Consider the following 57,671-nt stretch of genomic DNA (forward strand, 5'->3'; position numbering starts at 1 on the left):
ACTCAGGCAACCATAAGCTACGGGGTCTTGAATAATACGACTATTTACACTGGTATGCAGGCAGCGTCTAGCTATCAGGCACTGGCTTTTGGCGTCGGGCAGAACCTGGGGGATATCGGTGCGGTTTCAGCAGACGTCACCGAAGCTTGGTCGAAAAAGAAAGATCTGGATAAAACGTCGGGTCAATCCTGGCGTATTCGCTATGGTAAAAACATTCTTGAGACCGGTACCAATATCACTGTTGCTGGTTATCGTTACTCTACCTCAGGGTTCAATACGCTTACCGATGTAATGAATACCTACAGTAACCGCTACGGCAGCTATACTTCCCGCTCTCTGCGGAACAGAACCAATATTACCGTAAGCCAAAGTCTGGGCTCAGGGCTTGGGAGCCTTTCCGTATCCGGTATTTTTGAAGACTACTGGGATAGTAATCGCCGTAACAATTCATTAAATATTGGCTATAACGGCGGTTTCCGTCGCTTCAACTATTATGCTGGTTATAGCTACAGCCGCTATTCCTGGGGTAGTGATGGAATGGGTCGCAAAGTAGAAGACGACCACGTCATTTCATTTAACATCACAGTACCATTAGGCGATTGGATACCTAATACCTATGCGACCTATAACGTCACCAACAGTAGCCCCGGTTCTACCGATCAATATGTTTCTCTTAGCGGCGTAGCGCTGGAAAACCATAATCTGGACTGGAACGTACAGCAAGGCTATAGCAATCGAGAAGATGCCAGCGGCGGCATATATAGCAACTACCGCGGTTCGATGGGTTCAGTTAACGGTGGCTACAGTTATAACAAGCATAGCCAGCTAATTAACTATGGTATGAGCGGCGGAATACTGCTTCACGCTGACGGCATTACGCTGGGGCAAGAAATGTCTGAAACCGCAGTACTGGTTAAAGCTCCGGGTCTGGATCACGTTCGGCTGGAGAATGACGCCAGTATTGAAACAGATTATCGCGGTTACGCCATTATTCCTTACGTGACGCCATATCACCGTACCAACGTGACCTTAGATAACACAACCCTGAGCGATAATATGGAGCTGCCAAACACCACTCAGAAAGTTGTACCGACTCGTGCCGCTATAGTAAGGGCAAACTTTGAGGGAAATATTGGCCGCCGCGCGTTCCTGATCCTGAAGAGAGAGTCCGGCGATAATGTTCCTTATGGCGCAACGGTAACCTTAACCGCTGATAAAAAAGCACAAGCTAGTATCGTGTCTGATGGAGGCATGGTTTATATGTCCGGCCTGAAAGATAGCGGTGAAGTCTACGCCCAGTGGGGATCAAAAACCGGCCAGCAGTGTAAAGCAACTTATAGCTTAGCTGCGACAACCGAAGGCATTGCGCAGGCCACTGCGGTTTGCCGTTGATAGGGATATTCAAACATAATGAAGAAATCAATATTTTTTATTTGCTTATTTTTCACAAGCTTACCAGTTAAGGCTACCTGTAACTATAGTGGTTCAGAAGCCACTGTTAATATGTCACTCTCTTCAAAAATTTTATCTGATAACACATTACCAGCAGGTTCGGTGTTATCAGTAAGAACAGTTGGTGGCAACGTTAGCAACATGAAAAGTTTTTCCAATTGCGGAACAGCCGATATTTATGCTGTTGTTGCCTCACCAGGTGCTATTGAAGCACCGGGTGTAAAAGGAATTCAGGGCGGAACTGTTTATGAAACAGGAATTCCAGGTATAGGTTATCAGATATCCGACGCTATATCGGGCACAAATAGCCGTCCGATTCCGGCAACAATGGGGGCAGTTTCTGCCTGGAATTTAACAGCAAATCCCGTATCACAAGTCACAATGTGGTTGATTAAAACAACTGAAAATATTGACACGAGTAAAACAAGTTCGTTCAAGATCTCAATTTCATATCTGGCAGGTTCTGTACCACAAGTTCAGGCTAACTCCGCAACGGCCCGTTTGTTGAAAATTAATGCTACGCTTGGGCCATTCACCTATAAGGATACATCATGCAACGTTACTCCGCGCACTGGGAGTACTATTACTCTCTCCAGCATTGAAGCAACACAGCTTAAAGCCGTTGCACAAGGAGGGAATACTGGTAAACAAAAAGATATTAACCTCGATATTTCCTGCCCAGATTCTTCAGTAGGAACTAAATATATATACTGGTTCAACCCAATAACTGAAAACTCACCATCAATAGATGGAGTCTTATTTAACAGTATCCCAACTGCATCAGGTGGAGCTAAAGATGTTGGGTTTGTGATTAAAAAAGGCACATCAGCGATTAAATTCTACGATTATACGAGTTATTCAATACCCAGCGTGGGTAAAACACAATCTCTCACGCTTAGTGCTGATTATTATAAATTATCCAATAACATCACTCCCGGCGGAGTTCGCGCGATGTTTGAAATTATCTTACAAGAAAATTGATGTGCATAGAGTAAAGAATCAGGCCATCGAGAATTCATCACTCGATGGCTTTTTATATTCAAACCATCAATTTACAATAAAGACATAGTACATACCCAAGTAATTAAAATGAAAACAATGCTGAATGTCAGCGTTAGTACATGAACAGTTAAAATTCAACATGAATTGTCTAAAAAAGTGTTGAATAAAGATATTTATACATTATTATGTCCACCGAAATCTTCGAGCAACTTAGATGCTTATAAGACTTCATTAATATAACTTATTTAATGGATAATTTTTAATTAAGGAATAAAAATGAAAGAATTAACAGTTCTTGAAATGAATGATGTGTCAGGTGCAGGCATCAGCCAGATTCTTGATGGCTCCCAAAGTATTCTAACTGGTCTGGTTGATGCGGCTGTAGGAGCGGCAATTGGCGCAATCGGCTATGCTTCTGGCGGTGGCCTGCAAGGCGGTTTGACTGGTCAAGGTAAAGGTGGTGGTATTTTAGGTTTTGGTGTAATTACTGTAGGTATTGGTTCTATTTGGGGAGCGATCCAAGGGGCTGTTTTCGGTGGCATTATGGGTGCTTACAATGGTGCTGATTATGTCAACGGTCAAATTACCCGTTTGATTGATGGCATCCTGGATGGCACTGCAGGTGGATTTAAGCCTAACTAATTAAACCATAAAAATTATTTTATTTAATGCATGCAAGTCTAATAACTTGCATGCATCATTTCATGAATCAAGCTAAAAATTCATGACAACTTTATAATTATTTTCGATAACCAATTCCATATGAAGTGAATACAAATGAGTAGAAATCTATATCGCAAGGAAGCGATTGAGTATAAAAAGAACCACTGGAAAGGAAAAGCTTTATTACTTGCAGGGATGCCTGCATGGCTAATTCTTACAATTTCTTCAGCATTCCTTCTACTTTTAATTTTGACTCTACGATTTTGCAGCTATACACAGCGTATTGATGTTAAAGGCGAAGTTATAACGCTGCCGCATTCAATTAATGTTTTTGCTCCCCAGCAAGGATTTGTGGTCAAAAAATTCGCAGTGACAGGGGATCTCGTTCGTAAAGGAACACCACTGTACGAGCTGGATATATCTCGCTCAACTATACATGGCAATGTAAATATCTCTATGACTGCCGCTATAACTGAAAAAATAGCCAATGCAGAAGAGATCATTGCTAAATTACAAAAAAATAAAGAAGAGACAATGGATGCATTGAATATTCAGCTACATCAATATTCAACCTCATTAAAAGAAACCAATAAAATGCTGACTAATGCGGATATTGGCTTAAAAAAGATGAAAGAGAACCTTTCAAGTTATGATCAGTACCTTAAACAAGGTTTAATTACTAAGGATCAATATAACTACCAGCATTCACTCTATTTTCAACAGCAAGGTACTTACCAATCATTGATTAGCCAGAAAATGCAGTTAGAATCGCAACTAACGCAGCTAAAAAGTGATATTGTAACCAAAGCAGCTGACTTTGATAATCAAGTTTCAAACCAAAAAAACCAAATTAATGACTATAAAAACCAGCGTCTCGAATCCAATGCAAATGGTAACCTCATTATCAAAGCAACCTCTGATGGTAAAATTGAATCAGTGGCAGTAACTGCTGGACAGATGGTCGATAAAGGTAGCAGCCTCGCACAAATAAAACCTACTGGTCACATTGAGTACTTTTTGATTTTATGGTTACCTAATAATGCTATACCTTACGTAAGTTCTGGGGATACTGTAAATATTCGTTATGATGCCTTTCCATCAGATAAATTTGGTCAATTCCCAGGAAAAATATTATCAATATCTTCAGTGCCAGCCTCTCGTCAAGAGATGTCTGAATATACTAACGTGACCACAGGCTCTAATCAGCAAGAGCTCGCTCTATATAAAAAAATAGTTAAAATAAACAATAATAAATTTATATACAATGGAAATAATCTGGAGTTATCTAATGGTTTGAAAGCGCAGGCTATCGTTTTTCTTGAAGAGCGACCACTTTATATGTGGATGTTTACACCATTATACAAGATCACTCAGAGCGTAAGCGGGCCAATCAATGACTGAGACATTATTTAAAACAATCGTGAGCAAACTTAATTTTTCACTGAGAAGAAAAACACCCATCATTTTACAATCTGAGGCTGCTGAGTGTGGAATTGCTTGCCTAGTGATGATTTCTTCTTTCTATGGACTCAATATTGATTTATTTAATTTTCGCCAACGATACGGCAGCCCAGCCCAAGGCGTAACACTGCTATCTCTTAATAAAACAGCAGAGCGAGCGGGATTAAGAAGTCGCGCATTATCATTAGATATTGATGAAATTAATCAGCTTAAGCTCCCGTGTATTATTCATTGGGGTATGAACCATTATGTCGTATTAACTAAGGTTCGCAAAACTAGCTTTGTCGTGCATGACCCTACTCTCGGAAAACGAATTATTGGCATGCAGGAAATGTCAAATTATTTTACCGGTGTAGCCCTTGAACTATGGCCAGATCAGAATTTTAAACAGGAGAAAGCAAAATCACGTTTACGCTTACTTGATTTAATGCGTAATATTATAGGATTGAAAAATACCCTTATAAAAATTTTCGCTTTCTCAGTAGTCATAGAAGCTATTGGGCTTTTACTGCCAGTCGGCACACAAATGGTGACAGACCATGTTATCATGGCTCACGATCAAAGTCTGCTTGCTGTTATATGTATTGGATTAGTTTCATTTACTCTATTCCGTACATTTATCAGTATGCTACGAGCGTGGATATCTTTAACACTGAATACACTAACAAATATACAATGGAAAACTACACTTTTCGATCACCTGACAAGTTTGCCTTTATCATTTTTTGAAAAACGTCACTTAGGGGATATCCAATCCCGTTTTTCATCACTGGATGTTATTCGTTCAACGTTCACAAATAGTATTGTTACCGGAATTATCGATACTATTATGACCATCGGTCTCCTGATTATGCTGACTCTGTATGGTGGATGGCTTGTCTGGGTCGTTGTCGGGTTCACATTATGCTATGCGATTATGCGCCTGGCTACATATCGGTTCTATCGCCGGGTTTCTGAAGAACAGGTTATTAAAGGAGCACGTTCCAGCTCGCATTTTATGGAATCACTATACGGCATAGCAACCATTAAAGCGCTTAACCTGAAGGAAAGACGCTCACAGAATTGGTTGAATCTAAATATCGATGCCTGCAACGCCGGAATTAAACAAACACGTTTTGATATGATGTTCAGTGGTATTAACACGTTAATATCATCTATCGATCAGGTTGTCATTTTATGGTTAGGTGCTCTGGCGGTCATTGATAATAGTATGACTCTTGGGATGTTTATGGCATTTAGTGCCTACCGTGGGCAATTTTCTCAGCGAGCATCAAGTTTGATCGATCTCTTTATGCAACTACGTATGCTATCTCTGCATAATGAAAGACTTTCCGAGATTGTTTTTACTGAACCTGAGAGTGAGATGCCTTCTCGTCGCGTGTTCGAGCAGGATAAGGGAGTAAAACTTGAAGTTAAGAGTTTAAGTTATCAGTATGATGCCTTCACTCAGCCTGTGTTTTCCAATCTGAATATTGTTGTTGAACCAGGGGAATCGGTGGCTCTTATCGGTCCATCGGGCGTCGGAAAGACCACCTTACTAAAAGTCATGTGCGGATTGCTTTCACCAACCAGCGGCGATGTTTTTGCTGATAAGTTGGATATCAACAAAATAGGATTGAACAACTATCGTCTAAGTACAGCATGCGTTCTGCAAGAAGACCGCCTATTTTCCGGATCGATTGCTGAAAATATTTGTGGGTTTGAGGATAATGCAGATGAAGCATTTATAATAGAATGCGCACGCAATAGTAATATCCATGACGAAATCATGAAGATGCCGATGGGTTATGAAACTCTTATTGGCGAACTTGGTACTGGTATTTCAGGTGGACAAAAACAACGGCTATTGATTGCCCGCGCACTATACCGTAGACCAGGCATTTTATTTATGGATGAAGCAACTAGTCATCTTGACCTGAATAATGAAGCAAGTATTAATCAGGCTATTTCCAATTTAAGCATTACACGAATTATCGTCGCACATAGACCATCGACAATTGCGTCAGCCGATCGTGTAATTGACCTGTCTGATTATAGTTCAATATCTCAACCTTACTAAACCAAATTCAAAGAGTAAATAATATGATTATTAAGGGAATAAATACAGCCCCCATTAAACAAGGTGATCATCTTTTTCTCATGATATTCAAAGTAAAAGATGCTAACGATAGCTCTCGTATATTTTATATGCAGATAGCTACTCTTGTTGATTTTCTAATACTTTTACGAAGCATAATGATAAAGGTCTCAGAGCGCATTATTGCTAATGGAGATATTTATAAAATAAAAGCTCAGGCTGATATTGAGTCATTGACAATTAATATCCCAGAAATTGTTTCTGCTGAAGTCATGCAGCCCAACCCTGAAAATCTCGTTACATCTCTGACGCCTAAGTTCAAAGATGAGAAATTCACACTAATTGTCATGTTACAAAATGAGAAAGTCATTACTCTGGAAATAAATGATACGCAGGTTGAATTTATTATTATGGCAATCCAAAAAGCCATTGAAGCTATAGATGATAAAGAAACTATGCAAGTAATTGGCTCTTTGCTTGATTTTTTATTGTGCTATTCAGTAGACTTGTCAAATCTCGAATATTTGAATTACAAAGAGATAAAGCATGAATTCTGGAAACTACATCTATTTTCGGATTATCTTACAGTACTTTATTGTTTCGAAACGGAAAGGGGTAAAGAGATTCTGGCGGGGACAGTCATCAAAACCAATGCGCAACCAGAAACTCAAGAGGTAGAAAGTATTGTTCAGAGAGTTGCGCATCTGACTCCTATGTTAAAAGCACTCCAGGAAAAATATCCGCTATGCCAGACCTTTTGCCAGCGTATTTCAGCACTGCCAACGCAGGTATTAACTAAAAAAGAATGTCTCGATCCGCTTTATACCTTCTGCCTTAAGACTCAAGGATCACTCAAGCCTTAACGTATTTGGGCATCTACAAGGATGTAGAAAACGGCTCTACCTTTCCAGCCGTTGCCCGGGTTCCCCTCTCCACAAGGAGAGGGACAACCCGCGACGAAATCAATTCGGGCACTTATAAACCTGGCCGTTCATTTGGCTATCTGTCGGGACAAAGCTCGACAGCAGGTTCTGCGTCGGGCTGCTGACACCGTAAATCACGTTGCCACCCATTTCTGCCGCCTGGTTACGCAGGGCGTTTGCTGCACCGCGCATAGAGCCGCCTTCGTCGCCATTCTGCCCGGATAACCAGTTACTTTGCGTACCCGTCGCAGTCCCTAACAGCTGACATTCTGAACCCGGTTTATCTTCTACAAAGCGAACGTTCTGGCCACCAGAGGTCAATTCGTTGCTGGAGCTGCAACCTGCTAACAATAATGCTGCGCCGACAATCCCTGCTAAATATTTTACCTGCATGTTATTCCCCACGATCAATGAGCTGGACGCACTGGCCCGGATGTACAACCTTATACTAAAAAGACGACAAAAAGAAAAACCCCCGAGCATTTCTGCCCGAGGGTTTCCGTGTTTCTAAGGGGTATAGCGCACGATTACATCATGCCGCCCATACCGCCCATGCCACCCATGCCGCCAGCAGCGCCTAAATCAGGAGCGTCGCCTTTCGGCAGGTCGGTGACCATGCACTCGGTGGTGATCATCAGACCAGCAACGGATGCTGCGTACTGCAGAGCAGAACGAGTCACTTTAGTTGGGTCAAGGATACCGAAGTCGATCATGTTGCCGTATTCTTCGGTCGCTGCGTTGTAACCGTAGTTACCTTCGCCAGCTTTCACATTGTTCGCAACAACAGACGGCTCTTCACCCGCGTTGGAAACGATCTGACGCAGCGGTGCTTCCATTGCGCGCAGCGCAACTTTGATACCGACGTTCTGATCTTCGTTCTGAGCAGTCAGGCCAGCCAGTTTAGCGGCTACGCGAACCAGCGCCACGCCACCACCAGCAACCACGCCTTCTTCTACCGCTGCACGGGTCGCGTGCAGGGCGTCATCAACGCGTGCTTTTTTCTCTTTCATTTCAACTTCGGTAGCCGCACCGACTTTGATTACCGCAACACCGCCTGCCAGTTTAGCAACGCGCTCCTGCAGTTTTTCACGGTCGTAGTCAGAAGTTGCTTCTTCAATCTGCTTACGGATCTGAGCAACGCGGCCCTGGATCGCAGCTTCTTCACCCACGCCATCGATGATGGTGGTGGTGTCTTTGTTGATCACAACGCGTTTAGCCTGACCCAGGTCTTCCAGAGTCGCTTTTTCCAGCTCCATACCGATCTCTTCAGAGATAACGGTACCGCCGGTCAGGGTTGCGATGTCCTGCAGCATCGCTTTACGACGGTCGCCGAAGCCCGGTGCTTTAACCGCAGCCACTTTAACGATGCCGCGCATGGTGTTAACCACCAGAGTTGCCAGCGCTTCGCCTTCAACGTCTTCAGCGATGATAACCAGCGGTTTACCCGCTTTCGCTACGGCTTCCAGAACCGGCAGCATTTCGCGGATGTTGGAGATTTTCTTGTCAGCCAGCAGGATGAACGGGCTTTCCAGCTCAACAGCACCGGTTTCCGGCTTGTTGATGAAGTACGGGGACAGGTAGCCGCGGTCAAACTGCATACCTTCAACCACGTCCAGTTCGTCTTCCAGACCGGTACCGTCTTCAACGGTGATCACGCCTTCTTTACCGACTTTATCCATCGCTTCTGCGATCAGTTTACCTACGGTTTCGTCGGAGTTAGCGGAGATGGTACCAACCTGAGCAATAGCTTTAGAGTCGGAGCACGGTACGGACAGCGTTTTCAGTTCTTCAACAGCAGCAACGACAGCTTTGTCGATACCACGTTTCAGATCCATCGGGTTCATGCCCGCAGCAACGGCTTTCAGGCCTTCAGCAATGATAGCCTGCGCCAGTACGGTTGCGGTGGTGGTACCGTCGCCTGCAGCGTCGTTCGCTTTAGAGGCAACTTCTTTCACCATCTGCGCGCCCATGTTTTCGAACTTGTCTTCCAGCTCGATTTCACGTGCTACGGAAACGCCGTCTTTAGTGATGGTCGGCGCACCGAAGGATTTGTCCAGAACCACGTTACGGCCTTTCGGGCCGAGGGTAACTTTAACTGCGTCTGCCAGTACGTTTACGCCGCGCAGCATTTTCACACGAGCGTCGTTACCGAATTTTACGTCTTTAGCTGCCATTTTAATCTTTCCCTTAAATTCGTATGTTCAGTGTCGTTCGCGGATTACGCTTCAACAATTGCCAGGATGTCGCTTTCGGACATGATCAACACTTCTTCATTGTCGATCTTCTCGGATTTCACGCCGTAGCCATCGTTAAAAATCACGATGTCACCAACTTTAACGTCCAGAGGCTGCACGGTTCCGTTTTCCAGGATGCGGCCCTTACCGACAGCGATGATTTCGCCACGAGTTGATTTTGCCGCCGCAGAACCGGTCAGAACGATGCCGCCAGCAGATTTGGTTTCAACTTCTTTACGTTTGACGATCACACGATCATGTAACGGACGAATACTCATTTGATAGCTCTCCTTTGAGAAAGTCATTATCAGTTATGGATGACGCCGGTCCGCACACTGTTTTCCGGCTAGTGCCCTGAGAGATGGGGATGGGATTTTCCCGCTTCAAGGGGAAAACTAAAAAAAAATTTGTCCTCGTGCTCCGACGCACACAAATTTGCCGCCCTCACCTGACGTCATAAGCAAAAGCGATTGTGATACCATCCATGTTTTGCCGGGCGCAAGGTTGAATCATGAGTGGTTTAAAACAGGAGTTGGGGCTTGCACAGGGAGTGGGATTACTCTCCACATCATTACTGGGAACCGGCGTCTTTGCCGTCCCGGCACTGGCCGCGCTGGTTGCCGGCAATAACAGCCTGTGGGCCTGGCCCGCGCTGATTTTACTGGTTTTCCCGATCGCCATCGTCTTCGCCACGCTAGGCCGCCACTATCCCAGCGCAGGCGGCGTCGCACATTTTGTAGATATGGCTTTTGGCCCGCATCTGGCGCGCGTCACCGGCTGGCTTTTTTTATCAGTGATCCCGGTCGGATTACCCGCAGCCCTGCATATCGCTACCGGCTTCGGCCAGGCGCTTTTTGGCTGGCACGATAGCCAGCTGCTGCTGGCCGAACTGGGGACGCTGGCGATTATCTGGTGGGTCGGCTCACGCGGAGCCAGTTCTAGCGCCAACCTGCAAACCCTGGTTGCTGTGATGATTGTTGCCCTGATCGTCGCCATCTGGTGGCGCGGCGAGATAAACCCAACGCAAATCCCCTTCCCTGCCCCTGAAAATATCGACAGCTCGCAGCTTTTTTCTGCACTTTCGGTGATGTTCTGGTGTTTTGTCGGCCTTGAAGCTTTCGCTCACCTGGCGTCTGAATTTAAGCGGCCAGAACGTGACTTCCCCCGCGCGCTGATGATCGGCTTGTTATTGGCGGGTTCCGTCTACTGGGCCTGCACCGTGGTAGTATTACATTTTCACGCCTTTGGCGAAGAGATGGCCGCCGCCGCATCGCTACCCAATATCGTCGTACGCCTGTTCGGCGTCCAGGCACTGTGGATTGCCTGCGTTATCGGCTATCTCGCCTGTTTCGCCAGCCTCAATATCTATATTCAGAGCTTTGCCCGGCTGGTATGGTCGCAGGCGCAGCACAAACCAGAAAGCTATCTGGCCCGACTGTCGCCACGGCAAATTCCGCGTAATGCATTGAATGCAGTGCTGGGCTGTTGCGTCATCAGCGCGTTGTGCATTTATGTGCTCAATATCAATCTTGATGCCCTGATCGTCTACGCCAATGGCATCTTTATCATGATCTATCTGCTGTGCATGCTGGCGGGCTGCCGTTTGCTACAGGGTCGTTATCGCGTGTTAGCGGTCGTTGGCAGCGTGCTGTGCCTGCTGCTGCTGGCAATGGTTGGCTGGAAAAGCCTGTACGCATTTATCATGCTGGCGGTGCTGTGGCTGTTTTTACCAAAGCGCAGATTAGCAGAGAGGATACTGTAGGCCGGGGCTCCCCGGCCTGAGGAATCTTAGTCGCGGCGATCGTCTTTATGATCGAGACGGTCGCGCTCGTCGTCTTTACGCTGATACTCACCTTCAAAGGTATCGCCGCCGCCCGTTCCGGCGCTAAATCCACCGCCCGGCATCCGGCTAAAACGCAGATGCGGCATCAGTTTCAACGTCAGGTGTTTCTGCACCGGCGGCAACAGCAGCAGCAGACCCAGGAAGTCGGTAAAGAACCCCGGCAGCAGCAGCAGCAAACCGGCAATAATCAGCGATACGCTTTTGATCATCTCGGCCGCTGGGCTTTCCCCTGCTTCCATTTTCTGCTGCATCAGCATGAGGTTTTTAAAGCCCTGGTTTTTCACCAGCGATATCCCCACCACCGAGCTGAAGATAACCAGAATCAGCGTCAGCAGGACGCCAAGCACATGGGCGACCTGGATAAAGATCGATATCTCAATGTAAACATATAAAAAAACGGCAATTAACGGAATCCAACGCACCGGCGTCTCCTTCATTAACGGACGCCGATGTCGGCGACCGTAGTCATAATCGTTGTGCTATTCGCATTCAAAATATGTTGGGCCAAAACGTCATTTTTCAATCGTAAAAAAAGCTTATTTTTTTCAAGAATAGAAAAGCGGTGATTCATTTCACAGATTAATAATTCTTATAGGATTCACTACATAATAAGTGATCAGGATGACTGATATTCGCTATCATCAGCATATGATCGTGGGCACCGGGCCGGTTAAGGAAATAATATTCGGCCGGAAAATACGCTAAATCCCATAAATCCTGCGTATTTGGTGAATTCATAGGCAGCTTGAAAGAGAAGGTTCACATGTTAAACAACATTCGTATCGAAGAAGACCTGTTGGGTACCAGGGAAGTTCCAGCTGACGCATATTACGGCGTCCACACTCTGAGAGCGATTGAAAACTTCTACATAAGCAACAACAAAATCAGTGACATACCTGAGTTTGTCCGGGGTATGGTGATGGTGAAGAAGGCCGCTGCGCAGGCTAACAAAGAGCTGCAAACTATCCCCAAAAGCGTGGCCAATGCCATTATCGCCGCATGCGATGAGGTTCTGAATAACGGCAAATGCATGGACCAGTTCCCGGTTGATGTGTTCCAGGGCGGCGCTGGCACTTCCGTTAACATGAACACCAACGAAGTGCTGGCGAACATCGGCCTTGAGCTGATGGGCCATCAGAAAGGCGAATACCAGTACCTCAACCCTAACGACCACGTTAACAAATGCCAGTCCACCAACGATGCCTACCCGACCGGTTTTCGCATCGCGGTCTACGCCTCTATCCTCAAGCTGGTCGATGCGATTAACCAGCTTGGCGAAGGCTTCCAGCAGAAGGCCGTTGAGTTCCAGGACATTCTTAAAATGGGCCGTACCCAACTACAGGACGCGGTACCGATGACCCTCGGTCAGGAGTTCCACGCGTTTAACGTTCTGCTGAACGAAGAGACCAAATGCATACTGCGCACCGCTGAACTGCTGCTGGAAGTGAACCTCGGCGCGACCGCTATCGGTACCCGACTGAACACCCCGGATGGTTACCAACAGCTGGCGGTACAAAAGCTGGCGGAAGTCAGCAACCTGCCAGTCGTACCCGCCGAAGACCTGATCGAAGCTACCTCTGACTGCGGTGCTTACGTGATGGTCCACAGTTCTCTGAAACGCCTGGCGGTAAAACTGTCCAAAATCTGTAACGACCTGCGCCTTCTCTCTTCCGGCCCGCGCGCTGGCCTGAACGAAATCAATCTGCCCGAACTGCAGGCCGGTTCTTCTATCATGCCAGCCAAGGTGAACCCGGTAGTCCCGGAGGTCGTCAACCAGGTGTGCTTCAAAGTTATCGGCAACGACACCACCGTCACCATGGCTTCCGAAGCCGGTCAGCTACAGCTGAACGTGATGGAACCGGTGATTGGTCAGGCGATGTTTGAATCTATCCATATTCTGACCAACGCCTGCTACAACCTGCTGGAAAAATGCGTCAGCGGCATTACCGCCAACAAAGCGGTATGTGAAAGCTACGTCTATAACTCGATTGGCATCGTCACCTATCTCAACCCGTATATTGGCCACCACAATGGCGATATCGTCGGCAAGATTTGCGCCGAAACGGGCAAAAGCGTCAGGGACGTAGTGCTTGAACGCGGGCTGCTGACCGAAGCAGAGCTGGATGACATCTTCTCAGCGCAAAACCTGATGCATCCGGCCTATAAAGCGAAGCGATACACCGATGAAAGCGAACAGTAAATTTTCAGAGTAAACTAACCATAGGCATGTCAGCGATGACATGCCTTTTTTGTTCTTATTTATCTACTAAATTACAACAATCCAATATCAACTTGTTAATAAAACAAGGAAGGCATATATGTTTGGTGCAGAACTCGTTATTGTCCTGCTGGCTATTTATCTGGGAGCCAGACTCGGGGGTATCGGCATCGGTTTTGCTGGTGGCCTGGGCGTCCTCGTCCTGACCCTCGTTTTTCAAATTAAACCCGGCGCGATCCCCTTCGACGTCATCGAAATCATCATGGCGGTTATCGCCGCTATTGCCGCCATGCAGGTCGCCGGGGGGATGGACTATCTGGTCAGCCTCGCCGAGCGTATGCTGCGGCGTCATCCCAAATACATCACCTTTCTCGCCCCGCTGGTCACCTGGTTTATGACCGTACTTGCCGGAACCGGGCATACCGCATTCTCTACCCTACCGGTGATTACCGAGGTGGCAAAAGAACAAGGCATCCGCCCCTCACGCCCGCTCTCTATCGCCGTGGTCGCCTCGCAGATAGCCATTACCGCCTCGCCAATTTCGGCTGCGGTGGTCTTCTTTGCCGGGATCCTTGAGCCTCTGGGCGTCAGCTACCTGACTCTGCTGGCGATCTGTATTCCGGTCACCCTGATCGCCGTCATGCTCACCGCCATTGTTTGTAACTTCCTCGGCTGCGAACTGAAGGACGACCCTATCTATCAGGAACGGCTGGCGAAAGGTGAAGTAAAACTGCGCGGCAGCCAGGTTTTTGAACTTAAGCCACACGCCAGACGCTCCGTACTGTTGTTCCTGGTCGGTATCGTGGCGGTGATGTTCTACGCCACCGCCATTAGCGATACCGTCGGTCTGATCAAAGAGCCGGTTCTTCCACGCAACGAAGCGATCGTAGTGTTTATGCTGACTATCGCCACGCTGATTAGCATCACTTGTAAAATCGACACCGGTGAAGTCCTCAACGCCAGCACCTTTAAGTCCGGCATGAGCGCCTGCGTCTGCGTTCTCGGCGTGGCCTGGCTGGGCGATACCTTCGTCAAAGCCCATATCAGCGACATCCAGACCGTAGCTGGCGACCTGCTGCATAACTACCCGTGGCTGCTGGCTGTGGTGTTGTTCTTCGCCGCGACCCTGCTCTATTCCCAGGCCGCGACGACCAAGGCGTTGATGCCTGCCGCGCTCATGCTGGGCGTGACGCCGCTCACCGCCATCGCCTCGTTTGCCGCCGTCTCCGCGCTGTTCGTCCTGCCGACCTACCCAACCCTGCTGGCGGCGGTCGAAATGGATGACACGGGTTCAACCCGCATTGGCAAATACGTCTTCAACCATGCCTTCCTCATCCCCGGCGTGATCGCCATTACGCTATGCGTGATCCTCGGGTTCATTTTTGGCGGCATCATGCTGTAAATCTCTTCAAATTCGGGCCAGATCCTGGCCCGTTTCGTTAATCCTCCCCACCTTGCATGCTATAGTGCCTCTTTTCGCTGATACGAGGTTCACGATGACTACGCCTGATGCTGTTGTTGTACTCTGTACCGCGCCGGATGAAGCAACCGCCCAGGATCTGGCGGCCAAAGTGCTGGCGGAAAAACTCGCTGCCTGCGCCACTCTGCTGCCGGGAGCGACATCGCTCTACTACTGGGAAGGAAAACTGGAGCAGGAGTATGAAGTACAAATGCTGCTGAAAACCGACCTTGCCCATCAGCAGGCGCTGCTGGACTGCCTGAAGTCCCATCACCCGTATCAAACCCCTGAACTTCTGGTTCTGCCCGTTATTCACGGAGACAACGATTACCTCTCATGGCTCAACGCATCATTACGCTGATCCTGCTGCTCTGCAGCACATCGGCTTTTGCCGGATTATTCGACGCCCCAGGCCGTTCGAACTTCGTTCCTGCTGACCAGGCTTTTGCCTTTGATTTTCAGCAGAGTCAACACGATATAAATCTGACCTGGCAAATCAAGGATGGTTACTATCTTTACCGCAAACAGATAAAACTGACGTCTGACGACGCCACCTTTACCGAACCTGCACTGCCATCAGGCGAATGGCACGAGGACGAGTTCTACGGCAAAAGCGAAATTTATCGCCAGCGCCTGACTGTACCGGTCACCCTGACTCAGGCAGCCGCAGGCGCGACCCTAACCGTGACTTATCAGGGATGCGCGGATGCCGGTTTCTGCTATCCGCCGGAAACCAAAATCGTGCCGCTCGGCAAAGCGCTCGCGCGCTCCGGCAGCGGCGCTACGGCCGAACAACCAAAGCTCAACCCGCCCCTACCACTGGAAACGCGCCCCCCCCTGCCGGTAGAGTCGCCATCTGATCTTCCTCCTCCGACCCCGGATAACAAAGGCTCCGACCTGCCCTTTACCGCGCTATGGGCGCTATTAATTGGGATTGGTATCGCGTTTACCCCCTGCGTGCTGCCGATGTACCCGCTGATTTCCGGCATCGTGCTGGGCGGTAAGCAGCGGCTTTCCACCGCCCGCGCCCTGTTGCTGGCATTTATTTACGTTCAGGGTATGGCGTTAACCTATACCGCGCTGGGGCTGGTCGTTGCCGCTGCGGGTTTACAGTTCCAGGCGGCGCTACAACATCCTTATGTGCTAATCGGCCTGTCGGTAGTGTTTATTCTGCTGGCGCTGTCGATGTTTGGTCTGTTTACGCTGCAATTGCCTTCGTCGCTGCAAACGCGTCTGACGCTGATGAGCAACAGGCGTCAGGGCGGTTCGCCGGGTGGCGTATTTGCGATGGGGGCGATTGCCGGACTCATCTGCTCTCCCTGCACCACCGCGCCGCTGAGCGCCATCCTGCTGTATATCGCCCAGAGCGGTAATTTGTGGCTTGGCGGCGGAACGCTGTATCTCTACGCGCTCGGTATGGGGCTACCGCTGATCCTGGTGACCGTATTCGGCAACCGCCTGCTGCCCAAAAGCGGCCCGTGGATGGCTCACGTCAAGACCGCCTTTGGTTTTGTGATCCTCGCCCTGCCGGTATTTTTACTGGAGCGTATCGTGGGCGAGCTATGGGGTCTGCGGCTGTGGTCGCTGCTCGGCGTCGCCTTCTTTAGCTGGGCGTTTATTACCTCGCTGGGCGCCACGCGTCCGTGGCTGCGCATTGTGCAGATAATCATGCTCGGGGCCGCGTTGGTCAGCGCTCGTCCGTTACAGGACTGGGCTTTCGGTGCACCGGTTGCTCAACAGCAGGCGCATCTGGAATTTACCCGCATCAGCAGCGTCGATGAACTGAACCAGGCGCTGACCCAGGCCAAAGGCAAACCGGTGATGCTCGATCTGTACGCCGACTGGTGCGTGGCCTGCAAAGAGTTCGAGAAATACACGTTTAGTTCGCCTGACGTACAGCAGGCCCTAAAAGAGACCGTTCTGCTACAGGTAGACGTGACGAAAAACAGCGCTGAGGACGCGGCTCTACTGAAGCACCTGCAGGTGCTCGGCCTACCCACGATTCTGTTCTTCAACGAACAGGGCGAAGAGCAGCCCGCGCAGCGCGTTACCGGGTTTATGGATGCTGCGGCATTCAGCGCCCATTTGCGCGATCGACAACCGTGAGCGACACTTTAGGAGGAAAAATGGAGGAGAAGACCGTGCAACGTGAAGATGTCCTGGGTGAAGCCATCCAAATCCTCGAAATCGAGGGTATCGCTAACACCACGCTGGAAATGGTCGCCGAGCGCGTGGCTTACCCGCTCGATGACCTCAAACGTTTCTGGCCCGACCGCGAAGCCCTGCTGTATGACGCGCTACGCTATCTCAGCCATCAGGTCGACGTCTGGCGTCGTCAGCTATTGCTGGACGACTCGCTAAGCGCGGAGCAGAAGCTGCTGGCGCGTTACGCTGCGCTGACCACCTGCGTAAGCAACCAGCGTTATCCTGGATGCCTGTTTATTGCCGCCTGCACGTTCTATCCGGATGCTCAGCATCCGATTCACCAGCTTGCTGAGCAGCAAAAGCAGGCTTCACTGGCCTATACCCATGAGCTGCTGAGCCAGCTGGAAGTTGACGATCCGGCGATGGTCGCGAAGCAGATGGAGCTGATCATCGAGGGCTGTCTGAGCCGTCTGCTGATCAAACGCAGCCAGACCGACGTCGATACCGCTCGCCGCCTGGCGGAAGACATTTTGCGTTTTGCTCAGTGCCGAATGGGCGGAGCCTTAACCTGATTCCGATATCTTAACCGATACATCGCGCATATAATTTCCCCTTCATCGATAATGCTTACAGGGTTTTATATGCGCTCTCTTCTGTGGGTTGCCATCATGGGGCTGTGTTCAACACCGCTTCTGGCAGCCTCTCCGCACGGTTTTTCTTTCGCGCACAAAGACTGGGAGCTGGCCTGCGACAACACAGGCACCTGCCGCGCCGCTGGTTATGGCGCGACGGCGGGTGAAGTCAGCGTCCTGTTGACCCGCAACGCAGGAGCGGCGCAGCACATTATCGCCCTCGCTACCTTCGCACAAACCGAACGCGATATTCCACCCGACGCGGCGGTCAATCTTTTTATCGACGGCCAGGATAACGGCAGTCTCGACGCCACCGATGAGAGCCATTTTCGCTTTGATGATACCCAGACCGCCGCGCTAATTCAGGCCCTGGAGCACAGCGGCAAAATTGAGCTAGCGCTCAACAACGAGCGTAATCTTCTCTCCAGTGCGGGCAGCAGCGCCGTATTTCTGAAAATGGATGAGTTCCAGCAGCGCCTGGGCACCGCCGATGCGCTGCTGCGTAAAGGCGATGCGGGTGATGACAACATTCTGTCACCTGCGCCCGCTCCGGAAATTATCGCTGCACCGGTTGTCCACAATGCAGCAACCACGACGCTGACGGCAAAGCAGCGGCAAAAACTTCTCCCACAGCTGGTCCCTTTGCTCAACAGCCATTGCGATGACTGGCAGAACGCTGATATTCCAGCATCGGAGCGCCAGCTCACCGCCACCCCGCTGGATAAGAGCCACACGCTGATCCAGACACTATGTTGGCGCGCGGCCTATAACGACGGCTACGCCATGTGGGTTGTCGACAAAGCACTCCAGGCCCAGCCTCAGCTAGTGACGACTGACGCTTCAAGCTATGCCGATGGGGTTATCACTTTCTTCAATAAAGGCCGCGGTATCGCCGACTGCATCAGCGGTGAAGAACGCGTTTGGGATGGCAAAACATTTGTCCAGAGCCTGAAATACACTACTGGCGACTGCCGTGAAATCGCCCCCGGCGGCGCGTGGATGCTACCTACCTTCGTCAGCCAGGTTATCCCCAAACAGCAGAAAGATGCCGATAACAGCGCGCTGAAGGCGTTATACAACGCCGTATTAAAAGAGCAGCAGGCCAACCCGGAGTTGGATCTAAATAAAATCGCCGAACAGTTTCCCCTCAGCGGCCATGCCAGCCATTTTACGCTGGCCTACGCGGATGACTCTCTGGTCTCGACGACAAAACCTTCCGCCGATATCAGCGATGATGAGTGGCAGGCGTTCCTTCAGTCTGATATCAGCGCCGATTCTGAAAACGGCAAAGTCAGCTTTACGCTGGTGGACCTCGACGGCGACGGCAGACGCGATTTAATCATCGACAGCTACGTCGGCGGCACCGGGCTTTTCAGCTATACCGGAGTATTAAAACGCAACGACGATACTTTTGATACGGTGAATAGTGATGATAGCGGCAACGGCGATGACTTTGATGAAGGCGTCCCTGGCGCGCTCTATTCCCTTAACGGTCGCGGCGCTAACCAGTGGAGCCACTGGGTGCGAATTAACGGCCAGGTATATGCCCTCTGGTACAACGGCCAGTTTGGCGAAGATAATCTCTATCTATTACGCCCGTTCAGCCCCTCCAGCAGCACGCCAGCGGTGACGGTTCGCTATCGCTACACTCTCAGCGACATCAGCTCGCCGGAAAAAGACCAGCCTCTGACTCCTGCACTCAGCGACAGAGAAAAATCGGATCTCCTGAAGTCGCTGGAAGTCATGCAGAGCAGCCTGCTGAAGGATAAGCCACAGAGCGACAGCGACTCGCCGATTTGCCCTATTCCCCCAGGTACATCAGCCGACGATGCGGATAACTATTACAGCGGCGTGGCCTCTAATTATATTTATGAAACCGTGGCGTATATTCCGGTCTGGCTAAACGACAAATGTTTTATCGGCACCATCTTCAGCCACCACGGCGCATACCGTCACGGCGTTGATGCGGAAATCACCATCAGCTCACCGCGCGATGACGAAGACATCGTTGGCGACTACAACATATCCGGGCTGCGCCGCGCCATATCGGTAACCAGCGGCTGGAAAACCCGCGAAGGCGATAACGGCATGATGTGATTTTAAGCAAAAAAGCGCCCTCAGGCGCAGAATTGCCGTAAAGTTAAGCAACCGGTAGATAAATCGAGAAATTTGATTGACGGAGCGTACGGATTACGGTTTAATGCGCCCCGTTGCCCGGATAGCTCAGTCGGTAGAGCAGGGGATTGAAAATCCCCGTGTCCTTGGTTCGATTCCGAGTCCGGGCACCAAATTCATATCAACGGACCTCCACGGAGGTCCGTTTTTGCATTCTAAGCCCGCAAAAATCAACATTTCTACAATCGCTTAACTCCACCCAACTCAATCAACTTCAACCCGCATCAAGTACCTTGCGAGGGTACAACTGAGGGTATAGTCTGATTCGATAAAATTCTGTACCCTCATCCAACATCAGGAACATAGCTATGGCACTGACTGACGCTAAAATCCGCGCAGCCAAACCGGATGAAAAACCTTATAAGCTGGCCGACAGCGGCAACATGTTTTTGCTCGTTCACCCTAATGGCTCCCGCTACTGGCGACTGCGCTATCGTCATCTCGGTAAAGAGAAAACACTGGCGCTTGGTCAGTATCCCGAAGTATCACTGTCTGAAGCGCGTGATAAACGCGATGAGGCCAGAAAACTCATATCTGACGGTATTGACCCGTGTGAACAACGGAGAGCGAAGAAAGGTGCACCGGAGGCCGTAAACACTTTTGAGCTCGTTGCCCGTCAATGGCATAAGAGCAATAAAAAATGGTCTGAAGCTCACCGCGAGAAGGTGCTCAAAAGTCTTGAGTGTCACGTATTCCCCTATATAGGTTTACGCGATATCACAACGCTGAGAACACCAGATTTGCTGGTACCCGTCAAAGCGGCCGAAACCAAAGAGATATATGAGATTGCAGCCCGCCTTCAGCAACGTATCACTGCAATCATGCGCTATGCTGCCCAGTCAGGTATTATCAGCTATAACCCTGCCGTGGATATGGCGGGCGCTTTAACAACGGTGAAACGTCAGCATCGCCCTGCCCTCGCCTTAAGTCGCATTTCAGAGCTTCTTGGGCGACTGCATGCCTACAGAGGCCAGCCCCTCACCCGACTGGCAACAAGACTCACCCTGCTTATCTTCATCCGCTCCAGTGAACTACGTTTTGCCAGATGGTCTGAGATCGACTTCAAGAAAGCCATGTGGACCATTCCTCCAGAGCGGAAACCTATTGATGGTGTTAAGTACTCCCATCGAGGCTCCAAAATGCGTACAGAGCATCTGGTGCCGCTCTCTACTCAAGCGCTGGATATTCTGCAACAGATCCACACCATCAGTGGAGAATATGAACTGATTTTCACCGGTGACCATAATCCCTGGAAACCCATGAGCGAAAATACCGTGAATAACTCATTGCGGTTGATGGGCTACGATACAAAAGTCGATGTCTGTGGTCACGGCTTCAGAGCAATGGCCTGCAGTTCATTGATTGAATCTGGTCTATGGTCAAGGGATGCTGTTGAGCGCCAGATGAGCCATCAGGAACGTAATGGTGTACGTGCTGCTTATATCCATAAAGCGGAATTTCTGGATGAGCGCAGACTGATGCTGCAATGGTGGGCTGACTTTCTTGATGCTAACCAAGAGGAAACAATTAGTCCGTTTGATTATACAAAACTCAATAACCCGATGCTGGCAAGATAAATCGTGTAGCACACAAATTACATACAGAAGGCACCTGGACTTTAACGTCCGGGTGCCTTCTTCTTTTTAACAACCTGAAATCAGGAGATTTTATCAATGACTACAACATGTCCTATATGTGGTGCTGAGCGCGTCAGCGAACGTAACATTGGGAGGAAGGCTGGAAGCATAGCCGGAGGTGTGGCAGGAGCTCTTAGCGGAGCAAGCTCGGGGGCTGCAATTGGCTCTGTTGTGCCAGTTCTGGGGACTGCGACCGGGGCAGTTATTGGTGCTGTTCTGGGAAGGTTTGTGGCTGGTGCAACTGCGGGAGCTGTTACCGGTTCAGCCCTTGATGGACTCCTGTTTGACAGATATGAGTGCGACGATTGTGGTCATACCTTTGACTAGAAGGTTATGCTAAATGTCATATCTTTATGATTTTAATGAATAAAAAAAATCCACTACTTGCCTCATCAATTTTAATACACCACATCCCCCGCATAAACTGATCTACAAAAACGATCGATATCATTGCAATGATAGTTATAAACTATCAAGAATTAATAATTGATCGATTTTATCGATAGATATTGCAGATCAATTATTGAAATTCGATCGGTAATAACAATTTTACCTGCACTCATAACCTCCCTATCTTAGAGAGGATTTAATTAGAATCAGGCCAGGATTCTTACCGGGTGACAATAAGGAGATGCACCATGCGCCTATAGCAAGGATGTTTCAATGCGGCAGGTATAAGTCTGCCCATCTATTCAACATGCTTACCGGACAAAGTGACGGCATTAAACCACCACTTCAGTCATTTATTGCTATTTTTCAAGGAGCCAACGATGGCATTTATTCTTTTACTTTTGTGGATCGGAGCATCGATAGTTATTGGTAAATTGGCTCAGGCCAGTGGCCGTTCGTTCTTCATATGGTTTGTTATCAGTATGCTTATAGACCCCATATTTGGTGCTATTCTTTTTGCTGTAGTCGTGAGGTCAAAATGAAACCAGACAGAATTAAGGGGCTTTTTAAAGCCTATCTTGGCATTGGTGCTTTATTCATGTTGCTTGTTTGTACAGGGATTGTTGTTTTGTTAGGTCAATAAGGGAAATGATTACGTATTTTAATAATTATTTTATATTTACTGCCATCCCCCCCTCCGGTTCAATACTCTTGATGTATATCAGTATAACGTTCTCTGTAATATTTCGGCTATTATGTAAAGATAAGGAATTATCATGATAAACTATTATGAATATCTTGAGCTGGATATGAATGCCAGCGTTGATGAATTAAACCATGCGATACAAAAAGTAAGTGAACGTGATGATGCAGATTTAAAATTCATCCGTGAAATGAAATCTATTTTGTTAAACGATAAAGCCAGGGTTCTGTATAATAACAAATTGATTTCTTTTATTGTTGGCGATCGTAAAAAGTCTGATTTGGTAAGCGCTGAGAATATTCGTGAATTATTAAATATAGACAACTCGTCGTTACATGAAAAATATATCTGGATTGCAACGGGATTGTTTGTTGTCGGCGTTTTATCCGCATGTTTGTTTAGTTTAGCTGTCAACTATACGGTTAATCTGTTCGTTATGATTGCCCTGGTTATTTTGTTCTATATGGACTGGAAGCTACTGGATAAACATGGTAAGGCAAGCTTTTCAAAATGGTGGATTCTTTTTTCGCCAGTTTATATTGCTAAACGTTGTAAAGCCGTTGGTCAGGGGAAAATGCTGTTGCTGGTCTGGCTTGGGATCTGGGTTGTATATGGCATCGGGAACTTTGCGTTCAACGGTAGCAAAGCGATGCTGGAACGTACAGCATGCCAGGTGGTAACGGATATCTATCATAAACAGTTACGTCAATACTCGCAGCAATGTGAGAACGTAACGTTAACTGAAAGTGAAGGGAAACAGCACTATGGATTTGCTCAACTTAGTGATGGTACAACTAAAGATATTACCGTGACAGAACAATCAGATGGTAAGATTGTTGTATATATTGAATAGGCATTTTTGAGGCAAAGCACTTACCTTTGGGGTAAGTGCTTTTTATATATTTTTTATTTTGAGGGGAGATTTGTGTGAGGTTTTTATATGGAATTAAATATGTGACTACTCTGGTGGTAATTACTATCTCTTGTTCAGTAATGGCATCACCTTATGGAGATTCAGATGTCTTGTTCGGGTGTATAATAAAAGGAAAAACTACTATAGAGGTGGCTGTGTTAAGGAATAATAACGAGGTCACTTATTTATTTGGTAAATCGGACATTACCGGAGGTGGCGGAGTTATTCCTGAAATTACTCTGGTAAAAAATGTGAGCCAGTTAAGTCAGTCATGGAATTACAGTAGGGCTGAAGGCGTGTCGATACATACATTAAATATACCTGAGAATGATTATACTTACTCTGTTTCCTATATCGATGATGGAAAAAACACTGATGGGGAAATAACTATTTTAAAACAGGGAAAAGAAATCAGTACGATAAAATGCGATGACGTCTGGGAGCAACATTTGGGTGACAGCAATATGATGCATGGTATCCCCGATGAGTCAGATTGATGTATCTGGTTTGTACCAGTTCACATGAATGTGAACTGGTACAAAAGATAGAAAGACTGACCTTGTCGGTAAATAATCCTTTATAACTTCTCTAAATAAGCGTTCCAAATAGTAGATCACTTTGTAAGTATCCCGGTAAAACGGACGATTCACTTTTAGAGATCTTCCGACATACTGATTATGTCCCCTGAGGAGATCGCTATGCGCAAGATCCGATTCACTGAACACCAGATCATCGCCGTATTGAAGTCCGTCGAAGCCGGACGTACCGTCAAGGATGTGTGCCGTGAGGCCGCTATTTCGGAAGCCAGCTATTACAACTGGAAGGCGAAATATGGCGGGATGGAAGCGGCCGATATTAAAAAAATCAAAGACCTTGAAGATGAGAATCGACGTCTGAAACAGATGTTTGCTGATCTCAGCCTTGAGTGCCGGGCACTTAAAGACGTCATCGAAAAAAAGCTTTAAAACCAGCGATAAAGCGTGAACTCGTCAGCTATCTGACGGCGCAATTTGCCATGAGTTTACGCCAGGCCTGCAGGACGTTATCGCTGAGCAGGACGGTCTATTTTTACCAGCCCGATACCCGACGTGATGAACCGGTGATCTGTGCGCTGACTGAACTGGCAGAACGCTATCCGCGCTACGGTTTTAAGAAGTTGTTCCAGCTGCTGCGCAGGCAGGGCAATACCTGGAACCATAAACGTGTTCACCGGATTTACTGCCTGCTGAAACTGAATTTTCGTCGCAAGGGAAAACAGCGACTGCCAGTACGTAATCCAGCACCACTGGCAACACCGCAAGCGTTAAACCAGAGCTGGTCCATTGATTTTATGCACGACGCGCTGGTCTGCGGCAGACGCTTCCGGACCTTCAATGTGGTGGATGATTTTAACCGTGAAGCACTGGCGATAGAAATCGACCTGAATATCCCGGCTCAGCGTGTCGTCCGGGTACTGGACAGGATAGTGGCAAACCGCGGCTACCCACTGAAGATGCGGATGGACAACGGACCAGAACTCGTCTCACTGGCGCTGGCACAGTGGGCCGAAGAACATGGCGTGCAACTCGAATTTATCAAGCCGGGTAAGCCAACACAGAATGCGTTTATCGAACGGTTCAACCGGACATACCGGACAGAAATCCTGGATTTTTACCTGTTCAGAACACTGAATGAAGCACGGGAAATTACCGGGCGCTGGCTGGCTGAATATAACAGTGAGCGGCCCCATGAATCCCTGAATAACTTGACGCCAGAAGAATACCGGCTGATGGCTGAAAACCCGGAAATCTCAAAAAGTGCGTGGAACTAAAACGGGTGTGCTTACATAATGTCTGGCCAGCAATGGTCATAGCGCCCACAATGGCTGATTCAGCGCAGACTATAAGCCCGAGATCGGTAAACTCATTGAGATCTATCTCACCACGCTGATAAGACATAGTAAGACTTCCTACCCCCTTGGTTGCGGTAACTAATGCGCTGGCGAAGGGGGCTCCCATTGAGGCGTAATTTGTCAGGGTGTAAATAGCCCCTGCGGACACGCCCCCTATAGCTGCTCCTTTCAGCGTATCCAGCCCTACGTCCTGCCAGTCCTCTGTATCGAATTCGCCACGGAAGATATTTTTACCGTCTTGATACTTGCGGTAAATACCCGTACCGAGAGCAAAAGTGGCCCCGAAGGCTGCCCCCATAACCGTAGCTCGCATGGCTTCGTTGAGCGAAGGTTGGTGTTCTTCAACGATTTCGGCTTTTTTTACCTCATTTTTCTCAGCTAATTCCTGGTCATGTTTATCGAGTGTTTCATCGATTTTCCCCCACTGGACATCTTTATAATTAGAGTCTCCTGGACGTACAACGTCCGCAAATGATCGGCCGGTTGCGTTTTCAATTTCTGCAACCTTTTCCCTGATGGCCTGCAGACTTCTCTCATTCATTCCCTCAACAGGTTTCCCGTCGATAACATCCTGTATCGTTTGCCAGGTATCTTTCGGGATATGGTAAAACGCTTTGTTTTGGGTGAAGTCAGGGTAGTCTTCCATGTGTTTCAGGACATGTGTCAGATTACTATTGATGCCGTTTATGAATTTTGATTGCACTTCAACGCCATCAATTAAATAGTCCGCAGGGGCCGTCCGGCCAACCCCGTCGAATGTTGCGCGAAAAGCGGACTCATCCTGTAGTCTCTCTTCGAGCGCCTGACGGGCGTTACGCACACCTACTTCTACTTGCTCGGCAATTTCACCATGCTTGGTACCTGTGGAGCCTAGTATGGTGTTGGGTGAGGCGATAAAATCACGAACCTTCAGCATTTGCTCGCCCGCATTCTCAAACGCACGAGCTTGCCTCTCTAATTCGAATATTTCGTCCTGCATCCTGGTCTGATTGAGTGCATTAACAGCACTACCGATAATCTGATCACTTACAGCATCATGGCGGTCAATAATTTTCATCACTGAATTTTCTTGTTGATCAGTTTTGATAATGCATGGATATGGTTAATCAATGCCCCGAGTTGATCTTTCTGATGCGCATTAAACTGGTTGTAGTCACGCGGTGCGGTCTTCTCCAGCCCATCAATAATGCTTTCAGTGCCATGATAATGCTCAGATGTTAGTGCCTTCAATTTATTCGCACCACGTTCCATTACCAGCAATTCGCTAGTTTTAGCCCGAATATGACGCTCTTCCTGCTGAGCTTTGTCAATAATTTTGCCGTTCTTACGACGAGCCAGAAGAGTGCCCCCTGCAATACCTGCAACTCCGATCCCCCAACCGATGGGACCTGCCAGCGCTAGCAGCGCACCGCCTGCAGACATACCACCGCCGCCAGCTGCTAAAGCCCCCCCGCCAAGCCATGCCAGTGCTGCATTTGTAGCTGCAGCACCGCTCAATGTGGCAATTGCAGTTCCGGTTGATGCTGTACCAAAGGTCGTAGCGACTGCCAGCGCTGCCGTAGGTGCAAATGCTGCAACACCGGCTCCGACGGCAACTCCCGCCGTTGCAGTCCCTTTACCAACGTGCGATGTGCGATATTCCTCCTCTAGTTTTTCAACAACATTGTCGAACTCAACAATTTCTGCTTTTAGTTCACTCCAGGATTTACCGAATTCTTTTGGTTTATTTGCCAGTTGACTCACATAGTTTTCGACGTGTGTAATAAGTTGTTCACTGCATTTCTGACGCAACAGGAAGAGATTTGTAATCTCTTCCTGCGTCCTTTTTGCCTGAGTCTCATAACGGTCAGTTGCATTTTTAAGTTTGGATAAAGCGGTTTCTCTTTCGGATCCACGTAACATTTTTTTACTCCTGCTGTATGTCGTCTAAATTATTCCTATATTTGACCCTATATATCCAGATATTTTTACTCTCTTACGGTTGCGATAACTTTCTGCGTATATATTCCTGTGGTGACTGATATCCCAGTGCACTATGCGGATGACGTTTGTTGTAATGAATGAACACCACCGCCGGATTTATCACCGCAGCCAGGCTGTCCGGATTCGCCATGATGCCGATGCAGTCCCGTTTTATCATCTTCACGAAGCTTTCTGCTATTTCGTTGATTTCTGGGCTGCTCACCGCTGTTGTGCATGGCTCCAGATTCAGATCTCTGGCGAACTTCCGCGTTTCATGTGCGGTATACGCTGAACCGTTATCCGTCAGCCACTGCACCGGTATGTCCAGTAACCTGTACGCGACGATATCCGTAACTCGGCATGTCGCTGATGATATTGAGGATGTCAGACTGTATCCCAGCGTCAACTTCGTCATTACGCCGGGTACAGCATCTGTCCTGTCAGACGGCTGAACGGTTACCATGTAGGTGGACTACGTGGGAGACATTCATACTCGGCTCCATCGTCTGCTGGATAATGGCGATTTTCTTCTGAGGAGTCTTACACTTACGGGCTTATTGCCCTAACAGGATCTCGGTCATCTCAAAATTAGCGCCAGTGTTAGACAAATATTCAAGCCTATCTCTTATCTGAAGATACAGCTACTGTCTGTTTAAGGAGTCTACATCACTGTCCGCTATCGTCACTGTTGGTAGACCTGGAAAATTTATATTAAAAGATTATTCACTCCAAATGCCAAAAAATAAAGTTCGACAATGTCAACCCCCAATCAATAGGATTATCCTATTTTTTTAAATTAAACAATAGGTTATGAGGGCGTTTTTTTAAGAAAAATACGATTCCAGCATGGGATAATAAATTAAAATTTTGGCTGTTTTTGGATTAGGGAGTCAATATGTCTGAGGGAGTTTCTAAAAAGTCCAAATATGAAATTATTGCAATTCTGAGAGATGAACTCAGGATTCAATCTAAATTGTACTTCTATTGTAATGGTATAAAACACCAGTCGACACTAAAAAAAGTAGAAGGTAATTTTTTCTATATAAAACCATCCACCTCTCATCCAGGTCTTCCTAAAGAGAGCATTTTTTATTTTATCATCCACAGCCCATTAGGGAAAATAGAATTCACAACCAACAATCGAATCACTGACAAAAGAAATTCAAACAATCTTCTATGCTTCATTATTCCTGAATCATTATCAATACTACAACGAAGGACATCACCAAGAATTAACGTTAGGTACGAAAGTCAGTTTTATTGCTCTGGAAGATACAGAAGTGGCACTATTTATAAATATCACTTGAATGATATATCAGAAGGTGGTTGCTCGTTTATATCCCTGGAACCTTTGCATAGTTTTATTAGAAGTGGAAATAAACTTGAAAACTCAGAGTTAAATCTTGGGGAGTACGGACGAATCCTTGTTAATTTAAAAATAAAACATATATCCGAAACAAATAACCACAAACAATGTGATACAACAAACTTCAGGGTATCTTGCATGTTTTATTACGAAAGTGAAGAAAAAAAAGAGGAAATAGAAGAAATAATTGTCAAATTGATAATTGATAGAAAAATAAAAAACAGGCGAATCTTGGCTTAATTCACTTGGCAAAATAAAATTTCAAAAAAACACAATCACTTTAACCTAAATCAACATTAATGCAATAGTACGCAAGATGTTTTTATGATAAAGATAATCAACAGGAAATTTTAACCCATTGGAAAACATATTGCTTTATACTGACGACAATATCATCGGACAATCAATCCACGATTATATGGTTGATAACGAAAAAAACATCACCACCCTTAACTTCCAGGATATGGTTAAGGGAGTCATCACACCATCGACCACTACCGTTATTATCAACACTATCCATAAGGATATATCTGCAGCCACAACTGTCGCATTGCTTAACTCCCTGCGCAAGCGTCTTACGCACTGCGCGTTGCTGGTTTTAATTGTAAAAAGTGACCTCTCCAGACTGTTTCGGGAGTTGCTTGATATTGATAATTTATTGATTTTGACTGAAAAATCGTCTTTATCAGATTTCTCTGCCATCATCAACAGACCTTTAACCGCCGATGGCTGTCAGGGATTATGTACCCGGCGTACGCTAACCGCCAGGGAACTTCAGGTTCTGGAGTTAATCATTGCCTGCAACAACAATAAAAGAATCGCATTACTCCTCGATATTGATCACAAAACGGTACACAGCCATAAGGTACATATTATGAAGAAGCTGGGGATGAATAACTCACGGATAATGAATAAAAGGATAGTCAATATGTATCGGTGCTGAAGCCAAAAATATGTGGGTGACCAATCAAAAGCCGCTAATTCATTGGCAACCTTCCTTTAATAATCATTCCCATCGACACAAACCTCACCTATAATAATATTATCTTCTCTTTACCTTCGGCCTGATTTTTGACGAGAGATAATGAACGCGACGCTATTTTCCAATCATAACTTATCACGTAACGATATATCCGTTCGTTATGTCTTTCAAAAGATGTTTTCCCCAAAAGGTACGCTCGTCGCCGTTGAGTGCCTGAGTCGTTTCGATAGCCTGCCTATCTCTCCAGAAAACTTCTTCCGCTATGCCAATACGGGATTGCGCGAGAGCATATTCATGGAGCAGCTGGCGCTCATTGAAAAACATAAACAGTGGTTTAATAAAAACGGCATCTCTGCAACAATCAATGTTGATGACCATATACTCAACATATTGCTAAGATCGGAGATTAAAAACCTCGTTGACCACATTGGCTGCGTTCACTTTGAGGTAACAGAAAACTCGAATAAATTATTGAACAATGCTCTTGCTACCTGGAGCGATCCACAAAGCACGACGCTCTGGCTCGATGATTTTGGCTCAGGCAATGCGGGTATTAATGCGATTCGAAGTTACCATTTTGATTATGTCAAAATCGATAAAGACTTCTTCTGGCATTTAATGCAAAAAGATTCTGGCCGACCGCTGATGGATGCACTGATCACCTTTCTTTCCCGTAACCACCATAATGTGATTATTGAAGGCGTAGAAAGCGAAGCGCACAAGAAGTGGTTACAGGGCATGGAGTGGTTTGCTATTCAGGGACACTACTGGAAGGAAGTCAGCATTGAACAACTGGTCAAAGAAGATATCAAGGTTTAAAAAAATGCCGGAGCATTCCGGCATCAATATTAACATTCGCGCAATAAAGTCAATCAATCACTCAATTATAAACTAACTCCCAGGTCGCCCAGCTGGTCAACGGACCACTGGTCGCTTTTTCCGGCGCGGGCGTAACGTAGCCAATGTAATAAGTAAATATCCCGCCATCCACCGCCTTTTCCACCAGAGGCACCCGGTTTTGCTGCGGGTCAGCCGGGACAATTTTATTGCTTTTGTCCAGCGTATTATTATCGTTGGTCGCCAGCGCCAGAAAAATATGGCTGGCACCGTCCGCGCGCGTATTCGCCAGATAACCGGCGTTTTCATTACTGACGAAATTGACCATAAACCCATCAATCCAGCGCACGCTCACCATCCGAACTTCATCTTTATCCGCCGCGCCACCATCATGGCGAAGCTGGCAGTTTGAGAGTTCCAGAGTGAAAGGCTGCGGTTTCATAAATGCCCCCGCCCCGCGTTCGTGTACTTCCGCCAGGCTAACCGGTGCCAGCCAGACGCTTCCACTCCCTGCATTATTGCCGCCGTTAAGCGCCACGCTACAGGAGATGTCGGTCACCCGTCCGGCAAAATCCACCCGCCCACGATCGTAATTCGTCTCGAATCCCCACACCGAGGAGGCAATAAGCGTCCCGCTCATCAGGGCAAACTGAATGAGTCGTATGCTATTTATATACTTTGCTGAATCACTCATACCCGCCTCCCGCATTAATCGTACGTCAGGTTAAAGATCATGTGCGACTCCACTTCACCGGTACTGGTGGTCGGCGCATATTGATAGAAGCGCGCATAGAGCGGCAGGGTGATATAGCGGGTTTCCTGGCTTTGTAATGTACCAATATTATATTTTTTGTTGAATTCCAGAGGAGTGTTATCCTTTATAACCTGCACACCAACGCCCTTAGCAGCAGAACTTCCGGTCTTTTCATTTAACAGAACACCTTGATTCGCCGAAGTATTTGTAGCTAATGTTCCAGAAAATGAGGTGTTAATATTTGCATAACCACTGACACTGACTCCCCCACTACACTCCAGTTTAATATCAAATGGTGTACCGCCAGCCCAGGTTCCCACCCCTTTTAAATCGGCTCGTTTAATCGTGCCTATATCGACATTCATATTTTTGCCACCCAAAATGGTACAAGAAGGTGAAACAATTGTAATGGCATCAGCATTGAGGCTGGTTTTCAGGATTGTAAATCCTGGGCCATATTCTGTATACGGCCCACTGGCTAATGTCCCACTCCCTGTTGTGGTGCTGGTCTTAATTATATCTAATGTGAATGTTGAACCTGCGAGTCTAAAGGAGGAACCTGTCGTGGTATAACTATCAGGGTAGATCATACTGATCGCCCCTTTACGTGAGAAACGTAGACCAATTCCAGGAATTGCAGTCGAATAGACTTTATTGGCCCCCTGAACCAAACCAGCAGCAACAACTTTCGCATCTGATTTCAGAGTAGTACTTCTATCACATGTAACATAAATCGTATTATTATCCGGCATTGTCCATGTTTTAGTTGCAATAACACTACCTACTGGTAAGTCCGGGCTAACAACCACGCGCCCCATAGCCATATTAATTTCATAGGCACTATTAGATTGCCAACATGATGCCCATGCCGACGTTGTCCCCAGCGCCATTAAGCCAATAAAAAGCGTCAGTTTTTTACTTAGCGACATAGCGTTTCCTTTGTTTTTGCCTGACTTAAATCCACCGAACACTGTCCGCCGCTCCACTTAACCGTCGCCTTCGGCACGCTGGCATCGCTGATAAACATCATGCTGCCCTGGCCCACCACGCCTATCTCTTTCCCGGACGGGTCGAATATCGTGGCGGCAAACGGTAACGGCAGGCCATTAGCCTGGTGCGCCAGCACCGTGATGTTGTTCTGCACCGTGGTATCGAAGGAGACCTTGACCACGCTGCCTTCCCACGGCACCACCTGCGCCACGGTACGATCAAAGGCGACATCGTCGTTGCTGCCCTTCGGGTCAATTTCAACGGAGTTAATCCGGTAAGGCCGCAGATACGGCAGGATGGCGTAACCATTGCTGTCAATACGGGTTCCCGGCGAGCCGGGCAACATCGCGCCAGCGGCGTCTTTCGCTTCGATCAACGCCATGGTAGTGCCGGTTTCCGGCGAGAACACCACGCCGTGGCGATGGGCAATCAGCGTTCCGCTGGCACCGACGCCGCTCTGGCGATACCCTTCGCCCTGGCTATAGCTGCCGTTCAGCGTGGTCCACGGAGTACGGTAGCTGCCGTTCAGCGCCACATCATGCTGACCGCCGGTAGACGTGGTTGTCGACACGCCGTAGTTGAGGTTGTTTTCGCTATCCAGCGAACCGTTGACGCCAATTTGTGAACTGGCGAAGCGTGAATTATTAAACGAGGTATTTGACGTCAGGTTAGCGGTACGGTTTTCACCGAACCACAGCGGGTAGCTGAAGTTGAGCGAAACGCGATCGTCGCGACGGTGGCCAGAACTATCCGGGGTATAGACACGCTGCGCGCCCACCGACCACGAGAGCCGGCCGTACATGTTGTTGTAACTAAACTGGTACTGCTTCTCCGTTCCCGAACGGTTCCAGTAATCCGCCACCCGGCCGCTCAGATAAAAACCGCCCCAGCCATCCGGCAGGTTCTGGTTAACGGTAAAGGTCATACCGTTTTTTTGCCGCCACACGGTGTAGTTGCTGTTACGGTTCTTTTCCTGATCGACCGCATACAGCGCGTCGTTCAGGTTGTAATAGCCTTTGGTGGAGTAGCGATATGCCGCCAGCACGATGCTGGTCTGGGTTTCGGTAAACATGCGGTTAAAGGTGGCGCGATAGCTTTGCCCCTGCTCGTCGAGGGTGTCGCTCTTCAGCCGTGAATGCGTAACGTCGAATGACAGCGCGCCGATGCCGGTGTTCATCCCGGTTCCCAGCAGGAACGCCTGGTAGTCATCAAAACCAGTGACGCCGGTATAGCCGGTAAACAGGTTATTTAAACCGTGCTGCCAGGTTCCCTGGTAGAGCATCGGCTTATTACGCAACGAACTGTCGTCGACTTTACCGGCAGAGAGCGCATAGCGGGTCATTCCTGGACGCAGTAATTGCGCCACCGAGGCGTAAGGCACGCTAAACACTTCAACCGTACCATCGGCTTCTTTAACCGAAACTTCAAGGTCACTACCGTAGCCGGAAGGGTAAACATCCTGCAGGGTAAACGGCCCCGGCGGCACCGTGGTCTGATAGATAATATTGCTGCCCTGACGAACCGTGACCAGGGCGTTACTTTGCGCTACGCCGCGAATTTCCGGGGCGTAGGAGCGCATGCCGTCCGGGAACATATTGTCATCGGTCGCCAGGCTTACCCCGCGCATGCCGATGGTGTCGAAGAATTCGCCGTTGGTAAAAATCTGACCGCCGCTGACTATCGAGTTAATCTGCGGAATGGGCCGCTGCAGGTAGGTCTGGTTGCTGTTCCAGTGGGCTTTTCCCTGCTGCTGCTGCCAGTTCAGGTTACCGATATGCTTGAGCAGCCAGCCGTCCCACGACAGGCCCGCGTTAACACCCAGATAAGCACTGCTGTTATCAGAACCGTTGGACGACGAGCTGTGGCTGTTCCAGGCGTTTGCCATCCAGCCTAAATTCAGCGCCGCAACGCCTTTATCCCAGAACTCCGGGCTGACGAAGTTTTTAAGACGCTGATCTTCGTAGATTTGTGGTACGGATATATCCAGTCGCAGGGAGGACTGGATCAGAGTATCTTTAACATTCTCTTCGTTGCGCCACTCTTGCAGGCGTCCGCAGAAGCCCTCTTTCTCGCTGAGCTGCGGGTTGAATTTTTCAGGCGAGATCCCGTATTGCATCAGCATCGCTTTGGTATAGCAGACGCCCATTTTGCCGTCTTTACCGGCGGTGATTTTCAGGTCGTAGCGCCCTTTCCATTCGCCGTTGGTATACACATCAAGTGAATAGACGCCTTCGCTGATAGCGCTGGTAGAAAAGCGCGACAGATCGACCTTTTCGCGACTGCCAACGATAAAACCATCGTTAAACTGATAGACCGTTCCCGGGTTTTCCTCTCCGCTGGAAAATGGCGGAAAGCAGCACAGCGCAACTGCAATGGCCGTGCTTAATCTTCCCGGGCAGATTGACCTCTGCTTCATGATCGTTTCCCTTATTTGACGGCAACTTTCACTGCAACATCTGCGCCATAGTCATTAATGTTGTTAACGGTCAGGGTCTCGCCTTTACTCACTGCGGAAGAAAGGGCGATGGTCTGGCTGGACTGCGGGGCAAACATCACCGTTTTGCTGTTCAGCGCTTTGCCGCCGTCGCGGGAGATACGGCTGACGGTGACATAAAATGGCGTCGGATTACTGACGGACAAATTGTTACCGTTTGCGGAAAGGACTAATTTTTCTGCCGCCGCATCGCGGTTGCCTAATCCGTTGGGACGATAGATAAACTTAAAGCGCGAACGAATCGCCAGTTGCAGAACATTCTGCCCTTCGTTTTTCTGGCTCGCCTCGACTGGCGGTATTTCCAGAAGGTTTAGCCACCACAGCGTTTCTTTATCTTTAGCGAGTCCCGCATTACTGCTGAGCTTAATACGCAGGGTCTGGCCGCTTTTCGCGTCAACGCGGGAAATAGGTGGGGTGATAATAAATGGCGTCGTAATAGTGTCCGGCGTCGCGTCGGCATTACCGTTATCCAGCCAGGCTTGTGCCAGCGCCGGACGGTCGGCGGTGTTGGAGAGCTGCACCGTTATTTCTTTTTCATTTCCTGGATAAATAAAGCGGGTGCCGTTAACAATAATATTATTGGCATGGGCCGCAAAACTAAAAATGAAACAGAAAAAAAGGGCAATACGCTTCATGCTGACCTCAGAATAAAAAATAAGCGGCAGCAGTGGCCGCTTTATTATTGTTTTATGCCGCCCCGGCGCGAGGCGGCTTTATCTCTCAGTCGATATTACTGATAGGTAATTTGGTAAGTCGCGTAGCTGTTAACCACACCGGTGGTAACCGTTGCCGGGGTGCTGGTTACATAACCAACGTAGTAAGTGAAGCGTGCGCCATCCTTAACGGCGGAATCGTCACCAGTCGCTTTAGGCTGGTTGTCATCGCCTGGGATAATTTTGTTAGTGATCGTATCGCTGGTAGATAAAGCCAGTTGGATATTTTCCGCGCCTGCGGCTTCAGTATTTGCCAGGTAGCCCTGTTGTGTGGAGGTTCCACCAGCCAGCAGGTTACCGCCGGTCCAGTTCACGCCCAGTTTGCTCACATCGTCTTGTTTTGTACCGTCAGCAGCCTGACAGTCAGATACATCGATGGTGAAAGTTTTTGGTTTAAGTAAGGTATCTTGTGTGCCTGGCGCTTTAACTTCCGTTAAAGTCACCGGAGCCAGATAAACGTTAGCATTGCTGCCCTGGCCGTTTACGGAAACAGTACAAGAGACGTCGGTAACTTTACCGAAGAAATTAACCTGACCGCCGCCTACATTGGTATCAGCAGCATTTGCCGCAGCCATACCAAAAAACGCAGTCGCCATCGCAGCAGAGAGAAGAACCTTTTTCATTGTCATTTCCTTGTCAGAGTGAATTAAGTATCAATGAGCAAACAGTTAATTCGCACAAAAGTCAGAAGCGATATGCGATGCTCACTTGTGCAACTGTTAATAGAAACTTCGACTGACCGGAAGCCGCAATATTTAAGGCGTCAGGAACGGATTCTATAAAAGAATTCGTCGATGCTGTCGGCGTCAAAGAATGCTATTTCGAAATTAAATATACATTTTTTTACAACTTGATTGAGACTGTTTTATGGATTGACACCTATTAATAAATAAAAAAACAATCAGCATTTCCAATCAAATACGTATTGACTTTTGTCAAACGCCATGAAAAACATGGTAATCGATTGATTTTTATAGATTATAATTACATAGCTATAATTTTAATGATGTTTAAAATCACAATGGCATGGGTAAGCCAGTTTATTCAAAGCGCACTGGTCGAAAAGAATTACTCCAGACAGTGGCGAACATTCCGGCCTGCCTGATTAGTGTCGAAGCGTGCACTGGGGCATTTTACTGGCAGCATGAGTTTTAAAAATTGGGACATAAAGTAAAAGTTATCAGTCCTCAGTATGTAAAACACTTTACCCGCCCTGAACTCCGGGCACACTGTAGGTGATATCAGTCACTCTGACCTGATCTGATTAGGCTTTACCACGGTAAATTCACGCTGCACGCGATTAGGGGCAATGACCGAAGGTTTGGGCCATCCGGCGTGGAGATTTATAGCCACGTACCGCTTTGATCCGGTTCAGTTGCATAATGCGATCTACACGATTTTTAACGCAGGTTTCACCGATTTCGCTCAGATAACCATTAACCCGATGATAACCATACATGCCGCAACTCAGTGTATATGAGTCTCGGATGAGCGTCAGTAGGCGTTCATTGTCTTTATCGTGTCCGGAAACAGGGTTATGCAACGACGGCAGCGGTATCGAGAGTCACAGGAAGTAGCTGAGGACTCTCTGAAGAAGATAATAGCAGCTTTCCCTCGCGCCATTGCTGGCGCGATTTGCCTGAGCGATATGGCCCAAGGAAGACCTTTTATAACCGTTTTAACCGATGGTCTAAATCGGGAGCAATTAACATTATTTTCAACAGATTACTTTCTTCTCTTGATGCCCATGGTCTCGTTGACTGGTCCACGACTGCGCTGGATGGCAGCAAAATCCGAGTACTCAGGTGCGCCGCTGGTGCGCAAATAAACATTCCGATATCACCGGAGATAATGGACTGGGTCGCTCTCGCGGTGGTTTTGGCACCAAAATCCATTTGGCGACAGACGGAAGTGGTCTGCCGTTAAATATCGTACTGAGTCCCGGTCAGGCTCACGAAAGCCAGTTTGCACAACGTCTTCTGGATGGTATTGGTATTCAACGCCAGAACGGCTGCATGAAACGTCGTGGCCATGCAGTGCTGGCTGACAAAGCCTACTCCGAGCATATATTACATAAAGAACTGAAAAGAAACGGGATAAAAACGGTCCCCCCGAAAAACCAATGAAAAAATGGCAGCAGATAGTCGTTCACAACTTAATCGAGATGCCTACCGCAATCGCAACGTTGTTGAGCGGTGTATTGGGTGCCTGAAAGAATACTGCCGCATTGCCACACGTTACGTCAAAATGGCGAGGAATTATCTGGCGATGGTGAAACTGGGGTGTATCCGGCTGTTTTACAAAAGGTTATGTAATTAAGGGATACAGCCTCGTTTGATGTTCATTTTGCCCTCCCCGGGCGTTAAAAGAACATCTGAATTACACTCTCATAAACTGCTGGGTGTCCTGGCACAAATTACCTTGCATGAGCATACTTAATCACTCCTTGCTCGGTAGTTTTTGCATGCGCTATCGGGTGAGGCGATCAAACGACAACCTTACGAGCATTTTTACTACTGGCAAGTTCACCAGTGGCTAACTTGCTAACCTTTCTTAAAGCAGCATTAAAAGCAATCACGGTAACTGGACTGTCACGGTTTTTGACGCGGTTTGAATGGCTCTGAAACACAAAAACATCTTGAGGATACGTCTCTCTTCTACGTTCCAGTATCGCGCAAACAGGCGCGCTTAACTCAATCCGTTTTGCTTTTATTCTTCCTTTCACTCGCAGATAAGCAGAACCTCTTTCAATGTCTGTATAACGAAGATCAATCAATCTACCAACACTTTGACCAGTATAAAAAATTACCGCCCATAAATCAGACCAAGTATCCGATACATGAACCAGATTGCTATTAATAGTTAAAAATTTCTTGAAACTTATTGCTTTCTTGTCTTTCACAACCAGAACATTCCCATAACCAAAACACTTATTATCCTAAACATCGTACCTCTGCAAAACTACCTATGTTTTGGATGGCTAATGGTCGCCGTAAAGTATTTGTAAACCGTCTTTACCCCTAACTGAGAAGGATGGCCGTACCGTTGGCGAGTGCCGGTAACCTCCGCTGTCAGTTTGGTATGGTGCCACTGACGGCAGCAACACTACGGACAATTGCAGGTGACAACTCCGAACGCATGAAAAACGAAACTGCATTAGTATCGCTCTGTGACGTTGAAATTTCCGACCCGAGCCTCTTTATCCAGGCGTGAAAACTGTGGGTGGTGATACAGAGACGTATTGCAACGCCTGAAATAGAATGACCGCTATTAACAACCTGTTTGACTGCTTCAACTTTAAACCCTTCGGGATAACGCTTAATGCCCGCAGGTATTTATATTTGAGCCATCTTGAATGACATCTCAGATGTATGTTAAACCTATTGTGATTCAGTGTTGGGCTGCTTAGTGAGCATCAAAGGAATTTAGTGAGCTTCTCCTGTTATCCGATAACAAAATGGGCAGGGCTTAGCCCCACAATACTGACGTTTGCATTGGTTACAGATCCAACGGGACCGTTTATTTGCGGTAGTACCTTGAGTGGAGTGAGTCCGTCGGTTAGTGTAGTCAATACGTTTTGCATGCATGGTTAGTTTCCTCTTGATTTTTCCATACGCTGTTTTAACCACGACTTTACTTCGCTTTCAGTCCAGCGGGAACTGCGACCCAATTTAATTGGCTTCGGGAATTCACCGTCTTTGATGAGCTTATAAAACCATTTGTCTGTTAATCCGGTGTAAGCAGTAATAAAAGCCATATCTACAAGGCGATCTTTTGTGAAGTCTGTATCTGACATGTAATTATCATTTTTCTGATTAAATATTGATGCATGTTCTTTCATTGTTAATTCTCACTCGGTAAAAATACAATGTACAGATTTATTTGAAGCTTAGACTTGTTTGTCTAAGCGTTATCTTTTCAGCATATAACTGCTCGAAGAAAAATCATCTTCGGAAATTATAAATTTCATCATTCAGGATGGATTATGAATTAACAGCGATTTTTTGTATCTATCGTTAATTTACCTCTATGCTGACGTGAGTTCTTCTGGTTAGCATTACACCTACAATATCAGATTGATATCGGGCGATTATTTAGCCAGTCGTCCAGTTCTGACTCCAGCCAGCCAACGGATTTAGTGCCCAGGCGACGTTGGATGGGAAAAGTTGGATCATATCGTGGTGATTTGGTGTTTAACCAGTCATAGATGGTCGCACGAGCGATGCCTAGCTTTTCCATGACATCTTTGATCCTGAGCATTTTAGCTGGATTTACATACTTTACTGTCTGCTGTGTTGAGTTACTTTGAGACATAATCAATACCTTTTTTGCGTTTTAGACAGGGACTATGTTGCCAACAAATGCCAGGCTACAATAGGCCTTAAGTAAATGAGCAGTTAAATCACTTCAGGGGGCTTTACTTTTTATGGATAATGTGAGCTACGATTCTTTGGATGAAATCTATCAAGACGTATACAAGGCTTTTGAAGAGAAGCTTGAAGCGTTAGTCACAAAGCTGAAAGGTTCAGTCCAATACGATGAACTGATAACAATGCGTGAAAAAGCGTATGAGGTTATTGAGGAGTTTAAGACCATCGAGGAGGAACTACCCGAGAGAATTGTTGATGAATCCCATCCAGATAATTTCCGTTTACAACAGGAATTTATTGATGTTAATGGAATTGTTGTGCCAAAACCGTATGTCTATAAAAAAACTTACGCTGAGGCTCGGGCCAGTATACAGAAAGAAATGTTTGACGGTCGAATTTCTGGAATTATCAAATTAGTGGATGAAAACTTCTGGTTACATTATCTTTTTATGGGGTTTAAGGATTTTTACTGGAGTGAGTATATTTTATCAAATGGCAATAAAAAAGATAGTTGCGAGTTTTTACTTTATGCACTACTTTATATCACCTACGCCGCAGACAGAAATGATAAAGCAAAGACTGGTGATTGGCTTAGATTAAATGAAAGGTTTGATAGAATTAAAAGAAAATCAGCATCAAGCCTTGGCGGAAAGAAAAAATTAAAAGATCTCGATTATCTAAAGCCATATATATCTTCAGCGCTGTCCGATCATTCCCCTGAAGGTGGTTGGGAAAGCAAGAGGCAATTCATTGATACCATTATCCCACTCGTTGTAAAACTTGATGGAGAACACAATTCCGAAAAATGGAAGGGAGATCCAATAAAAAGGGAAAACACATTACGTAATAGAATCGATAAATGGTTATTGGACGACCTGCGGGACAATTATGATAAATTTATTCGAAATAAGAATAAGCGTTAATTAATTGAGTTAAAAATAACTTTTTGCATCTCCAATGCCCCTCCATACCTCATGTATTCACAAGTATGCTTAACACTTGACCAAGGAAGGGCATTATTTTTCTTTGCAAACTTAGAATAGTATAAAATTAATATGATAATGTCCGGAGGTGACAGTGATAACTGATGTTTTTCCCGCCTGGAACACCATCTCTGAAAATAATATTTTTATAAAAAAAGTTTTTATATATTTTCAAAAACATCATATATATCAATTTATTGCCACTCCATTTGAAATATTCAACATATCTTAATCACTGCTATCAGTTGCTACTGGTAGCAACTGATAGCAGTGCAGTTGACATCAATGACGATGGATATGTATTATTTCGCTGGTGCTGCCATTACTATTTTTAATTTTTTCAATTCTTATTTTCTCATCTTCTTCCAGATAAGCTAGCGCATCGTTAAGTTTTCTTGAGTTTCTTAGAGCATATGGGCCTTTTCTCCTTACTATCATTTTATTCAGAATGGTGGGAGTGTTTAATATTTGAGGGTAATTAACATCAGGATCCTTGTATTTTAATAACCATTTGTACAATATATCAGCGTTATGCTCTATTGAATCTGAGCATGATGAGGTAGCATCAAGAGCCTGTTGATAATAAAAATACGCTGTTTTCGCACCTGCCTGAATGGTTCTTTCAGATATTTCATTTCCGTGCTCATCACTAAAAAGATGAAAAACCCCAGCCAGTCTGACAATATTTTCAGGCATCTTAGACAACATGCCTTCTACAACAGGATGTTTCTCTCTGTCTTTAAGTATACGTGATTCAATATGTTTATATACTAAACCGAGTGCTGACTGAGCCTCTTCGGATAAGTATAGATATTTATGCTTTTCATTATTTTTGTACCTCTCTTCAGAAAGCAGCAGTAGCTCCTTTATTCTGTTATGGAATCTGATGATGTTATTTTTACTGTTATTCTTAACAGGGCTGCGGTACCCTCTTTTTGAGGTTACTCCGGTTATCATAAAACGGGACAGAAACCCTGAGCCTACTGCATAATCCCCCTGAAGTTTGATATATTTTTTAAACTCACTGGACTGAATCATTAATAACATTGTAAACATACATTCATCCATACTACATCTGCCACTTTTTCGTTCTATATCAAACGGAGCTCCATCCCATAAAAGGTTTAAAAATCCCAGGTTATTCTTTGCACGTCCTTTGAAGAAAATACCGGCCTCATCCGACATAAGACTCGATGAAGGCACATGGCTGCAGAGTCCCTGCTGTAGCGCTTCTGGTGTCGTATCACTGTAGATCAACTTATGCAATGCGGGTGGTTGCGGTTTTTTTCGGTAAAGCTCTTTCATGCTCTGAGTATCGAATTCAACATCAATTCCTTTCTCGGTTTTTTTACTAATCACTTTCAATAGTGCTTTCTCCTGACTTTTCCATGACTGAAGTTCTGCATTGTAATCCAGCATTAATAACGTATATTTTTGACGTGATTCCTTTTCAAAATCAAAAAATGGTTGTGTGACTAATTTAAATACGGCACTTTTTCTCTCTCCAGAGTCAGCAATAACGGTGTAATACATTGGGCAAGGACTGATCCTCCCGTCTGGATGTTGTATTTTTATTACCCCCTGGCATGCCAGTGATACAGCAGCCAGAACAACTGTTTCAATGAGTTCTACCGGAGCCTGTAGTTCTCTTTCTATCTCCTCCACGGCATCTCTTAAAATGGGAGGAAAAAAATTTACAGGATTGTTATTTCTATCATTAAGCGAACATCCAACACTCATATCTTATCTCTCATGTCAGGTTTATTTAAAGGATATCTCCTTCCGGTAATGAGAATATGCTACCTGGCTGCTATTTGGAATACACCAGAAAACCATCAGGCCAAATTAGCTTTATTTGGATTGATATTTTTTTAGTAAGGATTGTTTTGCTACCTGATACTGTACAGATATGAGTCATGAACAGCCCTGTACTGGTCTGTTTTACTCATGGGTAAATAGATGATTTGTGATGCCATTATTTAAAGCTACATCCAAAATTACGTTCACCATCTGTAAAGCATTTGCTTTTCTCTTTTGCGAAGTAACTTGTCCGGTAAATCAGCGAGCAATATGACTCACTTTGCTTGCCATCCTTTGCATTCAGGTAATAACAAGGATTCCTGGGTGTGTGGACTAACTCTTTATCAGGGGGATAAATGAAACTGACAGCACTCATCCATGACTCACGTATAAGGCGGAGGAGTGTACCTTTTTTACTATCGTACGCTCCCAGTGTATTGAAAGTGTCCCCGTTGAGTAACAGTAATACGTGATAATGTTTTTTATGTGAATCAGGTGCAAACTCTCTGGCCCAGACAACGCGTAATGATGTCTTACGAACTCGCTTTCCCTCTTTCTCCCGCTTGTTAAGATAATGTGAAATTTTTGCTTTCAGAGAATCCGTAAAGCGGGATATTACTGATGAATCTGTCCTTGCGAAATTAGCCTCATCAGGCATGTCATTTAATGGTTTGAGAACAGGAGTATGTAAATCTACTCTTACAGCCAATACTCTTGGGTGTTCACTCAATGCTTTATCAATAGTCTGTTCTATTTTCTTTAAATGGTATTGATTCAATTTTCCGTGAGAGGTGATATATTCGTACATACTATTTGTTTCCTTTTTTATATTTCGAAAGTGTTAGTCGTAGTAGAGCTGATTATTTAATTAAATCACTTTCTCTACGCTTGTATTGTTCATATGCATTATACATACGGTATATGTTTACTTGCCGAGTTATATGCATGAGCGTTGTTTTATTAGTGATGGAATGTTTGTTGGTTTCAATGTATTGAATTACATATGTTCTCATGTTTATTAATCTACAGGCATTGGTTTATATGTGTCGATATGTATCAGTAATCTATATACACATCTATATACATACATAGACAAACGCCACTGTTCTTTAGTCTGGGGTTGAAATTGCAATAAAAGAAGGAATTAACGATATTCATGATTTTTATACCTTTTTAGCCATCAAATTGCTCTGGAGTTATCACATATAATGTTTGGGATTTTTTTTATTAAGTTATGGGTAAATTTGAACCTATATTACTTTGGTGAAAATCCGTTATTCCTCGAAGCATATATCTATTCTTCTGAGGTTAAGCCGTTTGGTGCAAAGAGATAAATTAAGGAGCTCATCATGAAACTAGCCAGTCGTTTTGGACGGGTAAATCAGGTACGGCGCGACCGCCCGTTAACCCGTGAAGAATTAATGCAATACGTCCCCAGTGTTTTTAGTGAGAATAAGCACGAATCCCGTTCAGACCGATACACCTGGATACCGACCATCACTATTCTTGAGAATCTGCAGCGGGAAGGTTTTGAGCCTTTCTTTGCCTGCCAGACCCGCGTACGTGACCAGGGCCGACGGGAGCACACCAAACATATGTTGCGCCTGCGTCGTACCGGGCAACTTACCGGGCATCAGGTTCCCGAAATTATCCTCCTCAATTCACATGATGGCTCATCCAGTTATCAGATGCTGCCGGGATTGTTTCGTGGTGTCTGTACCAACGGGCTGGTCTGTGGGCAGTCATTCGGTGAAGTGCGGGTGCCGCATAAAGGGAATGTGGTGGAGAAAGTTATTGAAGGGGCTTATGAGGTACTGGGGATATTCGACCGGGTGGAAGAGAGACGTGATGCCATGCAGTCGGCTCTGTTACCGCCACCAGCGCAGCAGGCGATGGCGAGAGCTGCTCTGCACTATCGTTTTGGAGACGACCACCAGCCCGTCACTACTGCTCAGATACTGACGCCACGTCGTTACGAAGACCGCAGTGATGACCTCTGGACGGTGTACCAACGGGTGCAGGAGAACCTGATGAAGGGAGGGCTTGCGGGACGTACCGCACAAGGGCGAAGCAACCGTACCCGCGCTGTGAACGGTATCGACGGCGATGTGAAGCTTAACCGTGCGCTGTGGGTGATGGCAGAGAATATGCTCGAACTGCTGGGGCAGGCATGACTTCGATGCGGAGAAACATACCCGTGAACACAGAAACTCACCCACACCTTCCCTCCGGCCCGTTTACGCGTGAGCAGGCCTCAGGCATCGCAGCGCAATATGACAACGTCGCCATTGAAGACGACCAGGGAACGCATTTTCGTCTGGTTATTCGTTGCGAAGGTGTGATGGTCTGGCGGGCATGGAACTTTGAACCTGAAGCCGGAGTGATGCTGAATCGCTACATTGCACGTTATGGCATCCGAAGGTCCTGACCAACCTTACCAGACATCAGTCTCAGCCTTTCCCGCCAGCCCTGACCGGCTGGCTTTTTTATTTCCGGAGTTATTAATCATGAACAACGCATTAACGGATAACACCATTCCGACAGACACTCTTTGTGCCATACCTGTTAAAGATGAACAGCGCCTTCGTTTCTGGCCTCAGCATTTTGGCCGTATCCCGCAGTGGATAACCCTCGAACCCCGCATCTTTGCCTGGATGGACCGGTTGTGTGCGGATTACAGCGGTGGCGTCTGGGCTTTTTATACCCTCAGCAACGGTGGTGCTTTCATGGCTCCGGAAGAGAGTGAAGGTCCCTGGTCGCTGTTCAATATCCTGAATGGTAACGGCGCTGAAATGAGTGCTGAAGCTGTGGGTATTGCGGCCTGTCTGATTGCTTACAGCCACCATGCCTGCCGCACGGAGTGCGATGCCATGACGGAGCATTATTACCGTCTTCGGGACTACGCACTGAACCATCCGGAATGCAGCGCCATTATGTACATTATCGACTGAGGCCCCGTACCATGGAAAAACAGTTACCGTTGTTTGCATATGAACTGACGGCATCAGCACAACAGACCATCCGCGAGGCGCTGACCCTGCTGGAGCGCCAGTTACGCGAGCCCGGCGCATCGTTTACGTCCAGCAGCTCAGTACGTGACTGGTTGCGGCTTCAACTGACGATGGAGGAAAGAGAGGCATTTGTCCTGCTGCTGCTGGATAACCAGCACCGCCTGATTACACACGAAACGTTGTTCAAAGGCACCATCAGCCACACTGAAGTCCATCCACGGGAAGTGGTGAAGGCCTCCCTGAAATACAATGCGGCGGCGGTGATTGTTGCTCACTGTCATCCTTCAGGTCATGCCGAACCCAGCCAGGCTGACAGACGGGTGACAGAGCGTCTGAAGAATGCTCTGGACCTTGTGGGTGTGCGTCTCCTGGACCACCTCGTCATCGGCGGAATGGATATCGTCTCATTTGCTGAACGGGGCTGGTTGTAAGGGAGGAGTATTAATGAAAATTATCAGTAAGCGTCAGGCGATGGCGATATACCGCCAGCATCCACAGTCCCGGTTGTTCCGCTTCTGTACCGGCAAATACGCGTGGTCCGGCAGCATCTGCCACTATGCCGGTCGCGAGGTGGACGATATCAGCGGTGTACTGGCCGTATTCGCAGAGCGCCGCCAGGACCGCAATGGCCCGTATGTCGTATTACGCAGCGTAAGCCTGAATTAATTCACGATTAAGGAGGACTACATTTTGTCAAAGAACACCACGATAACAACGCATGATATCAGCGAACCCTGGTGGGGGCTCAGACGCAGTGTCTCCCCGTGTTTTGGTGCCCGACTGGTCCAGGAGGGAAACCGCCTGCATTACCTGGCTGACCGCGCGAATTTTAACGGACAGTTCTGCGATGCGGATTTGCGCCATCTTGACCAGGCTTTTCCGGTAGTGATGAAACAGCTGGAGTTAATGCTCACCAGCGGTGAGCTGAATCCCCGTCATCAGCACTGCGTCACACTGTATGCAAAAGGTCTGACCTGCGAGGCCGATACCCTCGGCTCACACGGTTACCTTTACCTCGCGATTTACTCAACGCCTGCAACTGCCGCATAACTCCTGCGCCGTAGAGCACCATCCATGAAGAGATCACACCATGAAAATATTATCAGACTCCCCCACACGGGCGGCGCCGTCGCGCCCGTCTCCCGTTGAAATCTGGCAGACTCTGTTGACGTACCTGCTGGATCAGCACTACGGTCTTACGCTTAACGACACACCGTTTGGCCACGATGGAGTGATCCAGGAGCATATTGGCACCGGGATCACCCTGTGTGATGCGGTGAATCTTATCGTCGAAAAGTACAAACTGGTCCGTATCGATCGTCACGGTTTCAGCGCAGACACACAGTCACCGCTTATCGGCAGTATCGATATCCTGCGGGCCCGAAAAGAAACTGGGCTGATGACCCGCCATGGCTACAGAGCGGTTACTGATATCACGACGGGTAAATACAGTGAGGCCGGGCAATGAAACTCTCTCTGGCCGTGGAAGCCGATGCCATCAACGTACTGGCCCTCAATATGGGCCGGATCGCTGTAGATATTGACGGGATTGAACTGGCCGACCTGATGAATGTGGTCAGCGATAACGGTTATTCACTTCGTGTTGCTGATACTCCCGGAAAGCTGGTTGTTGAAGATCCGCTACCACGTACCACCCGTCTGAACGGGATCCAGTGCAGCACCGCGCATATTACCGAAGACGACAACACCCTGCTGTTTACATTGTCACATCAACATGAAGACCATGGTGACAGTGAATGGATAAGTTATACCGGATCCGGCTATCTGATTTATCTGGATTCCTGGCAGTACCCGGTACTCCAGCTTAAGAAGCGGGGATTATCGAAGCCCTGCCGTCGGCTAATCGTGACGCTGATACGTCTCCACGCCATCAGAATTATCCATCTGGATGCTCTGGGCGAATTGCTGCCCGGCTTTGCCACTTTCGACTGGTAGACCCTCATTCCGACATACTCAGTCTCTGCAACACATCCGGTCAGAATAATCGCTATCCGATATTAACCTTACGCATAAACGCCAGCCTTCATCGGCTGGCGCTTCGCTTTATATAAGGAAGGAAAACCATGTCAGAACTTACTCTCACCGAATCCGAAGTGTTAACTGACCATACTGACGTAATTTGCTCCACCAGCATTGAACGCATCATCATCGGACGTAGTAATGCACCTAAACAAATTGATACACTGATACAACACGTTGCCGATATATCGACGCTGACCAGCAGTATCGGCGGTAAAACTGTTCTGGACTGGGCCATGAAGATGAGATGTTTTCTATTAAGTACTTTCAAAAGGTAACAGCGCATATCACATTTAAGCGGGCAGAGCTGGTTGATAAGCTGAATGACATCATCGCCCATCACTACCCTGGCACGCTGGCATCCATGCAGTAGTCAGGATGATTTACCTGTCTGCACATAAGTGGAATTTCATTACCAGTGGAGGGGCTAAACAAACGCCTTGCCATCTCAACTACTTATGGCCAAAATAAAGCAGGCGTACCTGGTGCTTTTCTTCTGGTGGTTTGTTACTGGATCCTTGTGACGCACCAGGTGCGTCGCCAGACATAAGACCATAATGAAGCATCTACACATCATCCTCATATGACCATCCCCTTGCCGTCCCCGATTCGGTTTTTAAATTCGTAACAGGTGGGACAGAGGGTACAAATGAGGGTACATTTTTAACCACATCAAAAATTTTACTTGTAAATCATAAGAATAAAACAAAGCATCGATTCCGAGTCCGGCACCACTTATTCCAGAAAAACCAGCCTACGGGCTGGTTTTTTGCTTTTGGAGAAACGGGCTCTTCATCGAACTACGTTCGATTATTCGCCGCACAGCGGCTCACCCCTTCGGGGCCAGCGCGACAAGCGCGCTGTTCAACGCCTCTGGCGTTAGTCCGAGTCCGGCCCGCCATTGAGGTGTAGCCGTGCGCACGACATAAAAGAAGCGCAGAAGCGCCGTTACGTCGCAAGCAAGAGAAAATCAGGAGGCTAATCCCGGCACCTGATTTTGCAGGTGCGGATAAAAGGTACCGCTATCCCCAGCGGGCAGCAAGCGGCTTTACGACGACAGGCAAAGGATTGTGTCCATCCGGAAGCCGCCTCGCAAAACGTAACCTGAGGATAATGTGGTTGCCCGGTCGGGCAAAAGCCCGCCACCCGGCGGGCGTTCTCAATTATCAGCCGCCTGCTTTCTTAATCGCCGCATCCAGCGAGGCTTTATCCGCCAGCCCAGGGAACACGGTAATCGTCGCTTCCGTCGCGCCGGTGGTCGGCATCACGATAACTCCGGGCGTGCCGCTCAGGCCGATTTCCTGCGCCAGCTGATTCGTGCTATCCAGTACCGGTCCAACATCCGTCGCTTTCTTCGCGTCGAAACTCACTTTCTTCGCCTGCTGCTGGATGTCGGCAGCCGTCAGCTTGCCTTCGTTATGCCCGGTGGAATAGATCCCGTTATGGTAGGTCAAATAGGCTTCTGCGCCCTTCTGCTGGTAAATCTGCAGGCCGGTTTTCGCCGCTTCCAGAGAAGTTTCCCAACGGCTGCCGAAAATAGGCCACTCTTTGAAAGCGAAGCGGGTTTGCGGGTTCTCTTTGATCACCTGCTCCATGACCGGCGCCAGGCGGCTGCAGTAAACGCATTGATAATCAAAGAACTCAATGACCGTCACTTTGCCCTCTTTAGGGCCATAAGTTGGCGTATTTTTATCCTGAGTCAGCGCGGCGGCGTTCTTCAGTACCGCCTGAGTTGCGGCGCTGGCCTGCTGCTGCTCCTGAATCTGTTGCAGCTTCTGGCTGGCCTGCAATAGCACTTCCGGATGCGCGACTAAATAATCCGCGGCAATTTTGCCGATACGGGCTTCCTGTTCAGGCGTGAAGGTTGGCGCATCAGCGGCATTCGCCATCACCGGAAGCAGAGCGGCGCCAATAAAGGCGAGTGTCAGTAAATTCTTATGGCCGGGCATGTGGGTAGTCCTTGCGATAGGTAAACGGCAGGTGAGTCTTATGCACAAAATATCATCCTTTGCCGGCGAATCATCACCGGACAGGGCAATGATTGGTAACTATATTTTTCAATAACTCGCTGCGCTCTCATTATTGGCCAGGTAGTCAACGAGCCCGAACGAGAGTACGCTTCGCCCCCTGCTTTTCCCTGTAGGGTCTTTTTTTGGTAGATGAGTTGGGTATGAACGAGTTTTTCAGTCAGTGGGACGTGGCGGTTATTCTGCTGCAAATTATTGCTATCGATCTGTTATTGGGCGGCGACAACGCGGTAGTGATCGCGATGGCCTGCCGTAAGCTGCCGCCACATCAGCGAACCAAAGCCATTATTATCGGCACCTTCGGCGCGATAGTGGCGCGCGTACTGCTGCTGGCAGTGGCTATCTATTTGCTCTCGTTACCGTGGTTAAAAGTAGTCGGTGCGCTGATGCTGCTGTGGATTGGCATCAAGCTGGTCACCAATCAGGAAGAAGAGAGCGAAGTCAGCAGTTCCAACAGCCTGTGGCGCACCGCAGTCACCATTACCGTCGCCGATGTGATTATGTCGCTGGATAACGTACTGGCGGTTGCAGCAGCCGGGAAAGGCCACCTGGTGCTGGTCGCGCTGGGTGTACTGATCAGCATCCCGATTATCGTCGCAGGCAGTAAACTGGTTCTGGCGATCCTTAACCGCTTCCCGTCCGTGGTGATGCTGGGTGGCGCGCTGATTGGCTGGATTGCCGGTTCGATGATGGTGACCGACGTGACCATCGTGCATCTGTTCCCCAACGCGCCCGACGCGCTACCGCTCATAGGCGGGGCGGTTGGCGCAATACTGGTGCTACTGGAAGGGTTGCGCAGAAACCGCAGGCCCTCCGCCGAATAACGTCCGCTCCGACGCCGTCAATCCCGACGGCGTCAAGTTTGCGCCACTTTTCCCCCACACCTGCTCTCATTTGCCCTACTCTTATTAAAGACACCTGATCCAGGGATCTGTAACCGTAATATTGCGCATAAATGAGATAACATCATGGAATTAAAGGATTATTATGCCATTTTAGGGGTTCAGCCAACGGACGATCTGAAAACCATCAAGACCGCCTATCGCCGTCTGGCACGCAAATATCACCCCGATGTCAGCAAAGAAACCGAGGCCGAAGCCAAATTCAAAAACCTCGCCGAAGCCTGGGAAGTCCTCAAAGATGACCAGCGCCGCGCCGAGTATGACCAGCTCTGGCAACACCGCAACGATCCGCAGTTTGGTCGTCAACATCAGCAGTCCCATGAACAAAGCTACAGTCAGCAGGATTTTGACGATATTTTCTCTTCGATGTTTGGCCAGCAGGCACACCAAAGCCGCCGCCAGCACGGTGTGCGAGGTCACGATTTAGAGATAGAAGTCGCGGTATTCCTTGAAGAGACGTTGGCCGAGCAGACGCGCACCATCAGCTATAAGCTACCGGTTTATAACGTCTTTGGCATGGTCGAGAGCGAAACGCCGAAAACGCTGAACGTGAAAATTCCTGCGGGCGTGGTTGACGGTCAACGCATCCGCCTCAAAGGCCAGGGCACCCCCGGCGAAAATGGCGGCCCGAACGGCGACCTGTGGCTGGTTATCCATATCGCCCCGCACCCGCTGTTTGATATCGTCGGCCACAACCTTGAAATCGTCCTGCCGCTGGCGCCGTGGGAAGCGGCGTTAGGCACTAAAGTCACCATCCCGACGCTGAAAGAGAGCATTCTGCTGACTATTCCACCGGGCAGTCAGGCCGGGCAGCGCCTGCGCGTGAAAGGTAAAGGGCTGGTCAGTAAAACCACCACCGGCGATCTGTATGCGGTGATTAAAATCGTTATGCCGCCAAAACCAGATGAGAAGAGCCGCGAACTCTGGCAGCAGTTGGCCGATGCGCAAGCCAGCTTCGAGCCGCGCAAGACATGGGGGAAAGCCTGATGGCTAAGATAACAGTGACGTTCACGATTACCGAGTTTTGTCTCCACACTGGCGTTTCCGAAGAGGAGCTGAACGAAATTGTCGGCCTTGGCATGATTGAACCACGCCAGCCGCAGCGGGAAAACTGGCTGTTTGATGATAGCGCGGTGACGCTCGTTCACCGCGCCCTACGCCTGCGACAGGAGCTGGAGCTGGACTGGCCGGGCATCGCCGTGGCGCTGACGCTTCTGGATGAGAACGCGCGCCTGAGCCGCGAGAATCAAATTCTTCAGCATCGGCTGGCGCGCTTTCTGACGCATAGTTAAGCCTGTCCGCAGACGGCGGTAAACCCGTAGCGCCAGCGGGAACATAATCTGAAGCTCCATTGCGCGTTGTTTCCCCGGAGGCGGCGCTTAACGCGCCTTGTCCGGGCTACCCATCCGCAGACGGCGGTGAACCCGTAGCCCGGTCAGCGCAGCGCCACCGGGAAGATAACCTGAAGCAACATTGCACGCTGCTCCCCGGAGGCGGCGTTCAACGCGCCTTATCCGGGCTACCCATCCGCAGACGGCGGTGAACCCGTAGCCCGGTCAGCGCAGCGCCACCGGGAGAAAAACGCAAAGCCGCCATCCCCGGCATAAATACCGCACAATAATTAACCCTGCACCCACTTCGGCAGCCAGTCGCCGTGGCTGTCGATCAGGTCATCCACCAGCGCATAGATCTCTTCAATACCCAGCACCGCCGCCGTATGCGGGTCCATCATGGTCGCGTAATAGACGTAGTCACGGTTTTCGGTGAGGATCGCCTCGGTCAGCAGAGTCTGCACGTTGATGTTGGTTTGCATCATCGCCGCCAGATGAGCAGGCAGCTTGCCCACTTTGGTCGGCTGAATGCCGTTAGCATCCACCAGACAGGCCACTTCCACGCAGCACCCCTGCGGCAGGTTATCTATCAGACCATCGTTACGCACGTTGCCGTACACCACGCTCGGCTCGCCGGTCCAGATGGCATTCATAATAGTGCTGGCGTATTCGCGTGAGGGTTTAACCTCAATACGCTCGCTGGTTTTATACAGCTCCAGCTCTTTGTGCCAGTTTGCCACCTGCTCTACGCAGCGTTTCGGGTACTCATCCAGCGGTATCTGATAACGCTCGATAAGGTCCTCACGCCCTGGTTTGATAAACCATGGGGTGTATTCCGCGAAGTGCTCGGAGGATTCGGTGACAAAGTAGCCCAGCTTTTTGAACATCTCATAGCGGACGATGTTCTGGCAGCGCGAATCCTCACGATGCTTCGGCGCGCGGCCTTCGGCAAATGCCTGTAACATCTCCGGATAAATACTGACGTAGCTGCCATCGCCAAGCTTTTTCTCCAGCGACAGGTAAAAAGCCATATGGTTAATGCCCGCGCAGCGGTAGCGTAAATCCGCTGGGTCAAGGTCCAGATCGTGAGCCAGCTCCTCCGCCGTCCCCTGCACCGAATGGCACAGTCCAACCTGCTTAATATGTGGATAGCGGGCATACATCGCCCAGGTGTTCATCGCCATCGGGTTGACGTAGTTAAGCATCGTGGCGTTCGGGCAGACTTCGGTCATATCGTCGCAGATGCGCCACAAGTGTGGAATCGTGCGCAGCGCGCGCATGATCCCGCCCGGACCAAGGGTATCAGCAATGGTTTGTTCCAGACCATGCAGCTTACAGACTTCAAAATCGGTCACCGTACAGGGCTGATAGCCGCCAATCTGGAAGGCTACCACCACGAAATCCGCATCCTGTAGCGCCGCTTTCTGGTCGCGGTGGCAGCTAATTTCCCCGTCAGCCCCGAGTGAATCCATCAGCTTACGTACCACAATATGTGACTCTTCCAGGCGAGTCGCATCCAGATCCATCAGGGCGATATGCGCGGATTTCAGCGCCGGGCGCTGAAAAACATCACCGAGAATATTTTTGACAAACACCGTCGAACCAGCACCGATAAAGGTAATTTTTGGGGCAGACATAGGACTCTCTCCATAAGGTCATTGAACGGTGACAGAGTGGCATGCCGGGCCTTTGCCGCGCTGCCCTCTTCCCGCCGGAGCATTCCCGGAAACTCAGATCGACTATCTGCAAGCATAAAATATGAGTTTTTGGGAATAAATGGGCGGAAAAGAAGAGAAAACGGGCCGTTATTTCGACTAAGATGATGGCTCACTGGCGCAAAAATCGGCAAGTATGATGATTCAGGAATCCACATCATGATCGATAAATCCCACGCGGCGCAGCCTGCCGACTCCTATATGAGCAGTAGCGATGAGCATCAACCCCGCAGCCCGCTGGCGCTCTACTCGGAATACCAGCGAATGGATATCGAACTGCGCACGCCTTATGCGATGACCGCCAGCCACTGGCACGGTCAGGTGGAGGTGAACGTTCCCTTCGATGGCGATGTGGAATATCTGATCAACGATGAAGTGGTACGCATTAAGCAGGGCTATATCACGCTATTTTGGGCCTGTACGCCTCATCGTCTGACGCGCCCCGGCGACTGCAAGCAGATGGCGATCTTTAACCTGCCGATGCATCTGTTTTTGTCCTGGCCGCTGGACCGGGAGCTTATCAACCACGTCACTCACGGGATGGTGGTGAAATCGCTGGCCGCCCAGCAGTTGAGTGTGTTTGAAATCCAGCGCTGGCAGCAGGAGCTGAACAGCGACAATGAACAGATTCGCCAGCTGGCGATCGATGAAATCGCCCTGATGCTCAAGCGCCTGAGTCTCTCCGGTTGGCAGCCGATTCTGGTGAACAAAACCTCGCGTACCCACAAGAACAGCGTGTCGCGCCACGCTCAGTTTTACGTCAGCCAGATGCTGGAATATATCGCCGCCCATTACGATCAGGCGCTCACCGTCGACGACGTTGCCGAGCACGTGAAGCTGAATGCCAACTACGCCATGGGGATTTTTCAGCGGGTGATGCAGCAGACCATGAAGCAGTACATTACCGCGATGCGCATTAATCACGTCCGCGCCCTGCTCAGCGACACCGATAAAACTATCCTGGATATCGCCCTTACCGCCGGTTTCCGCTCCAGCAGCCGCTTCTACAGCACCTTTAACAAGTATGTCGGCATGCCGCCGCAGCAGTACCGTAAGCTGAGCCAGCAGCGTCGCCACAGCCTGCCGCCCGCAGAGGTATAAAAAATGCCGCCGGGGGAAGCCCACGGCGGCATTGATTAACAGCAAAACGGATTAGTCGTTGATGCGCGGATGCTGATCCACCAGACGAGAACGTTTTTCCTGCAGGTCGGCGATCTCCTGATCGATATCTTCGATTTTATGCTCGATGTTATCGTAGTGCTCGCCGAGGATTTCCTTCGCTTCCTGGATATCGGACGCCGCAGGCGTTGCCCCTTTCAGCGGGCGATTAGCGGTCTCTTTCATCGACAGGCCGGTAATCAGACCGATAACCGCAATCACCATCAGATAGTAGGCTGGCATCATCAGGTTCTGCGTACTTTCCACCAGCCACGCCGCCAGAGTTGGCGTCAGACCGGCAATCAGCACCGAGATGTTAAAGGCGCTGGCAAGGGCGCTAAAGCGAATATGGGTCGGGAACATCGCCGGCAGCGACGAGGCCATGACGCCAATAAAGCAGTTCAGGATCACCGCCAGCAGTAGCAGACCGGCGAAAATCAGGCCGAGAACGTTACTGTTGATCATGATAAAGGCCGGAATCGACAGCGCGAACAGCGCAACGCTACCAATCAGAATAAACGGACGACGGCCAAAGCGGTCGCTGAGCATGCCGATAACCGGCTGCACAAACAGCATCCCGACCATGATAGCGATGATAATCAGCACCCCGTGGTCTTCTGAATAGTGCAGGTTATGCGACAGGTAGCTCGGCATGTAGGTCAGCAGCATGTAGTAGGTCACGTTGGTGGAAATCACCAGACCGATACAGGTCAGCAGGCTGCGCCAGTGTTTAGTCGCAATCTCTTTAAAGGAGACTTTCGGCCCTTCCTGTAATCCTTCGCGATCGCCCTGCTCCATCTTATCAACATGCTGCTGGAACGCTGGGGTCTCTTCCAGCGCATGACGCAGATAAAGACCAATAATCCCTAACGGCAGCGCCAGGAAGAACGGAATACGCCAGCCCCAGTCGAGGAAGTTCTCTTCGCCCACCACGCTGGAAATCAGCACCACCACGCCCGCGCCCATCACAAAACCGGCGATCGAACCGAAGTCCAGCCAGCTGCCCATAAAGCCACGTTTACGGTCAGGCGAATATTCCGCAACAAAGATAGATGCACCGGTATATTCCCCGCCAACCGAGAAACCCTGTGCCATTTTACACAGCAGCAGCAGGATCGGCGCCCAAATACCAATCGTGGCATACGACGGAATAAGACCGATACAGAATGTACTTATCGACATAATGACGATGGTTATCGCCAGTATCTTTTGTCGACCATATTTATCGCCCAGCATCCCGAAGAACAGGCCGCCTAGCGGACGAATTAAGAATGGAACCGAGAATGTACCGAGTGCGGCAATCATCTGCACGCTGGGGTCTGCACCGGGGAAAAAGACTTTACCTAAGGCATACGCAACAAAACCATATACCCCAAAATCGAACCATTCCATCGCGTTACCCAGCGACGCTGCGGTAATCGCTTTCTTCAGTTTGCTGTCATCAATGATGGTCACATCCCGAAGAGTGATTGGCTTTACTTTTTTCCTTTTAAGCATAATTTTCCTCTTTTGCTCTCGCCTTGAGCGCACGAATCTCCGCCGAATGACAAGGTCATTCGCGTCATGCGTTGGAGCAATTCATTGCTGTGCTCCACCTTTCAAGCGTAGCAGGTTTGCCTGCACTGTCTGCTGACAGTCTGTACAACCGAACCTGTTGACGCCTGCTCTGGCTATAATGAAATAAGCGGTATCGTTAATAAGTGTAGTGAATTTACGATCTCGCCTTTTTACCCTAACAGCGTTTAAATTTGGGATCAACTTCACAAAAATTTACCCACCCTTAAACAGAGTCGCCCACAACCAATAAGTTCAATGAATATTGGAACTTAGCGATATACTTCCGGAAATATCTGGCGGATTTTATGGAAATACCCCTGCGAACTCTCGTGATATATATTCTCTTTCTCCGTTGCTATTCATCATAAAAAAGGCCCGACAAAAGTACGTGATTGCGCTATAATCAGCGTCACTTTCGGCTATCAGCCGCCATTTAATGGACCAACGTCCTGTTTTATCCAGTAATCGCGAGGAACGTCATGTCACTGCCACACTGCCCAAAATGCCATTCTGAATACACTTATGAAGACAGCGGCATGTTTATCTGCCCGGAATGCGCCCACGAATGGAACAATGCCGAGCCTGCTGACGATAACGACGCGCTGATTGTCAAAGATGCCAACGGTAATTTACTGGCCGACGGCGACAGCGTTACCGTAGTCAAAGATCTGAAGGTTAAAGGCAGCTCTTCGATGCTAAAAATCGGTACTAAAGTGAAGAATATCCGCCTGGTTGAAGGCGATCATAATATTGACTGCAAAATTGATGGTTTTGGTCCGATGAAGCTAAAATCCGAATTTGTTAAAAAGAACTGATTTAATTCCCCCGGCGTACATCGTCGGGGGGAAATATATTTCCCGG

The 57,671-nt window shown here is 48.2% G+C and carries 56 protein-coding genes, 1 tRNA gene and 4 pseudogenes (1 of these 61 cut by a window edge); 40 read left to right on the plus strand and 21 right to left on the minus strand.

The window, feature by feature from the left end:
• The 6 genes from FN082_RS04620 to yjeJ form a co-directional block, all read left to right on the plus strand.
• On the plus strand, positions 1-1,392 hold the 3' portion of the coding sequence (locus tag FN082_RS04620; RefSeq protein ID WP_139540914.1) for a fimbria/pilus outer membrane usher protein. It extends 1,152 nt beyond the left edge of the window; the window shows 1,392 of its 2,544 coding nt (coding positions 1,153-2,544); its start codon lies beyond the left edge, outside the window; the stop codon is at positions 1,390-1,392.
• 18 nt (positions 1,393-1,410) lie between these two features.
• Positions 1,411-2,433 (plus strand): fimbrial protein, encoded by a 1,023-nt coding sequence (locus FN082_RS04625; protein ID WP_139540913.1) that lies wholly within the window; start codon positions 1,411-1,413, stop codon positions 2,431-2,433.
• A 297-nt stretch (positions 2,434-2,730) separates the two neighbouring features.
• The gene (locus tag FN082_RS04630; RefSeq protein ID WP_139540912.1) at positions 2,731-3,096 is read left to right on the plus strand and encodes a hypothetical protein; all 366 of its coding nucleotides are present in this window, start codon (positions 2,731-2,733) and stop codon (positions 3,094-3,096) included.
• Between the two features lie 135 nt (positions 3,097-3,231).
• Entirely contained in the window at positions 3,232-4,518 is a 1,287-nt protein-coding gene (locus tag FN082_RS04635; RefSeq protein WP_142981201.1) for an HlyD family secretion protein, read from the plus strand.
• Positions 4,511-6,637: a peptidase domain-containing ABC transporter gene (locus FN082_RS04640; RefSeq protein WP_142981202.1), complete on the plus strand. Its 2,127-nt coding sequence runs from the start codon at positions 4,511-4,513 to the stop codon at positions 6,635-6,637. Before FN082_RS04635 ends, FN082_RS04640 begins: the two co-directional genes overlap by 8 nt.
• Positions 6,638-6,660: 23 nt before the next feature.
• Positions 6,661-7,518, plus strand: coding sequence for a YjeJ family protein (yjeJ, locus tag FN082_RS04645; protein ID WP_142981203.1), 858 nt, complete (start codon positions 6,661-6,663; stop codon positions 7,516-7,518).
• Between the two features lie 99 nt (positions 7,519-7,617).
• Here yjeJ and FN082_RS04650 read toward each other — a convergent pair whose 3' ends face one another.
• The 3 genes from FN082_RS04650 to FN082_RS04660 form a co-directional block, all read right to left on the minus strand.
• Complete coding sequence (locus tag FN082_RS04650; RefSeq protein WP_098363153.1) at positions 7,618-7,971, minus strand: DUF4156 domain-containing protein; 354 nt, start codon at positions 7,969-7,971, stop codon at positions 7,618-7,620.
• 134 nt (positions 7,972-8,105) lie between these two features.
• Positions 8,106-9,752 (minus strand): chaperonin GroEL, encoded by a 1,647-nt coding sequence (gene groL, locus FN082_RS04655; RefSeq protein WP_139540908.1) that lies wholly within the window; start codon positions 9,750-9,752, stop codon positions 8,106-8,108.
• Between the two features lie 44 nt (positions 9,753-9,796).
• Positions 9,797-10,090 (minus strand): co-chaperone GroES, encoded by a 294-nt coding sequence (locus FN082_RS04660; RefSeq protein WP_003855929.1) that lies wholly within the window; start codon positions 10,088-10,090, stop codon positions 9,797-9,799.
• 233 nt (positions 10,091-10,323) lie between these two features.
• Between FN082_RS04660 and yjeH the strand changes: the two genes are divergently transcribed.
• Positions 10,324-11,574, plus strand: a complete 1,251-nt coding sequence (gene yjeH, locus FN082_RS04665) for an L-methionine/branched-chain amino acid transporter (protein ID WP_142981204.1) — start codon at positions 10,324-10,326, stop codon at positions 11,572-11,574.
• Between the two features lie 26 nt (positions 11,575-11,600).
• Here the strand turns inward: yjeH and FN082_RS04670 are convergent, their stop codons facing one another.
• Entirely contained in the window at positions 11,601-12,077 is a 477-nt protein-coding gene (locus FN082_RS04670) for an FxsA family protein (protein WP_139540906.1), read from the minus strand.
• Between the two features lie 341 nt (positions 12,078-12,418).
• On the opposite strand from FN082_RS04670, the gene aspA reads away from it, so the two are divergent.
• The 12 genes from aspA (at position 12,419) to FN082_RS04730 (ending at position 25,737) form a co-directional block, all read left to right on the plus strand.
• Positions 12,419-13,855: an aspartate ammonia-lyase gene (gene aspA, locus FN082_RS04675; RefSeq protein WP_139540905.1), complete on the plus strand. Its 1,437-nt coding sequence runs from the start codon at positions 12,419-12,421 to the stop codon at positions 13,853-13,855.
• A 118-nt stretch (positions 13,856-13,973) separates the two neighbouring features.
• The gene (locus tag FN082_RS04680; protein ID WP_139540904.1) at positions 13,974-15,275 is read left to right on the plus strand and encodes an anaerobic C4-dicarboxylate transporter; all 1,302 of its coding nucleotides are present in this window, start codon (positions 13,974-13,976) and stop codon (positions 15,273-15,275) included.
• 94 nt (positions 15,276-15,369) lie between these two features.
• Positions 15,370-15,693, plus strand: a complete 324-nt coding sequence (gene cutA / locus FN082_RS04685; protein ID WP_112216238.1) for a divalent cation tolerance protein CutA — start codon at positions 15,370-15,372, stop codon at positions 15,691-15,693.
• Positions 15,669-17,438, plus strand: coding sequence for a protein-disulfide reductase DsbD (locus tag FN082_RS04690; RefSeq protein WP_142981205.1), 1,770 nt, complete (start codon positions 15,669-15,671; stop codon positions 17,436-17,438). The genes cutA and FN082_RS04690 overlap by 25 nt, the downstream gene beginning before the upstream one ends.
• 35 nt (positions 17,439-17,473) lie before the next feature.
• Entirely contained in the window at positions 17,474-18,049 is a 576-nt protein-coding gene (locus FN082_RS04695; protein ID WP_139540902.1) for a transcriptional regulator, read from the plus strand.
• A 69-nt stretch (positions 18,050-18,118) separates the two neighbouring features.
• On the plus strand, positions 18,119-20,206 hold the full coding sequence (locus FN082_RS04700; RefSeq protein WP_142981206.1) for a DUF1176 domain-containing protein: 2,088 nt from the start codon (positions 18,119-18,121) through the stop codon (positions 20,204-20,206).
• Positions 20,207-20,321: 115 nt separating this feature from the next.
• Positions 20,322-20,397: transfer RNA gene (locus FN082_RS04705), tRNA-Phe, on the plus strand.
• A 195-nt stretch (positions 20,398-20,592) separates the two neighbouring features.
• Entirely contained in the window at positions 20,593-21,861 is a 1,269-nt protein-coding gene (locus tag FN082_RS04710; RefSeq protein WP_064155775.1) for a tyrosine-type recombinase/integrase, read from the plus strand.
• An 830-nt stretch (positions 21,862-22,691) separates the two neighbouring features.
• Entirely contained in the window at positions 22,692-22,853 is a 162-nt protein-coding gene (locus FN082_RS29935) for a hypothetical protein (RefSeq protein ID WP_040216727.1), read from the plus strand.
• A 234-nt stretch (positions 22,854-23,087) separates the two neighbouring features.
• On the plus strand, positions 23,088-23,867 hold the full coding sequence (locus tag FN082_RS04720) for a hypothetical protein (RefSeq protein ID WP_142981208.1): 780 nt from the start codon (positions 23,088-23,090) through the stop codon (positions 23,865-23,867).
• A 101-nt stretch (positions 23,868-23,968) separates the two neighbouring features.
• Positions 23,969-24,424, plus strand: coding sequence for a hypothetical protein (locus tag FN082_RS04725; protein ID WP_142981209.1), 456 nt, complete (start codon positions 23,969-23,971; stop codon positions 24,422-24,424).
• Positions 24,425-24,625: 201 nt separating this feature from the next.
• A protein-coding gene (locus tag FN082_RS04730) for an IS3 family transposase (protein ID WP_142981231.1) occupies positions 24,626-25,737 on the plus strand; the annotation gives its coding sequence in 2 pieces (ribosomal slippage) (positions 24,626-24,887 and positions 24,887-25,737; 1,113 coding nt in all).
• 1,137 nt (positions 25,738-26,874) lie between these two features.
• Here the strand turns inward: FN082_RS04730 and FN082_RS04740 are convergent.
• Both FN082_RS04740 and FN082_RS04745 read right to left on the minus strand, forming a co-directional pair.
• Positions 26,875-27,720: a hypothetical protein gene (locus tag FN082_RS04740; RefSeq protein ID WP_142981210.1), complete on the minus strand. Its 846-nt coding sequence runs from the start codon at positions 27,718-27,720 to the stop codon at positions 26,875-26,877.
• 73 nt (positions 27,721-27,793) lie between these two features.
• Positions 27,794-28,243 carry an integrase core domain-containing protein gene (locus FN082_RS04745; RefSeq protein ID WP_080748437.1) on the minus strand — a complete coding sequence of 150 codons (450 nt, stop codon included), beginning with the start codon at positions 28,241-28,243 and terminating at the stop codon, positions 27,794-27,796.
• A gap of 432 nt (positions 28,244-28,675) precedes the next feature.
• Here FN082_RS04745 and FN082_RS04750 point away from each other — a divergent pair, with 432 nt between their 5' ends.
• The 3 genes from FN082_RS04750 to mrkJ all read left to right on the plus strand — a co-directional run bounded on the left by FN082_RS04750 (position 28,676) and on the right by mrkJ (position 30,947).
• Positions 28,676-29,386 (plus strand): flagellar brake protein, encoded by a 711-nt coding sequence (locus FN082_RS04750; RefSeq protein WP_142981211.1) that lies wholly within the window; start codon positions 28,676-28,678, stop codon positions 29,384-29,386.
• A 118-nt stretch (positions 29,387-29,504) separates the two neighbouring features.
• On the plus strand, positions 29,505-30,089 hold the full coding sequence (locus FN082_RS04755; RefSeq protein WP_142981212.1) for a helix-turn-helix transcriptional regulator: 585 nt from the start codon (positions 29,505-29,507) through the stop codon (positions 30,087-30,089).
• 141 nt (positions 30,090-30,230) lie between these two features.
• On the plus strand, positions 30,231-30,947 hold the full coding sequence (gene mrkJ, locus FN082_RS04760; protein WP_047663494.1) for a cyclic-di-GMP phosphodiesterase MrkJ: 717 nt from the start codon (positions 30,231-30,233) through the stop codon (positions 30,945-30,947).
• Positions 30,948-31,008: 61 nt separating this feature from the next.
• Here mrkJ and FN082_RS04765 read toward each other — a convergent pair whose 3' ends face one another.
• The 5 genes from FN082_RS04765 to FN082_RS04785 all read right to left on the minus strand — a co-directional run bounded on the left by FN082_RS04765 (position 31,009) and on the right by FN082_RS04785 (position 36,539).
• Positions 31,009-31,659 carry a fimbrial protein gene (locus tag FN082_RS04765; protein ID WP_047665395.1) on the minus strand — a complete coding sequence of 217 codons (651 nt, stop codon included), beginning with the start codon at positions 31,657-31,659 and terminating at the stop codon, positions 31,009-31,011.
• Between the two features lie 14 nt (positions 31,660-31,673).
• The gene (locus FN082_RS04770) at positions 31,674-32,648 is read right to left on the minus strand and encodes a fimbrial protein (RefSeq protein ID WP_114262896.1); all 975 of its coding nucleotides are present in this window, start codon (positions 32,646-32,648) and stop codon (positions 31,674-31,676) included.
• Complete coding sequence (locus tag FN082_RS04775) at positions 32,639-35,125, minus strand: fimbria/pilus outer membrane usher protein (protein ID WP_142981213.1); 2,487 nt, start codon at positions 35,123-35,125, stop codon at positions 32,639-32,641. The genes FN082_RS04770 and FN082_RS04775 overlap by 10 nt, the downstream gene beginning before the upstream one ends.
• A gap of 11 nt (positions 35,126-35,136) precedes the next feature.
• Positions 35,137-35,838 carry a fimbrial biogenesis chaperone gene (locus tag FN082_RS04780; protein ID WP_064155786.1) on the minus strand — a complete coding sequence of 234 codons (702 nt, stop codon included), beginning with the start codon at positions 35,836-35,838 and terminating at the stop codon, positions 35,137-35,139.
• Between the two features lie 95 nt (positions 35,839-35,933).
• Positions 35,934-36,539 (minus strand): fimbrial protein, encoded by a 606-nt coding sequence (locus tag FN082_RS04785; RefSeq protein ID WP_047663498.1) that lies wholly within the window; start codon positions 36,537-36,539, stop codon positions 35,934-35,936.
• Positions 36,540-36,936: 397 nt separating this feature from the next.
• Here FN082_RS04785 and FN082_RS04790 point away from each other — a divergent pair.
• Positions 36,937-37,068, plus strand: a pseudogene (locus FN082_RS04790) (IS110 family transposase); the annotation flags it as partial.
• Between the two features lie 105 nt (positions 37,069-37,173).
• Here the strand turns inward: FN082_RS04790 and FN082_RS04795 are convergent.
• A pseudogene (locus FN082_RS04795) lies at positions 37,174-37,459 on the minus strand (IS3 family transposase); the annotation flags it as partial.
• Between the two features lie 83 nt (positions 37,460-37,542).
• On the opposite strand from FN082_RS04795, the pseudogene FN082_RS04805 reads away from it, so the two are divergent.
• Positions 37,543-38,235 (plus strand): annotated as a pseudogene (locus tag FN082_RS04805) (IS5 family transposase); the annotation flags it as partial.
• A gap of 166 nt (positions 38,236-38,401) precedes the next feature.
• Here the strand turns inward: FN082_RS04805 and FN082_RS04810 are convergent.
• The 4 genes from FN082_RS04810 to FN082_RS04825 all read right to left on the minus strand — a co-directional run bounded on the left by FN082_RS04810 (position 38,402) and on the right by FN082_RS04825 (position 40,230).
• Positions 38,402-38,818, minus strand: coding sequence for a site-specific integrase (locus FN082_RS04810; protein WP_223306634.1), 417 nt, complete (start codon positions 38,816-38,818; stop codon positions 38,402-38,404).
• 169 nt (positions 38,819-38,987) lie between these two features.
• Entirely contained in the window at positions 38,988-39,251 is a 264-nt protein-coding gene (locus FN082_RS30450) for a transposase (protein WP_142981232.1), read from the minus strand.
• Positions 39,252-39,505: 254 nt separating this feature from the next.
• Entirely contained in the window at positions 39,506-39,712 is a 207-nt protein-coding gene (locus FN082_RS04820) for a helix-turn-helix transcriptional regulator (protein ID WP_047665397.1), read from the minus strand.
• A gap of 275 nt (positions 39,713-39,987) precedes the next feature.
• On the minus strand, positions 39,988-40,230 hold the full coding sequence (locus tag FN082_RS04825) for a helix-turn-helix transcriptional regulator (RefSeq protein WP_052135770.1): 243 nt from the start codon (positions 40,228-40,230) through the stop codon (positions 39,988-39,990).
• A 112-nt stretch (positions 40,231-40,342) separates the two neighbouring features.
• On the opposite strand from FN082_RS04825, the gene FN082_RS04830 reads away from it, so the two are divergent.
• On the plus strand, positions 40,343-41,209 hold the full coding sequence (locus tag FN082_RS04830) for a hypothetical protein (protein ID WP_142981214.1): 867 nt from the start codon (positions 40,343-40,345) through the stop codon (positions 41,207-41,209).
• A gap of 342 nt (positions 41,210-41,551) precedes the next feature.
• Here the strand turns inward: FN082_RS04830 and FN082_RS04835 are convergent, their stop codons facing one another.
• Positions 41,552-43,009: a YfjI family protein gene (locus FN082_RS04835; RefSeq protein WP_142981215.1), complete on the minus strand. Its 1,458-nt coding sequence runs from the start codon at positions 43,007-43,009 to the stop codon at positions 41,552-41,554.
• A 235-nt stretch (positions 43,010-43,244) separates the two neighbouring features.
• Positions 43,245-43,877: an inovirus Gp2 family protein gene (locus FN082_RS04840; protein ID WP_044349777.1), complete on the minus strand. Its 633-nt coding sequence runs from the start codon at positions 43,875-43,877 to the stop codon at positions 43,245-43,247.
• A 541-nt stretch (positions 43,878-44,418) separates the two neighbouring features.
• On the opposite strand from FN082_RS04840, the gene FN082_RS04845 reads away from it, so the two are divergent.
• The 10 genes and pseudogenes from FN082_RS04845 (at position 44,419) to FN082_RS30455 (ending at position 48,493) form a co-directional block, all read left to right on the plus strand.
• The gene (locus FN082_RS04845; protein ID WP_142981216.1) at positions 44,419-45,243 is read left to right on the plus strand and encodes a DUF932 domain-containing protein; all 825 of its coding nucleotides are present in this window, start codon (positions 44,419-44,421) and stop codon (positions 45,241-45,243) included.
• Positions 45,244-45,248: 5 nt separating this feature from the next.
• The gene (locus FN082_RS04850; RefSeq protein ID WP_142981217.1) at positions 45,249-45,497 is read left to right on the plus strand and encodes a DUF905 domain-containing protein; all 249 of its coding nucleotides are present in this window, start codon (positions 45,249-45,251) and stop codon (positions 45,495-45,497) included.
• A gap of 79 nt (positions 45,498-45,576) precedes the next feature.
• Positions 45,577-46,020 (plus strand): antirestriction protein, encoded by a 444-nt coding sequence (locus FN082_RS04855; protein WP_142981218.1) that lies wholly within the window; start codon positions 45,577-45,579, stop codon positions 46,018-46,020.
• Between the two features lie 11 nt (positions 46,021-46,031).
• A complete protein-coding gene (gene radC / locus FN082_RS04860; RefSeq protein WP_044349286.1) occupies positions 46,032-46,511 on the plus strand; it encodes a RadC family protein in 480 nt (159 codons plus the stop codon).
• A 13-nt stretch (positions 46,512-46,524) separates the two neighbouring features.
• Positions 46,525-46,746: a DUF987 domain-containing protein gene (locus tag FN082_RS04865; RefSeq protein WP_046876930.1), complete on the plus strand. Its 222-nt coding sequence runs from the start codon at positions 46,525-46,527 to the stop codon at positions 46,744-46,746.
• Between the two features lie 24 nt (positions 46,747-46,770).
• A complete protein-coding gene (locus FN082_RS04870) occupies positions 46,771-47,130 on the plus strand; it encodes a type IV toxin-antitoxin system YeeU family antitoxin (RefSeq protein ID WP_142981219.1) in 360 nt (119 codons plus the stop codon).
• A 40-nt stretch (positions 47,131-47,170) separates the two neighbouring features.
• A complete protein-coding gene (locus FN082_RS04875) occupies positions 47,171-47,548 on the plus strand; it encodes a TA system toxin CbtA family protein (RefSeq protein WP_131056762.1) in 378 nt (125 codons plus the stop codon).
• Positions 47,545-48,036: a DUF5983 family protein gene (locus tag FN082_RS04880; RefSeq protein WP_142981220.1), complete on the plus strand. Its 492-nt coding sequence runs from the start codon at positions 47,545-47,547 to the stop codon at positions 48,034-48,036. The genes FN082_RS04875 and FN082_RS04880 overlap by 4 nt, the downstream gene beginning before the upstream one ends.
• Positions 48,037-48,164: 128 nt before the next feature.
• Positions 48,165-48,371 (plus strand): annotated as a pseudogene (locus tag FN082_RS04885) (DUF4942 domain-containing protein); the annotation flags it as partial.
• Positions 48,368-48,493 carry a DUF4942 domain-containing protein gene (locus FN082_RS30455; protein WP_142981221.1) on the plus strand — a complete coding sequence of 42 codons (126 nt, stop codon included), beginning with the start codon at positions 48,368-48,370 and terminating at the stop codon, positions 48,491-48,493. The pseudogene FN082_RS04885 and the gene FN082_RS30455, both read left to right, overlap by 4 nt.
• 793 nt (positions 48,494-49,286) lie before the next feature.
• Here the strand turns inward: FN082_RS30455 and FN082_RS04895 are convergent.
• Positions 49,287-50,069, minus strand: a complete 783-nt coding sequence (locus FN082_RS04895) for a DsbA family protein (RefSeq protein ID WP_142462527.1) — start codon at positions 50,067-50,069, stop codon at positions 49,287-49,289.
• Between the two features lie 221 nt (positions 50,070-50,290).
• Between FN082_RS04895 and FN082_RS04900 the strand changes: the two genes are divergently transcribed.
• The 3 genes from FN082_RS04900 to cbpM all read left to right on the plus strand — a co-directional run bounded on the left by FN082_RS04900 (position 50,291) and on the right by cbpM (position 52,341).
• Entirely contained in the window at positions 50,291-50,971 is a 681-nt protein-coding gene (locus FN082_RS04900; protein ID WP_142981222.1) for a TerC family protein, read from the plus strand.
• Between the two features lie 144 nt (positions 50,972-51,115).
• The gene (gene cbpA, locus FN082_RS04905) at positions 51,116-52,036 is read left to right on the plus strand and encodes a curved DNA-binding protein (RefSeq protein ID WP_142981223.1); all 921 of its coding nucleotides are present in this window, start codon (positions 51,116-51,118) and stop codon (positions 52,034-52,036) included.
• The gene (cbpM, locus tag FN082_RS04910) at positions 52,036-52,341 is read left to right on the plus strand and encodes a chaperone modulator CbpM (protein WP_139540885.1); all 306 of its coding nucleotides are present in this window, start codon (positions 52,036-52,038) and stop codon (positions 52,339-52,341) included. The genes cbpA and cbpM overlap by 1 nt, the downstream gene beginning before the upstream one ends.
• Positions 52,342-52,670: 329 nt before the next feature.
• On the opposite strand, the gene melA is transcribed toward cbpM, so the two are convergent.
• Entirely contained in the window at positions 52,671-54,017 is a 1,347-nt protein-coding gene (melA, locus tag FN082_RS04915) for an alpha-glucosidase/alpha-galactosidase (RefSeq protein ID WP_142981224.1), read from the minus strand.
• 237 nt (positions 54,018-54,254) lie between these two features.
• On the opposite strand from melA, the gene melR reads away from it, so the two are divergent.
• The gene (gene melR, locus FN082_RS04920; RefSeq protein WP_139540882.1) at positions 54,255-55,196 is read left to right on the plus strand and encodes a transcriptional regulator MelR; all 942 of its coding nucleotides are present in this window, start codon (positions 54,255-54,257) and stop codon (positions 55,194-55,196) included.
• Between the two features lie 51 nt (positions 55,197-55,247).
• On the opposite strand, the gene proP is transcribed toward melR, so the two are convergent.
• Complete coding sequence (gene proP, locus FN082_RS04925; protein ID WP_142981225.1) at positions 55,248-56,750, minus strand: glycine betaine/L-proline transporter ProP; 1,503 nt, start codon at positions 56,748-56,750, stop codon at positions 55,248-55,250.
• 539 nt (positions 56,751-57,289) lie between these two features.
• Here proP and FN082_RS04930 point away from each other — a divergent pair.
• Positions 57,290-57,625: a zinc ribbon domain-containing protein YjdM gene (locus FN082_RS04930; RefSeq protein ID WP_139540880.1), complete on the plus strand. Its 336-nt coding sequence runs from the start codon at positions 57,290-57,292 to the stop codon at positions 57,623-57,625.
• Positions 57,626-57,671 lie beyond the last annotated feature (46 nt).

The organism is Klebsiella spallanzanii (assembly GCF_902158555.1).
GTDB lineage: Bacteria > Pseudomonadota > Gammaproteobacteria > Enterobacterales > Enterobacteriaceae > Klebsiella > Klebsiella spallanzanii.

What these genes read in the sequence shown, in the direction of transcription:
- FN082_RS04625 (WP_139540913.1), top strand. Translation starts at nt 1,411, where the DNA reads ATGAAGAAATCAATATTTTTTATTTGCTTATTTTTCACAAGCTTACCA.
- FN082_RS04630 (WP_139540912.1), top strand. Translation starts at nt 2,731, where the DNA reads ATGAAAGAATTAACAGTTCTTGAAATGAATGATGTGTCAGGTGCAGGC.
- FN082_RS04635 (WP_142981201.1), top strand. Translation starts at nt 3,232, where the DNA reads ATGAGTAGAAATCTATATCGCAAGGAAGCGATTGAGTATAAAAAGAAC.
- FN082_RS04640 (WP_142981202.1), top strand. Translation starts at nt 4,511, where the DNA reads ATGACTGAGACATTATTTAAAACAATCGTGAGCAAACTTAATTTTTCA.
- yjeJ (WP_142981203.1), top strand. Translation starts at nt 6,661, where the DNA reads ATGATTATTAAGGGAATAAATACAGCCCCCATTAAACAAGGTGATCAT.
- FN082_RS04650 (WP_098363153.1), bottom strand. Translation starts at nt 7,971, where the DNA reads ATGCAGGTAAAATATTTAGCAGGGATTGTCGGCGCAGCATTATTGTTA.
- groL (WP_139540908.1), bottom strand. Translation starts at nt 9,752, where the DNA reads ATGGCAGCTAAAGACGTAAAATTCGGTAACGACGCTCGTGTGAAAATG.
- FN082_RS04660 (WP_003855929.1), bottom strand. Translation starts at nt 10,090, where the DNA reads ATGAGTATTCGTCCGTTACATGATCGTGTGATCGTCAAACGTAAAGAA.
- yjeH (WP_142981204.1), top strand. Translation starts at nt 10,324, where the DNA reads ATGAGTGGTTTAAAACAGGAGTTGGGGCTTGCACAGGGAGTGGGATTA.
- aspA (WP_139540905.1), top strand. Translation starts at nt 12,419, where the DNA reads ATGTTAAACAACATTCGTATCGAAGAAGACCTGTTGGGTACCAGGGAA.
- FN082_RS04680 (WP_139540904.1), top strand. Translation starts at nt 13,974, where the DNA reads ATGTTTGGTGCAGAACTCGTTATTGTCCTGCTGGCTATTTATCTGGGA.
- cutA (WP_112216238.1), top strand. Translation starts at nt 15,370, where the DNA reads ATGACTACGCCTGATGCTGTTGTTGTACTCTGTACCGCGCCGGATGAA.
- FN082_RS04690 (WP_142981205.1), top strand. Translation starts at nt 15,669, where the DNA reads ATGGCTCAACGCATCATTACGCTGATCCTGCTGCTCTGCAGCACATCG.
- FN082_RS04700 (WP_142981206.1), top strand. Translation starts at nt 18,119, where the DNA reads ATGCGCTCTCTTCTGTGGGTTGCCATCATGGGGCTGTGTTCAACACCG.
- FN082_RS04710 (WP_064155775.1), top strand. Translation starts at nt 20,593, where the DNA reads ATGGCACTGACTGACGCTAAAATCCGCGCAGCCAAACCGGATGAAAAA.
- FN082_RS29935 (WP_040216727.1), top strand. Translation starts at nt 22,692, where the DNA reads ATGGCATTTATTCTTTTACTTTTGTGGATCGGAGCATCGATAGTTATT.
- FN082_RS04720 (WP_142981208.1), top strand. Translation starts at nt 23,088, where the DNA reads ATGATAAACTATTATGAATATCTTGAGCTGGATATGAATGCCAGCGTT.
- FN082_RS04740 (WP_142981210.1), bottom strand. Translation starts at nt 27,720, where the DNA reads ATGTTACGTGGATCCGAAAGAGAAACCGCTTTATCCAAACTTAAAAAT.
- FN082_RS04745 (WP_080748437.1), bottom strand. Translation starts at nt 28,243, where the DNA reads ATGGTAACCGTTCAGCCGTCTGACAGGACAGATGCTGTACCCGGCGTA.
- FN082_RS04750 (WP_142981211.1), top strand. Translation starts at nt 28,676, where the DNA reads ATGTCTGAGGGAGTTTCTAAAAAGTCCAAATATGAAATTATTGCAATT.
- mrkJ (WP_047663494.1), top strand. Translation starts at nt 30,231, where the DNA reads ATGAACGCGACGCTATTTTCCAATCATAACTTATCACGTAACGATATA.
- FN082_RS04765 (WP_047665395.1), bottom strand. Translation starts at nt 31,659, where the DNA reads ATGAGTGATTCAGCAAAGTATATAAATAGCATACGACTCATTCAGTTT.
- FN082_RS04770 (WP_114262896.1), bottom strand. Translation starts at nt 32,648, where the DNA reads ATGTCGCTAAGTAAAAAACTGACGCTTTTTATTGGCTTAATGGCGCTG.
- FN082_RS04775 (WP_142981213.1), bottom strand. Translation starts at nt 35,125, where the DNA reads ATGAAGCAGAGGTCAATCTGCCCGGGAAGATTAAGCACGGCCATTGCA.
- FN082_RS04780 (WP_064155786.1), bottom strand. Translation starts at nt 35,838, where the DNA reads ATGAAGCGTATTGCCCTTTTTTTCTGTTTCATTTTTAGTTTTGCGGCC.
- FN082_RS04785 (WP_047663498.1), bottom strand. Translation starts at nt 36,539, where the DNA reads ATGAAAAAGGTTCTTCTCTCTGCTGCGATGGCGACTGCGTTTTTTGGT.
- FN082_RS04820 (WP_047665397.1), bottom strand. Translation starts at nt 39,712, where the DNA reads ATGTCAGATACAGACTTCACAAAAGATCGCCTTGTAGATATGGCTTTT.
- FN082_RS04825 (WP_052135770.1), bottom strand. Translation starts at nt 40,230, where the DNA reads ATGTCTCAAAGTAACTCAACACAGCAGACAGTAAAGTATGTAAATCCA.
- FN082_RS04830 (WP_142981214.1), top strand. Translation starts at nt 40,343, where the DNA reads ATGGATAATGTGAGCTACGATTCTTTGGATGAAATCTATCAAGACGTA.
- FN082_RS04835 (WP_142981215.1), bottom strand. Translation starts at nt 43,009, where the DNA reads ATGAGTGTTGGATGTTCGCTTAATGATAGAAATAACAATCCTGTAAAT.
- FN082_RS04840 (WP_044349777.1), bottom strand. Translation starts at nt 43,877, where the DNA reads ATGTACGAATATATCACCTCTCACGGAAAATTGAATCAATACCATTTA.
- FN082_RS04845 (WP_142981216.1), top strand. Translation starts at nt 44,419, where the DNA reads ATGAAACTAGCCAGTCGTTTTGGACGGGTAAATCAGGTACGGCGCGAC.
- FN082_RS04850 (WP_142981217.1), top strand. Translation starts at nt 45,249, where the DNA reads ATGCGGAGAAACATACCCGTGAACACAGAAACTCACCCACACCTTCCC.
- FN082_RS04855 (WP_142981218.1), top strand. Translation starts at nt 45,577, where the DNA reads ATGAACAACGCATTAACGGATAACACCATTCCGACAGACACTCTTTGT.
- radC (WP_044349286.1), top strand. Translation starts at nt 46,032, where the DNA reads ATGGAAAAACAGTTACCGTTGTTTGCATATGAACTGACGGCATCAGCA.
- FN082_RS04865 (WP_046876930.1), top strand. Translation starts at nt 46,525, where the DNA reads ATGAAAATTATCAGTAAGCGTCAGGCGATGGCGATATACCGCCAGCAT.
- FN082_RS04875 (WP_131056762.1), top strand. Translation starts at nt 47,171, where the DNA reads ATGAAAATATTATCAGACTCCCCCACACGGGCGGCGCCGTCGCGCCCG.
- FN082_RS04880 (WP_142981220.1), top strand. Translation starts at nt 47,545, where the DNA reads ATGAAACTCTCTCTGGCCGTGGAAGCCGATGCCATCAACGTACTGGCC.
- FN082_RS30455 (WP_142981221.1), top strand. Translation starts at nt 48,368, where the DNA reads ATGTTTTCTATTAAGTACTTTCAAAAGGTAACAGCGCATATCACATTT.
- FN082_RS04895 (WP_142462527.1), bottom strand. Translation starts at nt 50,069, where the DNA reads ATGCCCGGCCATAAGAATTTACTGACACTCGCCTTTATTGGCGCCGCT.
- FN082_RS04900 (WP_142981222.1), top strand. Translation starts at nt 50,291, where the DNA reads ATGAACGAGTTTTTCAGTCAGTGGGACGTGGCGGTTATTCTGCTGCAA.
- cbpA (WP_142981223.1), top strand. Translation starts at nt 51,116, where the DNA reads ATGGAATTAAAGGATTATTATGCCATTTTAGGGGTTCAGCCAACGGAC.
- cbpM (WP_139540885.1), top strand. Translation starts at nt 52,036, where the DNA reads ATGGCTAAGATAACAGTGACGTTCACGATTACCGAGTTTTGTCTCCAC.
- melA (WP_142981224.1), bottom strand. Translation starts at nt 54,017, where the DNA reads ATGTCTGCCCCAAAAATTACCTTTATCGGTGCTGGTTCGACGGTGTTT.
- melR (WP_139540882.1), top strand. Translation starts at nt 54,255, where the DNA reads ATGATCGATAAATCCCACGCGGCGCAGCCTGCCGACTCCTATATGAGC.
- proP (WP_142981225.1), bottom strand. Translation starts at nt 56,750, where the DNA reads ATGCTTAAAAGGAAAAAAGTAAAGCCAATCACTCTTCGGGATGTGACC.
- FN082_RS04930 (WP_139540880.1), top strand. Translation starts at nt 57,290, where the DNA reads ATGTCACTGCCACACTGCCCAAAATGCCATTCTGAATACACTTATGAA.